Genomic DNA, 55,941 nt, shown 5'->3' on the forward strand with positions numbered 1-55,941 from the left:
CACCAAAGGAATGCGAAAACATGTTCGCACATGCTGGCTATGATACGTAACCGCAATTATTCGGAAAACGCACTAACCATCTTCCCGACGCCAGCAATATGATCGCCCGCGTGTCCTGATGGATGCGCGGGTTTTTTGTTTCAGGCAGAGAGTTCGGTCAGCGGTTTGGCCGTGCCGCCCTCGTTGCCCCAACATTTGAGCGATTTTCTCATCTGGATTTTCCGCATTGCGTTGACGGCGGTGTCCGACATTCCAAGGAACACGGCAACAAGTCCGTCCTCTGTATTATTGCCCCGCTGGAATTCGCCGATCATGACGGCCGCAAGCTGCTTTTCGTCTTGAGAATGACGGTCGAATTCGTAAAGCAGCCGAACTCTTGCGAGCGCGTGTTCGATCATCGCCAGGTTGGCAGGAGTGAGATGCTGTTGCGATCTTGATGGGGAAGACATGGTCGTCCTCCTTATGTTTGGGGCGAGGGATATTCGCACCCTCACCGGCGGCGCCCTTGTCAGAAACCGCTAGTGACTGAGGGTAGACCGTCGCCTTGACTTAAGCAAATCATAGCCACCGACCGGCCCATGATGGTCGTGCGGACTTTTTCGCCCAACTACTCCGGCACGTCACCAGACACGAACAACGTCGACGGTGGCCCATACTCCCCGATATCCGGGTTTGCCTCCCGGTTCCAGGCAATCACGCCGACGTGCTTGTCGGCCAGTGCGTGAAATTCCGAGGACTGCCGGCGTCGATTACGACATTTTCACTTTCGGCTCCCGTTCCCAAAGACGCAACGCGCCAAGCCTTTGCAGGAAGCCGGCGGCGTCTTTCGGTCCCTTGAGGGCAATGACCCCCTCATCGAGACTTCCGGCAATGCCCGCCTTTTCGAACAAGGGCATGGCCGCGTTGACATAGCCGATGAACTTGCAGTGCGCGAACGCATCGGCCACGAAATCACGCGCGGTCGATTCCTTGACCAGATCGGCCATGGCCTTTTCCGACGGCAACACCGCCACCGCGTCATAGAGCACGGAGGGGCCACCGGCGATCATCTGGTCGGCGTCGACATGGCTGCCGTCGCTGAGCTTGGCCCCACCGATTTTTGGCGCGATGATCTCTAAGTTGGCCTTGGCCTTCTTGACGGCATCGGTCAGCCCTTTCAACAGGGCGGCGTCCGTGCCGTCGGTCACAAGAATGCCGAGCTTGCGCCCCTCGAACGTTCCCGGCGGGTTCGCGAGTATGCTGAGCGAGGGGGCCGCCTTCAGGTCCTGACGGGTGGGGACGGCAGCATCGGCCGGCTTCGGCATCGCCTCGAGGCCGAGATCGGTAGCGACCTTTTTTGCCAGTTCATCGTGGATGTTGAGCAGATGCGAAACCATCCGCTCGCGGATCACCGCCGTCTTCACCTTGCTCAATTCGAACGTCAAAGCGGCGGCGATGTGGGCCTGCTCCGTCGGGGTCTGGCTGATGTAGAACAGCCGTGCCTGGCTGTAATGGTCGGCGAAGCTTTCGGGACGGATGCGCTGTTTCGTTCCCGCCTCTTCCTCGGCAAACGATCTGAAGCCTTTCTGTGGCGATTCACGCGGGCCGGCGCCCCAGGAATTGGGCTGGTAGTTCACGCGGCCGACCGGATTGTGCATGGCCATGTGGCCATCCTGCTGGAAATTCTGGAACGGGCATTTAGGCGCATTGATCGGTATATGGGTGAAGTTCGGCCCGCCCAGCCGTTTCAACTGCGTGTCGAGATAAGAGAAGTTGCGCCCCTGCAACAGCGGATCATTGGAGAAATCGATGCCGGGCGGCACGTTCTGGGTCATGAAGGCGACCTGTTCGGTCTCGGCAAAGAAATTGTCCGGCATGCGATCGAGCACCAGCCGCCCGACGGGAATGGGCTTGAGGATTTCCTCGGGGATCAGCTTGGTGGCGTCGAGCACGTCGAAGTCGAAACTGTCGGCGAATTTCTGGTCGAATAGTTGCAGCCGCAATTCCCATTCCGGGAAATCGCCGGCATGGATGGCGTCCCACATATCGCGGCGGTGGAAATCCGGATCGGCGCCGCTTATCTTGACCGCCTCGTTCCACGCCACCGACTGCATGCCATGCTTCGGCTTCCAGTGAAATTTCACGAAGGTGGATTCGTCGCTGGCATTGAGCAGGCGGAAGGTGTGAACGCCGAACCCTTCCATGAAGCGCAGCGAACGCGGGATGGCGCGGTCGGACATGATCCACATGACCATGTGCATGCTTTCCGGCGTCAGCGAGATGAAATCCCAGAAATTGTCATGCGCCGACTGCGCCTGCGGAAAGCCGCGATCCGGCTCGTCCTTGACGGCGTGAACGAGGTCCGGGAACTTGATGGCATCCTGAATGAAGAACACCGGCATGTTGTTGCCGACGAGGTCCCAATTGCCTTCCTTGGTATAGATTTTCACGGCAAAGCCGCGCACGTCGCGGGCAAGATCGGTCGAGCCCTTGTTGCCGGCAACGGTCGAGATTCGCATGAAGGCCGGCGTCTTCTCGCCAGCACGCTGGAAGATATCGGCGCGGGTATATTTGGCCAGCGATTTGTAGGTTTCGAAATAGCCGTGAGCGCCGTAGCCGCGGGCATGGACGACGCGCTCGGGAATACGCTCGTGGTCGAAGTGAAAAATCTTCTCGCGAAAGTGGAAATCCTCGAGTGCCGACGGGCCGCGCGCGCCGATCCGGAGCACGTTCTGGTCATCGGAAACAGGTGCGCCTTGCGCGGTTGTCATGACAGGCACGCTGCCCGTCGCGACCTGATGGAGTTCGCCGCCTTCTCCACGCTCTAGCTTTTGGTCGTGAATTGTGGCGGGTCTGCTCGATCTGCCGGGTTTTTTGGCCATGGCATTTTTCCTTGGGGTCAGCGTACGTGTCGCACATCTCCCACAATGCGGCCGCTCGTATACGGTTCCTTCCGCCTCCAAGTATCAGAAATAGCCAGCCAACGTCGCACGCCTGATCGTCCGTTATTGCAAGATGATCTGTCCAACGATCAGCTTCGGGTGCTTGGTCTGGGTAGGACATGATCGGACATTGAGGCTCTCCCGACCATCTTCGACTAGGTGTTCGGCCCATAAGCCCGCCTAGAAGTCCCATAGCTATCCCTAGCCCTGCGCACCATTGCGCCGGCGAGGTGAGGCGTCAAGACGCAGCTAATGGGAAAAGAGAGGGGGATTAAACCGGGGATATGAAAATGTGAAAGCCTCACAACTTATTGAAATTGCAAGGCTTTCTGATTTCAATTGGTGCGGATGAGAGGACTCGAACCTCCACGCCTTTCGGCACTGGAACCTAAATCCAGGGCGTCTACCAGTTCCGCCACATCCGCATTGCCCGCCAATCCCATGATGACATCATTCTGTCAATGTCGCGTTGAAAATGGTCGCACGGGTCGAAACGCGAAGACGGTTGAAAATTAGCCCCGCCTGTGACAAAAGGCGTGTCGAATGTGACGGGACGCGACGATCCGCTTCTGCAGGATGTGAAAGAAGTAGGAAACACAAAGGCTTATTCACATTTTGAAGCGCATCTGGGGTGATTTGAGCCGCTTGTGGTCGAATTGTCCTGTTCCGCAACGAAAGCCACTCCCGGCGAGACTTTACCAGGCTGCGTATGGCACGGGCCGTACAGCGCCTCATTGGCGAAAACAAAGGTTTGATGATGCAGGTCACCGAAACGCTCAATTCCGGCCTCAAGCGCGAGATCAAGGTCGTCGTGCCGGCCAGCGACATGGAAGCCAAGCTGAATGCCCGGCTTTCGGACGCCCAGGGCAAGGCCCGCATCAACGGCTTCCGCCCCGGCAAGGTGCCGGTCAATCATCTGCGCAAAGTGTACGGCAAGTCGTTCATGGCCGAGGTGGTCAACGAAATCCTCAACGATTCGCGCACCATCATCACCGGTCGCGGCGAGAAGGCGGCGATGCAGCCCGAGGTCATCATGACCGAGGACGAGAAGGAAGCCGAAAAAATCCTGGCCGGCGGTTCCGACTTCGAGTTCAAGCTGAACTATGAAGTCATTCCGGCAATCGAGATCAAGGAATTCTCCGACATCAAGGTCGAGCGCCCGGTCTATGACGTACCGGAGAGCGAGATCGACGAGCAGGTCAAGCGCGTCGCCGAATCGACCCGCTCCTACGAGCCCAAGACCGGCAAGGCAGACGACGGCGACCGCGTCACCATCGACTATGTCGGCAAGATCGGCGGCGAGGCCTTTGACGGCGGCGCCGGCAACGACCAGCCGCTGGTGCTCGGTTCCAAGGAATTCATCCCCGGTTTCGAGGAACAGCTTGTTGGCGCCAAGGCCGGTGACGAAAAGCTGGTCACCGTGACGTTCCCGGAAAACTACCAGGCAGCCCATCTTGCCAGCAAGGAAGCGACCTTCGACGTAACCGTCAAGGGCGTGGAGAAGCCGGGCGCGCTGGAAATCAGCGACGAGACGGCCAAGAGCCTTGGCCTGGAATCGCTTGAAAAGCTGCGCGAGATCGTGCGCGGCCAGATCGAGAACCAGTTCGGTTCGATGACCCGCCAGAAGGTCAAGCGCCAGCTTCTCGACCAGTTGGACAGCGCTTACTCGTTCGAGGCGCCGTCGAAGCTTGTCGAAGCCGAGTTCAACAACATCTGGGCGCAGGTCAACCGCGATCTGGAAGCGGCCGGCCGCACCTTCGTTGACGAAGAGACGACGGAAGAAGAGGCGCGCGTTGAATATCTGCGCCTGGCCGAGCGCCGCGTGCGCCTTGGCCTGGTTCTGGCCGAGATCGGCGAAAAGGCGGGCGTTACCGTCTCCGACGAGGAGTTGCAGCGCGGCCTGTTCGAGCAGGTGCGTCGTTTCCCGGGCGACCAGCAGCAGCAGGTGTTCGAGTTCTACCGCAGCAACCCGGAAGCGGTGAACACGCTGCGCGCGCCGATGTTCGAGGAGAAGGTGGTCGACCACCTGCTCAGCCAGGTCGCCGTCACCGACAAGAAGGTGTCCAAGGAAGAGCTGATGGCCGACGACGAGGAAGTCGAGACCAAGGCCAAGCCGGCCAAGAAGGCCGCCGCCAAGAAGACGGAAGCCAAGGCTGCCGACGAAGCCGGCGCCGACGAGCCGAAGAAGAAGGCAGCGCCGAAGAAAAAGGCAGCCGCCAAGGACGCCGAATAAGTTTTTCGGCGCTTCGCTCCCGCAGGCGCGGGGCCAAAAACTCCAAACCGAACCCCGCCTTTCCGGCGGGGTTTTTGTTTTGCGCTTGTGCTTGACGATTTCCGTCTTCGCCCTTGCCGCGAATCAGTGGCTCGGTTAGGTCAAACCCATGGGAAAAGGGCATTTGCCGCCTGCGGGTGGCGGCGATCATATTGAACCGGTCGATCTGAAGAAGGCGCTGGAAGAGCGCTATCTGGCCTATGCGCTGTCGACCATCATGCACCGCGCGCTGCCGGACGTGCGCGACGGGCTGAAGCCGGTGCATCGACGCATCATGCATGCCATGCGGCTGTTGCGTTTGAACCCCGATCAGGGCTTTGCCAAATGCGCCCGCATCGTCGGCGAGGTGATGGGCAAGTTCCACCCGCATGGCGACCAGTCGATCTACGACGCGCTGGTGCGGCTGGCGCAGAGTTTTTCCGTGCGTTATCCGCTGGTCGACGGGCAGGGCAATTTCGGCAATATCGACGGCGATAACGCCGCCGCCATGCGCTACACCGAAGCGCGCATGACCGAGGTGGCAACGCTGCTGCTGGAAGGCATCACCGAGGATGCCGTCGATTTCCGCCCGACCTACAATGAGGAGGACGAAGAGCCGATCGTCCTGCCCGGCGCGTTCCCGAACCTGCTGGCCAACGGCTCGTCCGGCATCGCGGTCGGCATGGCGACTTCGATCCCGCCGCACAACGCCGCCGAGCTGTGCGCCGCCGCCCTGCACCTGATCGAAAATCCGGGCGCGTCGATCGAAAAGCTGATGGAATTCGTGCAGGGACCGGATTTCCCGACCGGCGGCATCATCGTCGACAGCCGCGCCTCCATCCTCGAAGCCTATGAGACAGGACGCGGCGGTTTTCGTGTGCGCGCCAAATGGCATCAGGAAGACCAGGGCAGGGGAACGTGGACGATCGTCGTCACCGAAATTCCCTATGGCGTCCAGAAGGCCCGGCTGATCGAGAAAGCCGCCGAACTGCTGATGGCGCGCAAGCTGCCGCTTTTGGAAGACATTCGCGACGAGAGCGCCGAAGACGTCCGCGTCGTGCTGGTGCCGAAGAGCCGCGCCGTCGATCCCGGCCTCTTGATGGAATCGCTGTTCAAGCTGACCGAGCTTGAAAGCCGCTTTCCGCTCAATCTCAACGTCTTGTCGCGCGGCAAGGTGCCGAACGTTTTGTCGCTGAAGGCCGTGCTGCAGGAATGGCTGGAGCACCGCCGCGAGGTGCTGCTGCGCCGTTCGCGTCATCGCCTCGGCGAAATCGAGCGGCGGCTGGAAATCCTTGCCGGCTACCTCATCGCCTATCTGAACATCGACGAGGTGATCCGCATCATCCGCGAGGAGGACGAGCCGAAGCAGGTGATGATGGCCCGCTGGTCGCTCACCGACACGCAAGCCGAGGCCATCCTCAACATGCGCCTGCGCGCCTTGCGCAAGCTGGAAGAATTCGAAATCCGCAAGGAATTCGACGGGCTGTCGGCGGAAAAGAGCCAGATCGAGGCGCTGCTGGCATCCGGGACCAAGCAATGGGCGACGATCCGCTGGGAGATTGGCGAGGTCCGCAAGAAATACGGTCCCGAGACGGAGATCGGCAAGCGCCGCACCCAGTTCGCGGACGCGCCCGAGCACAATCTGGACGACATCGCCCACGCCATGATCGAGCGCGAGCCGGTAACGGTCGTCGTTTCCGAAAAAGGCTGGCTGCGGGCGATGAAGGGGCATATGGCCGATTATGCGTCGCTGACCTTCAAGGAAGGCGATGCGCTCAAGCTGGCGTTCCACGCGCAGACCACCGACAAGATCCTCGTCTTCACCACCGGCGGCAAATTCTACACCATCGGCGCGGATCGCCTGCCGGGTGGCCGTGGCCATGGCGAACCGATCCGCATCATCGTCGACATGGAAAACGATCAGGATATCGTCACGGCTTTCATCCATGAGCCGAAGCGCAAGCTGCTGCTGGCGTCACATCAAGGCTATGGCTTTGTCGTGCCGGAGGATGACGTCGTCGCCAACACCCGCAAGGGCAGGCAGGTGATGAACGTCAAATCACCCGACGAAGCCCAGCGGTGTCTGGTTGTAGAGGGTGATCACGCGGCGATCGTCGGCGAAAACCGCAAGATGCTGGTCTTCGGGCTGGCCGAAATCCCCGAGATGACGCGCGGCAAGGGCGTGCGCCTTCAGAAATACAAGGATGGCGGCATCCTCGACATCAAGACCTTCGCGCTGGAGAGCGGCCTGTCGTGGCAGGATTCGGCCGACCGCACCTTCGTCAAGTCGAAAGAGGAATTGATCGAATGGACCGGCGCCCGCGCTTCGGCAGGCCGCATGGTGCCGAAAGGTTTTCCGCGCACGGGCAAATTCGGCTAAACCGGACATAGCTTCACTCTTTGCATGACCGTGTGTGCAAGATCGTTTGGCATGCAGTCACGTTTACTGCACTATTGTCGCCGATAGTGCGGATGGCGCACACGAGGTGCCGTCCTCATTGAGGTGCAAGGCGTTTGAAGGAACCGGAGATCAGGAAAGCACCTAAGCAACTACGCCTGTTCGGTGCTGCCGCGCCCTTGCGCTCGGCGGTCATTCCACCGCTGTCGGCGGCGCGATGGCTGCTGGTGCTGGTGTTTGCGGCCGGCGTTTATTTCTTTCACGGGTTCCTTGTCCCGGTGTTGGCGGCGCTGGTTATCGCGTTTGCCAGTTGGCCGCTCTACCGGCGCCTGCTCGGTGCCGTCGGCGATAACCGCACCGTCGCCGCGACACTGGCCATCCTGTTCATCCTGGCATTTCTGGTGGTGCCGATCTCGCTTGCCGGCAGTTACGCCATCCATGAGGTGCGCGAATGGGTGACCTGGGCGATCCAGACCAACCACGATGGCGCGCCGACGCCGCAGTGGATCGCCACCTTGCCGGTGGTCGGCGAGTGGCTGGACGAGCAATGGACGCAGGCCATCAGCCATCCGGGCGGTGTCGGCGAACTGATCCAATTAGTCAGCGGCGCCAATATCGGCAGCATCTATCGCGGCGTTCTGGCGGCGGGCGGCAGCGCCTTCGGCCTGCTTTTGACCATACTGTTCATGCTGATCGCCCTGTTCTTCGCCTATCGCGACGGCGAGGCATTCGCCGGGCAGATCGACCGGCTGGGCGAACGTATCCTGCCGGCGCGGTGGGAGCGGATTTCGCGCGTGGTTCCAGCGACCATCTCGTCCACGGTGACCGGCATGACCATCATCGCCATCGGCGAGGGCGTGGTGCTGGGCACCGCCTACTGGCTGGCCGGCGTGCCTTCGCCCGTGACGCTCGGCGCGCTTACCGGCATCATGGCGCTCATTCCGGGTGGCGCGCCGCTGTCCTTCACGCTTGTTTCGATCTACCTGGCCGCCAGCGGCTCCATGTTCGCAGGGGTGGCCCTGTTCGTGTGGGGCGCCGTGGAACTGTTCATCGTCGACAAGACGCTGCGGCCCAAGCTGGTCGGCGGCCCGATCAAGCTGCCGTTCCTGCCGACGTTTTTCGGACTGATCGGCGGCGTCAAGACCATGGGCTTCCTTGGCCTGTTCATCGGCCCGGTGCTGATGGCGCTACTGGTCGCGATCTGGCGCGAATGGCTGCATGAGACCGAGGTGGCCGACGCCGTAGCCGCCATCGACGAGGCCCCACTGGAAATCGACGCGGTCGTGGAGACCACGCCGGAAAAGACGCCTCAGGCAGGTTGACGCAGCGGGCTGCCGGTACGGCGCTTGTGGCCCTGGTACAACTGCCACATCGAATGGAACACGAGCGCAACGATCAGGATCGCGCCGCCGATGAGGCTGTTTCGCGCCGGCATCTCGGAAAACACCGCCCACACCCACACCGGGGCGAGCACGGTTTCCAACAGATAGAACATCGCGACTTCCGGCCCTGCAATGTATTTTGGCGCGGTTGCGAGGCAGAAGAACGAAATCGGCATGATGACGAGGCCGTCGAGGATCGCCCACCAGGGCGTTTCGATCATGTAGCCGGCGTTCCAGACGACGAACATGGCGGTAATGCAGGGAGCGACCCCGCCCACCAAGGCGGCAAGACCCATATCCTTGCCGCTGGCCCGGGTGATGGTGATCGCGCTGGAAAGCAGGAGCGCCGTGGAAAGCCCCATCAGGTCGCCGAAAACATGGCCGCTGCCGAGCGACCCGCCGACGATGACGCCGACGCCGACCACCATGACCGCCATCGTTGCGAAAGTCGCCGGGCTCGGGCGCTCCTTCAGGAAAAGCCAGGAAAGCAGCGCCGTGAACATGGGGTTGAAGGCGAGGATGAAGACCAGATTGGCCGTCAGCGTATTGAAGATGCCGAGGACGAAGGTGACTGAGCCGAGGCCATAGAGCGCCGACACGACCAGGCCTGCGCGCCCCGGGATGAGGCGTGGAGCCGTGGCGGGTGCCGCCATCCGCCAGATTGCCCATACGATCAGCGCTGCGATGAAGGTCGTGCCCGAGCGCACCATCAGGATGGACCACGTCTCGCCCTCAGCCAGCCGGATCAGCGGGATGTCGATGGTAAGCGCCATGCCACCGATCGCGGCAATCAGGAGACCCTTGGAATGACTGATCTGGGGGGTGGACAGGGCGATGCTCCGTTGTTCGATCCAACGGCAGCTTATGGCGGGCCAGTTGTCAGATGTCGCCTGTGTAGCGCTCCCAGCCCTTCGGGCCAAGATGCTCCTGCGGCATGAATCGCATCTTATAATTCATCTTGCGCGAGCCGTTGACCCAGTAGCCGAGATAGACGTGGGGCAAGCCCATCGCCTTGGCGCGGGCGATATGGTCGAGGATCATGAAGGTGCCGAGGGAGCGGTCGGTGAGTTCGGGGTCGAAATAGGAATAGACCATGGAAAGCCCATCCGCCATCTTGTCGGTCAGCGCGACGGCGATCAACTCGCCCCGGCCCTTGCCAGTGATGAAGGTGTCGGGGCCGCGCCGGCGATATTCGATGACCTTGGTGTCGACATGGGTGTCCTCGACCATCATGGCGTAGTCGAGCACCGTCATGTCCGACATGCCGCCGCGGCGATGGCGAGCGTCGAGATAGGTGCGGAAAAGCGAATACTGCTCGGTGGACGGTTCGGCGTCGTGCATGGCGCCGACGAGGTCGGCATTGTGGTGCATCACGCGCCTCATGCTGCGCCCAGCAGAAAACTCCTGCGCGAGGATGCGGACCGAAACGCACGCACGGCAAGTCTCGCAGGCTGGCCGGTAGGCGATGTTCTGCGACCGGCGAAAGCCGCCTTGCGTCAGCAGATCGTTCATCTCCGGCGCCTTGTCCCCGACCAGATGCGTGAACACCTTGCGCTCGAACTGGCCCTCCAGATAGGGGCACGGCGATGGCGCGGTCAGGAAAAACTGCGGCGACTGTGTCGGTTGGTGCGTCATCGAATGTGAAAACGGCTCCCGCGAATCGCCCTACCTTTGGGCCGGGCGACGAAAATTTCAACTGGATTGTGTATAAACCGCCGCGCCGGGCCTTCGAAAATGGCCGATCAAGCCCCCGATCAAGCCCCCGATCAAGCCCCCGATCAAGCCCCCGATCAAGCCCTTGTGCGCGTCACCACTGTGCCAAGCAAAAGGTCGTGCAACGTGCGCTTGCGGTCCGAAAACAGCGATACCAACAGCACCAGCGGCGTCAAGATGACGTTGCCAGCCCAAAACAGCACCGAATGCACCACCGCCGTCATGCCGTCGATCGGCCTGCCGTCGAGGCGGTCGAGGCGGATGCCCATCATCTTCATGCCGGTCGTGGCCTGATCGGCGCTGCCCAGCGTATTCCAGATGTAAAGCACGGCAACGGCAGGCACGAGCACGGAAAACAGCATCCAGCCAAGCCCGAGCGTCAGTATGCCGAGCAAGAAGACGATGATGGCAACCGGAATGGTGAGCACGGCCACGATCAGATAGTCGATCATCACGGCCAGGATGCGCCGCGTGCGCACGCCGTCATAGAGCCGGGCATCGTCCAGCCGGGTCGTCAGGATTTCACCATCAAGCACGCGTGCGTTCATTTCGTTCCTCTTAAAGCACCTTGGAAACGGGCCTCGATGATCCAGATGGGGTGCCGAAAGACGAAATCAAGATTTTCGTCCTCGCTTATTGGTTGTGAACGGGGTAAGAGCGCCCCATGGAAAACAATCGGTTTGAGACCCCCGTGACCGTTAAGGCGGACGCGGAGGGAAAGATTTTGCTTTTGCGATCGGCTAAAGACGCTTCGGATTTTCTTCTGAGCAACTGGCCCGGCAAGCGAACCCCGAAACACCGCGCGGCTCTTCAGGCCTGCCATGATGCGATCGCCGGCGACAAGCCCGCGATGAACGCAAGACGCGCCTTCATTGTGGCAGCACGCGAAGTCGATGTGTTCGTGAACGACAAGGCGTCTGCCTGAACCATCCGGCCCTAGCGCCTCGCTTGTTTGAGGGCGCTTGGGCGACTTGATGATGCAGGCGACGTGGTTCCGCTACTCCGCAGCGTCGTCTTCGCTGCTGCCTTCCGGCTTTTCGCCACGCTCTTTGGCGGCTGCTTTTGCCGCAAGCTTTTCAGCCTTCTTTGCAGCTTTCTGGCGGTCGCGTTCCTTGCGCTCCTGATCGTAATTTGGTGGTCGCGCCATATCGATTCCTTTCTTCGTCTATGTTCTTTGCGTAGTTGTATCGGCGTGAAAATACAACAGCGCTTGCGGCAAGGATTCAGGGCTTTGACCGCACCAGCGCCGAGGCGGCAAGCGCCAGCCACCCTGCCAGAAGCAGCGTGCCGCCGATGGGTGCGGCCATCGGAAAGAGCCGGGACGCCAGAAAATCGCGGGCAAGAAGATCGCCGCTGAAGACGACGAGCCCGGCCAGCAGGATGAAGGCGCCGGCACGCAGCACCCGGTTGCCGCTGATCAGGCCGACGGCGAGAAACACCGGCGCGTGCATCAGCAGGAAAGAGGCGGCGGTTCCGGTGAACGCGCCGCCGCGATGCGCGGCAGCCGCCGAAAGTGCTACGCCTGCCGTCCCGCACAGGCCGCCCGCGAAAACCAGGATGCGCCCGCTCAGGGCAGGCGGCTCGTTCGGATTCATCATGGATTTCCCGCCGTTGCGATCCGCGCGCGGCGCGTCTGGATCAGCCAGTTATAAGCAGCGCCGAAAGCCATCAGCACGCAGGTGAAAAGGAACACGGCCGGCATACCGAAACGGCCGCCGACAAAGCCGCCCGTAAGCGGTCCGACAACCTGTCCGGCATATTGCGCGGAGATGGAAAGCCCCAGCACGCTGCCGCCGACCCCATCCGGCACGTTGTGGCGGATGACGGCGGTGATGCACGGCAACAGTCCGCCCAGCGCCAGCCCCATCAGGAAGCGCAGGCCGATCAATTGCCAGGCTTGCGTCACGAAAGCCTGGGGAATCAGCAGCACGGCCGAGACGGCCAGCGCGCCGGTAATCACGTTCCAGTGACCGATCCGGTCGGCAAGCTTGCCGAGCCGTGAGGCCGACAGGATCGAGCCAAGTGCGGCCGCCGACATGACGACGCCCGAGATCAGCGTCACTCGGCTCTGATCCTCGATCAACTGGCCGACATAGACGGTGATGATCGGCTCGATCGACATGGTGGCGAACATCAACAGCATGCCCGTGAAAAGCATCGCGACGACCGGCCCCTTGTCGGGAATGCGCGACCAGCCGCTCGTTTTTTTCTCCCTTGGCGCGCCGGAAGCCGTGCTGCCGCGACGCGGGTCTTCCTTGATGAGGAAGGTGGTGGCAAGGAATGAGACGAAAATGACAGCGCCGGCCAGAAGAAACGTGTTGCGGATGCCGATCAACGGCGGCAGCGCGCCGCCGACCAGCGGACCGACCAGATTCCCGGCCATGATGCCGGCCGACAGCGTGCCGAGCGCCCAGCCAGAACGGTCCTTGGGCGTCTGCATCGCGACCAGGATCATCGAACCCGAGGAGTAGCCGCCGGCAAAACCGATCAGCACCCGCAGTAGCACCAGTTGCCAGATGTCCTGCGCCATGCCCGTCAGCGACATGGCCACCGCCATGCCGAGACTGGCGCGCACCAGCATCGCCTTGCGGCCGTAGCGATCGCCGAGCCGTCCCCACAAGGGAGCCACCAGCGCCGCCGCGAAGAAAGTCGCGCCATAGGCGATGCCCGACCATTGCACGATGGCCGCGTGGCCAGTCACGCCCAACTCTTCCACATAGAGTGGCAGGAACGGCAACAGCAGCGTCATCGCCACGATGGTCGTGAACGAGCCCAGCAGGGCCACGATCAGGTTTCGCCGCCAATGCGGGTTACCCGCCTCGCTCGCTTCGTCGGGCAGGGTCATCGGGCGGTTTGCGCGAAGCGCGTCACGCGCGGTCGAGCACGAGATCGGCCGGGCCGAAGCTGCGATGCGCGGTCGCCTGCTGGTGCCAGTAGGGATAAAGCACAGGCGGGCGGCTGACGGCATCGAGCCGCACCCGCTCCTCGACGCTCAGCACCAACGAGGCGGCGGCGATGTTGTCCTTGAACTGCGCCTCGTTGCGTCCGCCGATGACCAGCGAAGTGACCGCAGGACGCGCAAGCAGCCAGGCAAGCGCCACCTGCGCCGCAGAAACGCCGCGCGCTTTGCCGATTTCGTTCAGCACATCCACGATCGACCACAGCCGGTCCACGTCGCGGATCGGCGGTTCGGACCAACCGGCGAGTTGTCGCGCGGTTGCCTGATCTTGCGTATATTTGCCGGAAAGCAGGCCGCCGGCCAGCGGGCTCCACACCAGCACGCCAAGGCCCTGGTCGACCGAGATCGGCAACAATTCGTATTCGGCCTCGCGCGCCTCCAGCGTGTAGTGAATCTGCTGGGTGACGAAGCGCGGGTTGTGGTTGCGCTCGGCGATGCCCAGCGCCTTCATGATGTGCCAGCCGGAATAATTGGAGCAGCCGACATAGCGAACCTTGCCTTGGGCGACGAGCGTGTCGAGCGCGGCCATCGTCTCCTCGAGCGGCGTCTTGCCGTCCCATTCATGCAGGAAATAGACGTCGATGACATCGGTTTTCAGCCGCTTGAGGCTGCGCTCGCACTCGCGGATGAGATGATAGCGCGACAGGCCCTCGTCATTGGGGCCGGTGCCGACCTTCATGCGCGCCTTGGTGGCGATCAGAACGTCGTTCTTGCGCTTGCCGCCCAGCGCGTCGCCGATGATCTCTTCCGACAGGCCGCTCGAATAGACGTTGGCCGTGTCGATCAGATTGATGCCGGCATCGAGGCAAAGGTCGATCTGCCGACGCGCTTCGGTGAGATCAGTCTTGCCGGCAGCCGCGAACTTGCCGCCGCCGCCAAAGGTCATGGTGCCCATGGTAAGCGTCGAAATCTTCAGGCCGGAACGGCCAAGCAGGCGGTAGTCCATCTCAAGTCCTCGCATTCGTCGGGGAATGGCGCAGCTTAGTGCGGCGTGATTGACATTTGTAGGACAATTGTCGGGCTCGCCGTAAGGTCAGCGCGCTGGCCAGAATAGAACGTCAACCCTTCAGCATCTGCGCCACCTCGGGGGCGAAGTAGGTCAGGATGCCGTCGCAGCCGGCCCGCTTGAAGCACAGCAGCGATTCCAGCATGGCCTTTTCGCCGTCGATCCAGCCATTGGCGCCAGCCGCCTTGATCATCGAATATTCGCCCGACACCTGATAGGCGAAGGTCGGCATCTGGAGTTCTTCCTTCAGCCGGCGGATGATGTCGAGATAGGGCAGGCCGGGCTTGACCATGAGCATGTCCGCGCCCTCGGCCAGATCCTGCTCGGCTTCGCGCACGGCTTCGTCGGAATTGGCATGGTCGAGGTAATAGGTCTTCTTGTCGCCCTGCAGCAGGCCGGCGGTGCCGATGGCATCGCGATAGGGGCCATAGAACGCCGAATGGAATTTTGTCGCATAGGACATGATCGCCACGTCGGAAAAGCCGTTGGCGTCGAGCGCGTCGCGGATCGCGCCGATGCGGCCGTCCATCATGTCCGATGGTGCGATGATGTCGGAACCGGCCGCAGCTTGCAGAACGGCGGCGGCGGTTACCTGCTCGACGGTCTCGTCGTTGACGATGATGCCGTCGCGCAAGATGCCGTCATGGCCGTGGCTGGTGAACGGGTCGAGTGCTGCATCGGTGATGACGCCGATCTCGGGCACCGCATGCTTGATGGCGCGCGTCGCCCGGTTGATCAGATTGTCCGGGTCGAGGATCGCCGAGCCGGTCTGGTCGCGCTGCTTCATCTCGACATTGGGGAAGCTGGCGATGGCCGGAATGCCGAGCCTTGCCGCGCGCTCGACCTCCTTGACCGCGAGATCGACGGACAGGCGGAAGACGCCGGGCATGGCGGCGATCGGTTCGCGCACATTGACGCCGTCGATGAGGAAGATCGGCCAGATCAGATCGTCGACGGTCAAATGGTTTTCCTGGACCAGGCGCCGCGACCAGGGCGCCTTGCGCATGCGGCGTAGACGGCGCGAATTGGTGATCTCGTCGACGCTGCGCGCGCCGGCCGGTTTTGTGGGGGTGAACTTGTTCATGGTGAAATCTCCGAACGGCGCGGCTTTTATCACGAGGCCGTCGCCAAAACCAATGCGATACAATTGTGCCAGCGCGTCGCGCTATAAGGGGTGGACTGCGCAACGCAAGGCCGGATGGCACGCCCGACAGCATTGACGCGCCCGTGCGCCACCCTTTAGCACTTCCAAGAGGGTTGTTTGAAAGGATTCTTGGCGGATGGATTTTGGTGGCGGCGACGAAATCCGTTTCGAGCATATCGGTCGAGCCGGTGTGGCGACGCTGACGCGGCCGCAGGCGCTCAATGCGCTGACGCTGAAAATGGTCAAGGCGCTGGCCAAGGCGCTGCACGCGTGGGAACGCGACAAGAGCATCTATGTCGTTTTGGTCAAGGCCGAGGGCAGGGCGTTTTGCGCCGGTGGCGATATCGTTCAGGTCTATAATGCCGGCCGCGCCGGAAACCCGCTCGTCGACTTCTTTGCCGAAGAGTACAGGCTGAATGCCCAGATCGCGCGCTTCAAAAAACCTTACGTGGCCCTGATCGACGGCATCGTCATGGGCGGCGGCGTCGGCATTTCGGCACATGGCTCGCACCGGGTGATGACGGAAAATGCCCAGTTCGCCATGCCGGAGGTCGGCATCGGCTTCTTTCCCGATGTCGGCGCAAGCCACGTCCTGCCCGATCTCGGCGGCAGTTTCGGTTTTTATCTGGGTTTGACGGGTGCCCGCATCAAACAGGGCGACGCGCTGTGGTCGGGGTTGGCCACGCATACCATCAAGGCGGTGGACCAGGCCGGCTTCATCCAGAGGCTGACCGAGGTTGGCGAGCCGGAATCCGTGCTGCGCAGTTGTTTCTTTTCGGCCAGGCGCGAAACCGACCGCCCGACGCTGGAGGCGATTGCCCGGCACTTTTCGCAGCCTTCGCTGATGGATATCGTCGACAGCCTTGAGCGGGAAGCTGCCGATGACGCGTTTGCCGCCGCCACGCTGGCGACGATCAAGACGCGCTCGCCGACCAGCCTGAAGATCGCCTGGCGCGAAATTTCGGCCGGCCAGACGCTTTCGATGGATGAGTGCATGCGCATGGAATTCCGCATTCTCAACCGGATGCTGGCCGGTCACGATTTCTACGAGGGCGTGCGCGCAGCCCTGATCGACAAGGATGGCAAGCCGAAATGGCATCCGGCCAGCCTGGATGGTGTTTCGCAGTCTGCCGTGGATGCCTATTTCGCGCCATTGGGCGAGCGGGAACTGGTGCTGTGAGCAATACGGCTTCTGGAAGCCTGGTATTGAGCCCGTCATTGGCCGAAAGTGCTTTTGCCTGGTTCCATCGGATCGTCGCGGCCTACTGCCTGCTGTTCGGCATCTTGTACTGGGTGCGGTTGATTGGCTTTTATCATGCGCCCTTGTGGCGCTTCGACCTGATGCCCCTCCATTGGCAGGTTGCCGCGACGCTCTTGGCCGTGTTTTTCCCGTTTGCCGCAGCCGGATTGTGGATGCTGGCGTCGTGGGGGCCGGTCATCTGGTTTATCTGCGCCGTGACCGAAACCGTCATGTATGCCGGCTTTCCCGAATTGTTCGGGACGCAGAAGTTGACGCTCGCCTCGCACGCGGCGGTGGCCTTGCTCTACATCGCCTTTCGCGTGGTCATCCATGTGCAGAGGCGGCAGCCTGCCCAATAGGGCCAAGAGGAAATGCCGCGCGACCGGCGGCACAGGCAATTTCGGCCCCCGAATCCCGGTCGCTAAATATTTAGGTTAATAGTCCTCGCGGGGGTGACCGTTCATTAAGCCTCTTATCAAGGTAGCTGCCGGTAAGCTCTTGTTAGCCTTGGCGTTTAAGTCGAATTTTATGAGTATTCGATAGTGTCGCAATCAAGGTGAAGAACAAAAAATCACCAGGCGACAAACGAGAGGCAAAGACAATGATCAATTCGCGTCCTGCGGCCAAGACCGCACCCGTAGCCGACGAAAGCCGCGAGGCAATCCGTTCGCTCTATATGGAATCGCTGCAGTTGGTGGAGCGTCTGCACCGCCGCCTGCTCGACGTTATCAAGGATGAATTCGACCGCAACGGCCGTTCCGACATCAACGCCATCCAGGCGCTGCTGCTCTTCAACATCGGCAATTCGGAGCTGACCGCCGGCGAACTGCGCTCACGCGGCTACTATCTCGGCTCCAACGTCTCCTACAATCTGAAGAAGCTGGTCGACCTGGGCTTCATCAACCACCAGCGCTCGCGCATCGACCGCCGTTCGGTCCGCGTCAGCCTGACCGAGAAGGGCGCCGAGGTGGCGGAAGTGGTTGCCGGGCTCTATGATCGCCATGTCGGCTCGATCGAGCAGGTGGGCGGCATCAACACCGACGAGTTCCAGCAGATGAACCGCGCTTTGCAGCGGCTCGACCGCTTCTGGAACGACACCATCGCCTATCGCATGTGATCGGCCGGCGCGTTGCCGCCGGTGTGTCTGGAAAATACGGGCCGCAAGCCGGTCCGCGCCATAACGCCAGGGACGGGCCGGTGCACAAAAGGCACTGGCCCGTACTTTGTTGGCCGGCACCTCCTGCGCAACGCCTGCAACGCCACGTTGCCGCCATATTCGGGTGAGAGCGAGAATGCAGGCATGTCGGCGAAAGCGCGGTGCTGCCTGGAACCCGCACTGCCGGCGAACGTTGATGCCGGACCGACGGGAGCATGGTTGGCGGATTATTAAGACTGTCGACCGAAAATAGAGGCAAGTCAGCCCTATCGCCGAATGGTTTTGCAGATCGAACCTTCAAAACAGTACCGAGATTGTCTGGAACGTCCATGATCACCAGCCGTCGCTTTTTTCTTTCCGGGGCCTCCGCGCTCGCTGCCACCCTTGTCGCTGGAGGGGCCAGGGCCCAGGACGTCGTTCAGGACATCCTGAAAACCGCCGGTCAGGGCAATTGGGACGATACGTTCGACGCGCGTGTCAGCAACGGCGCCAAGGTCGCCTCGACGCTGCCGATTTTCAGCCCGCAGACGGTTGCCTTCACCGAACAGGCGATTACGCAATATCAGGGCATCGTCGGCCAGGGCGGTTGGGGGCAGGTTCCCGATACGAAAAAGCTCAAGCTTGGCGTGATCGACCCCGACGTCGTGCCGCTGCGCAAGCGGCTGATGGTTTCGGGAGATTTGCCGCAGAGCGCCGGCTTGTCGCAATCGTTCGATTCCTATGTCGACGCGTCGGTCAAGCGCTTCCAGTTGCGCCATGGATTGCCGTCGGATGGCGTACTTGGAAAGTTTTCCTACGCGGCCATGAATGTGGCGGCCCAGACGCGCCTTGGCCAGCTTGAAACCAATCTTGTGCGGTTGCGCGAAAAGGTCGGCACGCTTGGCGACCGCTACGTGCTCGTCAATATTCCGGCCGCGCAGATCGAGGCGGTGGAGAACGGCCGCGTGGTGCTTCGCCACACCGCGATTGTCGGCAAGATCGACCGGCAGACCCCGATCGTCAATTCCAAGATCAACGAGATCATCGTCAATCCGTATTGGACCTCGCCGGTGTCGATCGTGCGCCGGGATATCATTCCCTTGATGCGCAAGAACCCGAATTATCTGAAGGACAGCCACATTCGCCTGTTCGCGCCCGACGGCACCGAGGTCGATCCGCTGAATGTCGACTGGTCGACGGAAGAGGCAACCAAATATCGCTTCCGCCAGGACCCGGGCAGCAACAACGCCATGGCGTCGGTGAAGATCAATTTCCCGAGCCCCGACGGCGTCTATATGCACGACACGCCGCAGCAGAGCCTGTTCAACAACCTCATGCGTTTTGATTCGTCGGGCTGCGTGCGCGTGCAGAACGTGCGCGATCTCGTAACCTGGATCCTGCGCGACACACCGGGCTGGGATCGCCAGCATTTCGAGGCCGCCATCAAGACCGGCGAGAACCAGCCTGTCGTCGTGACCAATCCCGTCCCGGTGCATTTCCTTTACGTGTCGGCCTGGTCGACGGGCGAGGGTGTCGTGCAGTTCCGCGACGACGTTTATGGCTGGGACGGCGCCCAGGAATTGCAGATCACCTCGGCGCTTTGATCCGTTTCACTTTGAAAAAAAAGGCCGCTTGCGAAAGCGGTCTTTTTTTTATTGCGCGTAGGCAATCGGTTGAGCGGGATGCAGGGGCATCCTGAAGGTGAAGCGGGTCTCCTGCCTATTGGACAGCACCGTCAGCGTGCCGCCATGGGCGCGTGCGATTTCCGAGGCGATGTAGAGGCCGAGCCCCAGGCCCTGCTGGCTTGGCCGGACGGTTCCACGAAAGAACGGCTTGAACAGATTGTCGAGCATGGCTGCGGGAATAGGCTCGCCGGCGTTCGAGACCCACAGTTCGAAATATCCGTCACGGGTGAGGGCGCCCATCCTGACCGGCACGCTGCTGTCGCCATAGACCAGCGCATTCGCGAGAAGATTGGAAAACAGCTGTCCAAGCCGTGCGTGATCGACCTCGATGGGGTCGGTCAGCGAAAAGTCAGCCTGTATTTCGCGCCCCGGCTCGATGGAGCGGATTTCGCCAAGAACCTGTTCCAGCAGGTCCTGGACGGGTAGCAGGGTTCTGCTGGTGTCGAGCGTGACGCCGCCGCCAAGGCGCGCGCGGGCAAAGTCAAGCACATTGTCGATCAGGCCGCGCATGCGCACGACGCTACCTTGCATCAAATGCAGAATTTTTCGGGATTTGGCGTCGAGCGGCATGTGCAACAGCATCTTTGCGCCTGAATCTATCGATGAGACCGGATTGCGCAGGTCATGGCCGAGCACCGCGATGAACTGATCGCGCAGTTCCGACAGTTCGCGTTCGTGCGCCAAATCGGCCTTCACCGTCATCAGCTGTTCCCTGGTATCGAGGTGGGAGGCGATGAGTTCGGCGAAAAGCGTGAACATGCCGATGGTTTCGGGATTGTTCAGGTTTGCGGGGTGAGGTCCCATTGCGCAGAGCGTCCCGAAAAACCGGCCGTCGCGGCGGATGATCGGTATCGAGATGTAGCTTTTCAACTGCCACGCCGCCATGCCGGGATGGCTGGAATAGGTTTCGTGCTCGGCCGTGTTGCTGATGACGATCGGCGCGCGGCTCTCGCGAATATCGTTGCAGATGGTCGCCTCGACCTTCAATTCACTGCCCGGTTCGAGGCCGAAATCGAGGCTGTCCAGAACCTTGCAGGCGATCCAGCGGCTCTCCGTCACCCGCGCGACGGCCGCGAAGCCCATGCCTGTGGTGCGACAAACCACGTCGAGAATGGTCGATACAGCGTCGATGCTATCGATCGTATCGATATCCGCCTGGAAATCATGAGGCATTAAGGACTGCTCCAAACCGTGACGCCGGTTCCGAAGCCCTCATATAGACCGGAATCAGCGATCTGCCAGACGGACGCTTTCTGGCTCTTGCTGTGCTCGAAACGCATTCAATGGCGGAACTGCGGCGTTTGGCGCATTTCGGCTAGCAGACTTCGCGTGGCACACGTGGCAAGCCGCCCCCAACTGTGTTAATTGCGGCGCACTATTGGACAGCGAGGAATTCCAAGACATGGTCATTGCATCGGCAGCCCAGACACGCGACGCCTTTTTCGAAACCCCCCTTGCCGATGTCGATCCCGAAATTTTCGGCTCCATCCGCAACGAACTCGGCCGCCAGCGCCACGAGATCGAACTGATCGCCTCCGAAAACATCGTCTCGCGCGCCGTGCTCGAGGCGCAGGGCTCGATCATGACCAACAAATATGCCGAGGGCTATCCGGGCAAGCGCTATTATGGCGGCTGCCAGTTCGTCGACGTGGCGGAAGAACTCGCCATCGAGCGAGCCAAAAAGCTGTTCGGTTGCAACTTCGCCAACGTCCAGCCCAATTCCGGCAGCCAGATGAACCAGGCCGTGTTCCTGGCCCTGCTGCAGCCGGGCGACACTTTCATGGGCCTCGACCTCAATTCGGGCGGGCACCTGACGCACGGTTCGCCGGTCAACATGAGCGGCAAGTGGTTCAAGGTCGTCTCTTACGGCGTGCGCCCCGACGATCATCTGCTCGACATGGACGCCATCGAGAAGCTGGCGCATGAGACCAAGCCGAAGCTGATCCTGGCCGGCGGCACCGCCTATTCGCGCGTCTGGGACTGGAAGCGTTTTCGCGAGATCGCCGACGCGGTCGGCGCTTACCTGATGGTCGACATGGCCCACATCGCCGGTCTGGTTGCCGGCGGCGTGCATCCTTCGCCGCTGCCGCACGCCCATGTCGTCACAACCACGACGCACAAATCGTTGCGCGGCCCGCGCGGCGGCATGATCCTGTGCAACGACGAAGCCATCGCCAAGAAGATGAATTCGGCGGTGTTTCCGGGCCTTCAGGGCGGCCCGCTGATGCATGTCATCGCCGCCAAGGCGATTGCGCTGGGCGAAGCGCTGAAGCCAGAATTCAAGCTTTACGCGCAAAACGTCGCGACCAACGCCAAGACGCTGGCCGCTAGCCTCAAGGATACCGGCCTCGACATCGTCTCCGGCGGCACCGACAACCATCTGATGCTGGTCGATCTGCGCCCAAAGAACGCCACCGGCAAGCGCGCCGAGCAGGCGCTGGGCCGCGCCAACATCACCTGCAACAAGAATGGCATTCCCTTCGACCCGGAAAAGCCGTTCGTCACTTCCGGTGTTCGTCTCGGCACGCCGGCCGGCACCACGCGCGGCTTCGGCGAGGCCGAATTCCGCGAAATCGGCCATCTGATCGCTGAGGTTCTGGACGGCTTGAAAGCCGCCAATTCCGATGAGGGCAACGCGGCCGTCGAGGCTGCCGTCAAAAAGAAGGTCGTCGCGTTGACGGACCGTTTCCCGATGTATTCGTATCTCGGCTGAACATCGTCATAGAAATTGTCGCGCGGCCTCGCTATCTCCTGATGGCGAGGCCGTCTGCATGTTTGCAGGCGCGCTGAAAGGCTTTAAGCCTTCTCCATAGTCAGAATCGCGAGGCCCCATCCGACCATGCGCTGCCCTTATTGCCAGTCCGAAGATACACAGGTGAAGGATTCCCGGCCCGCCGAGGACGGCTCCGCGATCCGCAGGCGGCGCGTCTGCCCGGATTGCGGCGGCCGCTTCACCACCTTTGAGCGGGTACAGCTTCGCGACCTCGTGGTCGTGAAGAAGTCGGGGCGAAAAGTGCCGTTCGATCGTGACAAATTGTTGCGCTCGGTCGAGATCGCGGTGCGCAAGCGCAATGTCGATCCCGAGCGCATCGACCGCGCCGTCACCGGCATCGTGCGCCAACTGGAAAGCTCCGGCGAAACGGAAGTGGCTTCCGGCGAGGTGGGGCGTTTGGTGATGGAAGCGCTGAAATCGCTCGACGATGTCGCTTATGTGCGTTTTGCCTCGGTTTATCGCAATTTCCGCGAAGCCAAGGATTTCCACGACGTGCTGGGCGAACTGAAGGGCGACGAGGACGCCGGCTGAAGGATGGCCGAAGCAGGCAAGCCAACACAGGAAGACACGGATCGCCGCTACATGGCGGCGGCGCTGCGGCTATCGCGCAGGAACGCCGGGCGTACCGCGACCAACCCGTCCGTCGGCACCCTGATCGTGCGCGACGACGGCGCCGGACCGATGATCGTCGGAGCGGGCGTCACGGCCATTGGCGGCCGGCCGCATGCCGAAGCGGAAGCCTTGGCCGAGGCCGGCGACCTGGCGCGCGGCGCCACCGCCTATGTCACGCTTGAGCCGTGCGCGCATCACGGCCGCACGCCGCCTTGCGCCAATGCCCTCGTCAACGCGGGCATCGCCCGCGTCGTTGGTGCCGCCAGCGATCCCGATCCGCGCGTCTCCGGCAAGGGCTATGCCATCCTGCGCGCCGCCGGCATCGAGGTGACGGAGAAGGTGCTGGCTTCCCAAGCTGCCGACCAGATGGCCGGCTATCTGATTCGATCTCTCAAGAAGCGGCCGGAAGTGGTTCTGAAGCTTGCGCTTTCTAGCGACGGCAAGATCGGCTTGCGCGGGCAGGGGCAGGTGACCGTAACCGGCGAGATTGCGCGCCGCGAAGTGCAGATGATGCGCACGCAAGCCGATGCCATCCTCATCGGCGTCGGCACCGCGCTGGAAGACGACCCGGCGCTGACCGTGCGGCTGCCGGGGCTGGAGAACCGCTCGCCGGTGCGCATCGTGCTCGATCGCCAAATCAGGCTGCCTGAAACCTCGAAACTGGTCGCCGGCGCCAACCGTGTGCCGCTTTATGTCGCCATATCGCAAGACGCTGAAGCGGGTCGCAAGACCGCGCTGGAGCGGCGCGGCGTGCGGTTCATCGGCACCGACACGCATGACGATTGCATCGCCTTGCCGGAATTGATGGAGGATCTGGCGGCGCTGGGCATGCTGAGCGTTCTGGTTGAAGGGGGGGCTGCGACAGCCAGGGCTTTTCTCGACGAGGATCTGGTCGACCGCATCGTGCTGTTTCAGGGCGTGGACGAGATCGGTGCAGAAGGTATCGCCTCGCCCATCGACGCCGGCCACATACCGACCGGCTTTCGCAAATCGCGCGACATGCGTTTTGGCGACGATAGTTGCGCCGAATGGATAAGGGCTCTTTGATGTTTACCGGAATTGTCACCGATATTGGCACCGTGGCCTCCGTCAAGCCGCTGAAAGAAGGCATCGGCCTGCGCATCGACACCGCCTATGATCCCAAAACCATCGCCATCGGGGCTTCCATCGCCTGCGGCGGGGTCTGCCTGACGGTCACCGCGCTGCCGCTACAGGATTCCAATGCGCGCTGGTTCGAGGTCGAGGCCTGGGAAGAAGCGCTGCGGCTGACGACCGCCTCGGACTGGAAGGCCGGCTTGCGCATTAACCTGGAGCGGGCGCTGAAGATCGGCGACGAGCTTGGCGGTCATATCGTTTCCGGTCATGTCGATGGCATGGCGACGATCGTGGCGCGCAAGGACGAGGGCGACGCCGTGCGCTTCACGCTGGAAGCGCCGCGCGAACTGGCGAAATTCATCGCGCCGAAAGGCTCCGTAGCGCTCGACGGCACCTCGCTGACCGTCAATAAGGTCGATGGTGTGCGCTTCGACGTGCTGTTGATCCACCATTCGCTGACCGTGACCACCTGGGGCGAACGCGCGGTCGGCGACCGGGTCAATCTCGAGATCGACACCATGGCCCGCTACGCCGCGCGGCTGGCTGATGCGGCGCGAGAAGGGCTGTAGGGACGGGATGGAGAGTCGACTTAATCAACTTTAATCGGTATGATTGAGCCTGATTAGGGAACGTTCCCATGGAAACCAGAGTGATTACCGCGCACGTTCCGCTACCGCTGGCGGACAAGGTCGACCAGATGGCGGCGCGGCTGGAGCGCCCGCGCGGCTGGATCGTCAAGCAGGCGCTTGCCGCCTGGGTCGAACAGGAAGAGGAGCGGCGACGTCTCACCCTCGAAGCCCTGGCTGATGTGGATCGTGGCCGTGTCGTCGATCACCAGTTGGTAAAGGCATGGGCCGAAAGTCTGGGCACGGACACACCGTTGCCGGCCCCGCGATAATGCAACTGGAGTGGACCGGTCGGGCGCTTGCCGATCTGGCCCGGCTCCACGATTTTCTCAGCCCGCTGAATGCACAGGCGGCGGCGCGTGTCGTTCAATCCTTGACGGCTGCGCCTGAACGTCTTCTTCAGTATCCGCGTATCGGCGAGCGATTGGAGGAATTCGCACCACGCGAGGTTCGTCACATAATCGCCGGCAATTACGAGATTCGATACGAGGTAGTGAACTCGGCAATCTATGTGCTGAGTTTGTGGCATGTACGGGAGGATCGGTAGTAGGCCAAACCAATCTTCCGCTTGCGAATGCTGCGCCTTCGGCCTAAGTCACGCGCTCTCTGGAGAGCATTCATGGCTGGTACATCCCAACACGGCAAGGCGTTCATCCGCCCGAAGAAGAAGGCGCACCTGCTCATCGTCGAGGCGCGCTTCCACGACGATCTGGCCGACGCCTTGCTCGACGGCGCGGTCGAAGCGTTGAAGGAAGCGGGAGCGACCTACGATGTCGTCACCGTTCCGGGTTCGCTGGAAATCCCCGCCGTCATCACCTTTGCGCTGGACGGCGCTGCCGAAGGCGGAACCGCCTATGACGGGTTCGTAGCGCTGGGCACGGTCGTTCGCGGCGACACCTATCATTTCGAGATCGTCGCCAATGAATCCAGCCGCGCCCTCATGGACCTTTCCATCCAGGAGGCGGTGGCCATCGGTAACGGCATCCTGACCACGGAAAACGACGAGCAGGCATGGACGCGCGCCAAGCGCAGCGAAGGCGACAAGGGCGGCTTTGCGGCCCGAGCGGCACTGACCATGATCGCGCTCAAGGAGCGTTTGGGAGCGGACGCGTGAGCGAACCCATAGCGCCGGGACCCGTCATCCGAACCGCCAACAAACGCGGCGCCGCCCGGCTTGCCGCCGTGCAGGCGCTGTACCAGATGGACGTCGCCGGCAGCGGCGTATTCGAAATCACCGCCGAATACGAAGCGTTCCGGCTCGGCAAGGAAGTGGACGGCGCGCTCTACCTTGAAGCCGACGCCCAGTGGTTCCGCGCCATTCTTTCCGGCGTCGTCGAAAACCAGAAGACCGTCGATCCGATTATCCGGCAGGCGCTGACCGAGGATTGGCCGCTTTCGCGCCTCGATTCGACCTTGCGGGCCATTTTGCGCGCCGGCGTCTTCGAACTGATGAAGCGCGCCGACGTGCCGGTTGCCGTCATCGTCTCCGAATATGTCGACATCGCCAAGGCGTTCTACACCGAAGACGAGCCGAAGCTGGTCAATGCGGTGCTGGATCGCGTGTCGCGCCGGGTGCGCGGCGAGGGGCGGGGCAAGGACGCCCTTTGAGTGCCTCCGGCCAGGATATGACTGCCGCCCTCAACCAGGGCGATGCGCGCCGCACGGCCATTGTCCTGTCCGCAGCGCAGGCCGTGCTCGGCTCGGCCGGTCCGATCTGTTTTGCGCTTGGCGCGCTGGCCGGCTACTTCATGCTCGGCACGGACAAATCGCTGGCGACCGCGCCGCTCACCGGCTACAGCGTCGGCCTCGCGGTCGGCGCCTTGCCGGCAGCCGCCATCATCCGCCGGCTCGGCCATCGCGACGGCTTCATGACGGGGTCCGGCGTTGCAGCGCTCGGCGGGCTGATCGCGGCGATCGCGCTTTTCCAGTCCAGCTTCTGGCTGTTCGCCTTCGGCCTCGCGGTCGTTGGCGTCGGCAACGCTTTCGTCCAGCAGTTTCGCTTCGCCGCCGCCGACAATGCGCCGCCGGAATTCAAGGCGCGCGCCATTTCGCTGGTGCTGGCGGGCGGCATCGTCACCGCGGTGCTGGGGCCGCAGACCGTCATCTTCACGCACGATCTTCTGGCTCCCGTGCCGTTCGCCGGGTCTTTCGTCGCCCTCATCGGCTTGTCGGCAATAGGCGGAGCGATCCTGTTTTTCCTGCCCGCCCGCACGCGGATCAAGACGGAGCAGGCGACCAGAGACACCGGACGGCCGCTGATCGAGATTATCTCGCAGCCGCGCTACGCGGTGGCGCTTTTGTGCGCCGTCGGCTCCTATTCCATGATGACCTTCGTCATGACCGGAGCGCCGCTGGCTATGGTCGGCTGCGGCTTCTCGTCGGATCAGGCGACCCTTGGCATCTCATGGCATGTGATGGCCATGTTCGCACCGAGCTTTTTCACCGGCCGGCTCATTCACCGCTTTGGCGCGACGGCCATCGTCACCTCGGGCTTCGCGTTGCTGATCGCCTGTTCGGCAGTGGCCTTGTCCGGCATCCATCTTTGGCAATTCTGGACGGCGCTGGTCCTGCTTGGCCTCGGCTGGAACTTCGCCTTCATCGGCGCGACCTCGATCGTCGCGTCCTGTTACCGCTCCGAGGAGAAGGGCAAGGCGCAGGGCTTTCATGACTTCGTGCTGTTCTCTTCCGTCGCCTTTGCATCGCTGATGTCGGGTGCGGTCTATAACGCCTGGGGCTGGGAAATGCTGGCCGTGATCGTGCTGCCTGTCGCCGGACTTTGCCTTGCGCTGCTGGCGGCGCAGCGCCTGATGAGCCGCCGCCAGACTGCCTGAGCGGGGCATATCCGTCCCCGCCGGCCCGAATCGCAGCACCTCCCGAAAGGCTTTAAATCGATATAAGCAAGCGCCCGTTTTTCCGGCGCTGCCGCTTGCGCTCGATTCCGGTGGAAACCCGGTGAAAACCGAACAATATCTTGACGTTCGCGAATGAACCTGTTCGCATGTGTGTCGATACGGCGCGCCTGTGGAAAGCGCACCCATCGGGGTCCAAACGTCCGGGGAGGGGTTCTTCCGGACCATCAATCGAGGAATAGATCTGGCTATGACTATGCTTTACGTCGTCATTGCCTGCGGCTTGCTTTCGATCCTTTACGCCATCTGGGCGACACAGTCGGTTCTCGCGGCCGACCAGGGCAATGCACGCATGCAGGAAATTTCCGCGGCTATCCGCGAAGGTGCGCAGGCCTATCTTGCGCGTCAGTACACCACCATCGCCATTGTCGGCGTGGTCGTGCTGCTGCTTGCCTGGTGGCTGCTGTCGGGCATAGCCGCAATCGGCTTCCTGATCGGCGCGGTGCTGTCCGGCCTTGCCGGCTTCATCGGCATGCATGTCTCGGTGCGCGCCAATGTGCGTACCGCGCAGGCCGCTTCCAACAGCCTTGCCGCCGGCCTCGACATCGCCTTCAAGTCGGGCGCCATCACCGGCATGCTGGTGGCTGGTCTCGCCCTGCTCGGCGTCTCCGTCTACTACTGGGTGCTGACCGGTCCGGCGGGCTACGCCATTGTCGATAACCAGATTCCACGTCCAGTCATCGACGCGCTCGTCGCTCTCGGCTTCGGCGCATCGCTGATCTCGATCTTCGCCCGTCTCGGCGGCGGTATCTTCACCAAGGGTGCGGATGTCGGCGGCGATCTCGTCGGCAAGGTCGAGGCCGGTATCCCGGAAGACGACCCACGCAACCCGGCCACCATCGCCGACAATGTCGGCGACAATGTCGGCGACTGCGCCGGCATGGCTGCTGACCTGTTCGAAACCTATGCGGTGACCGTCGTCGCCACCATGGTTCTGGGCGCGATCTTCTTCTCCGGCAATCCGCTTCTGTCGGAAGTTCTGCTCTATCCGCTCGCCATTTGCGGCGCGTGCATCCTCACGTCGATCATCGGCACCTTCTTCGTCAAGCTCGGCTCCAACGGCTCGATCATGGGCGCGCTTTACAAGGGCCTGATCGTCACCGGCATCCTGTCGGTGGTTGGGCTAGGTGCCGCCACCTCGCTGACCATCGGCTGGGGCGACGTCGGCACCGCCAACGACATGATGGTCACCGGCCAGAACCTGTTCATCTGCGGCCTCATCGGTCTGCTAGTGACGGGCCTGATCGTGGTCATCACCGAGTACTACACCGCCACCAACAAGCGTCCGGTCAACTCGATCGCCCAGGCGTCGGTTACCGGCCACGGCACCAACGTCATTCAGGGGCTTGCTGTCTCGCTGGAATCGACGGCACTGCCGGCCATCGTCATCATCGGCGGCATCATCTCGACCTACCAGCTTGCCGGCCTGTTCGGCACGGCGATCGCCGTCACCACCATGCTCGGCCTTGCCGGCATGATCGTGGCGCTCGATGCCTTCGGTCCGGTCACCGATAACGCCGGTGGCATCGCTGAAATGGCTGGCCTGCCGAAAGAAGTGCGCCAGTCCACCGACGCGCTCGATGCGGTCGGCAACACCACCAAGGCCGTCACCAAGGGCTACGCCATCGGCTCGGCCGGCCTCGGCGCGCTGGTGCTGTTTGCAGCCTACGCCAACGATTTGAAGTTCTTTGCCGCCAATGGCGACAAATTCCCCTACTTCAAGGACATGGGCGAGGTCTCCTTCGACCTGTCCAACCCCTATGTCGTCGCCGGCCTGATCTTCGGCGGTCTCATCCCGTACCTGTTCGGCGGCATCGCCATGACGGCGGTGGGCCGCGCAGCTGGCGCCATCGTCGAAGAGGTGCGTAAGCAATTCCGCGAGGATCCGGGCATCATGGCCGGAACGTCCAAGCCGAACTATGCGCGCGCGGTCGACCTGCTCACCAAGGCGGCGATCAAGGAGATGATCATCCCGTCGCTGTTGCCGGTGCTGGCGCCGCTCGTCGTCTATTTCGGCGTGTTGTTGATCTCCGGCTCCAAGGCCTCGGCCTTTGCGGCGCTCGGTGCCTCTTTGCTCGGCGTTATCGTCAACGGCCTGTTCGTCGCCATCTCGATGACATCCGGCGGCGGCGCATGGGACAATGCCAAAAAGTCGTTCGAAGACGGGTTTACCGACAAGGACGGCGTCAAGCACCTGAAGGGCTCGGACGCGCACAAGGCGTCCGTGACCGGCGATACGGTCGGCGATCCCTACAAGGACACGGCTGGCCCTGCGGTGAACCCGGCGATCAAGATCACCAACATCGTCGCCCTGCTCTTGCTGGCGGTTCTGGCGCACGCCGCCTGATCCGGTCGAGTATGAATCAAAAGCCCCGCGGGAGCGATCCTGCGGGGCTTTTGCTATTGTGGTTGAAAAAAGAGTGGGACTGAACGTCGTCAGCGGCGGCCGGCGGCCTACATGCCGCCATTGCCGATCATGTCGCCGGCGCCGGCCGGCGTCAGCTTGCCAGCACCCTGGATGACTTGCGCCAGGAAGTTCTGGTCCTTGCCGCCCGTTGGGGTGGTGCGTGAGACGAAATCGAACACCTTGCCGTCCTTGAGGCCGTAATTGGCGATCTGGGAAACGCGTCCGTCCTTGCCGAAATAGACGGCCAGCACTTTCTGGTCGACAAGCTTCGGCTTGGCAAAGGCGACGGAGCGCCTGCGCGTCTGCGAAATGTAGTAAAACACCTCATTGTCGAAGGTAGCGGTCGTCGACGGGCTGCCAAGTGCCAGCAACACCTGCTCACGGCTGGAGCCGACCGGGACGAGGTCCAGCGATTGCTGGTCGACGATATAACCCTGGGTCAGCGTTTCGCCGGGAGTGAGGTCGCCGAATGTCTTGGACGTGTTGCAGGCAGACAGCACTGAGGCGGCCACCAGCATCGAGAGCAATCCAAAGGATTTCGGCGAGAATGCCGAGCCTTGCGAACCTACCGGCTTGAATTTATGCGGGCGCAATAACAACTCCATCAGATCGGCCGGCTTGCACGGCGCGGCAAAACCGGTAAACCAGCTTAGCTGCCGATGCAACAACGCCACCCCAACAAACAGCCTCCGGGAGACTGCTCCTCCATGTTCAAGCGTCTGTTTGGCCGCGAAAGCCAAGCCAACCGTGCTATCACCGAGGCGCTCTACGAGGTAATCGTGGCAGCGGCGCGGCAGAAGCCGTTTTATTCCGATTGGAACGTCCCGGACACGCCGATGGGCCGCTTCGAGATGCTGTCTCTGCATATGTTTCTGTTTCAGCACCGGCTGCACGGCGAGCAGGGTGCGTCGCAGGCGATTGCGCAGGTGCTGATCGACGAGTTCTTCATGGATGTGGAGCATTCGCTGCGGGAACTGGGCATCAGCGACGTCGGCGTTCCCAAGCGCATGAAGAAACTGGCCAAGATGTATTACGGCCGGACCGCCGCCTATGCCGATTCGCTGGAACGCGGCGATGGTGCGTCGCTGGCGGCGGCGCTGACGCGAAATGTCACGCCGGACAAGGAAAACTGGGCGCAGGCCGAGCGCCTCGCCGCCTATGCCATGCGCGCGCAAAAGGACCTGGCCGCGCAAGCCTCCGACGCTATCTGTTCGGGAAAGCTTTCCTTTCCGGTTGCGCAGGCTGCGTGAAGGAGCGTTGAAATGAGCGATGCAGCCCCCAAAAGCCCGGTTTCCTTCGGCGTTCATGTCGCCCGTCTGCCGCAAAAGGGCGTGCGGGTGGTTGTCGAGGCCGATCCGGCCCAGCGCGCCGAACTGGCGGCGGAGCATGGGTTGCTGTCGGTGGAGGCATGGCGCGCCGATTTGCAGGTCGTGCCGTGGAAACGCAACGGCATCCGGATCGCCGGCCGCGTCGAAGCCGACATCACACAGGCCTGCGTGGTCACGCTTGAACCGGTGGCGGCCCATATCAACGAACCGGTGGAAGGGCTTTTTCTGCCGCAGGATTCCAAGCTTGCCCGCCATGGCTTCGATGACGGGGGAGAGATCCTGATCGATGCCGATGGCCCCGACAGTCCGGAAACGTTTTCCGGCGATACGGTGGATGTGGGTGCGCTGGCAGAGCAACTCTTCGGGCTGGCGATCGACCCGTATCCGCGCAAGACCGGCGTGGCGCTGGACGCCGGCGGCGATGAAGGCCAGAAGGAAGAAAACGAATTCCAGCAAAAGCTCCGCTCGCTGCTCGGAAAATCCTGAAACCTTGGCGAACATGGATAATGCCGGTTGTGCGGCAGCGCAAAACCGCTATTTTCGCCGAACCGCCGCGAGAGCCGAGGCAAATGTGAGATGAATATCGAGTGATCAGGATTTCTATCGATGCCATGGGCGGCGATCATGGGCCGGACGTGGTCATACCGGCCCTGATGACGGTCGCCAGCCGACGCGCCGATATCCGTTTCGTCGTCTACGGACGTGAAGAAATCGTGCGGCCGATCCTGGCTCGATACCCGAAGCTGGCCGAGGTCAGCGAACTTGTCCATTGCGAGGTCGCGGTCCGCATGGACGACAAGCCCAGCCAGGCCTTGCGCAACGGGCGCTGGAAATCGTCGATGTGGAAGGCGATCGAGGCGGTCAAGAACGACACGGCGGACGTCTGCATTTCCGCCGGCAATACCGGCGCGCTGATGGCGATGTCGAAGTTCTGCCTGCGCACCATGGCGACGATAGACCGGCCGGCTATCGCTGCGATCTGGCCGACGCTGCGCGGCGAAACCGTGGTGCTGGATGTCGGCGCCACCATCGGGGCGGACGCCCACCAACTCATCGATTTCGCCATTTTGGGCAACGGCATGGCGCGCTCGGTCTTCGGCATCGAACGTCCGACCGTTGGGTTGCTCAATGTCGGCGTGGAAGAGATCAAGGGACAGGAAGAGGTCAAGGAAGCCGGGCGCATGCTGCGCGAGGCCAACATGGCGTCCATGGACTATCGCGGCTTCGTCGAGGGCAACGATATCGGCAAGGGCGTGGTGGATGTCGTGGTCACCGAGGGCTTTTCCGGCAATATCGCGCTGAAGACGGCCGAAGGCACGGCGCGGCAGTTTGCCCAATATCTGCGCGAAGCGATGAGCCGCACGCTGATGGCGCGGATCGGCTATATCTTCGCCCGTGGCGCCTTCAACCGCTTGCGTGAAAAGCTGGATGTCGGCCGCTCCAATGGCGGCGTTTTCCTCGGCTTGAACGGCATTGTGGTGAAAAGCCATGGCGGGGCCGATTCGAACGGATTCGCGGCCGCGGTCGAACTTGGCTACGATATGGTGCGCAACCGGCTTCTCGACCGAATCGAAGCCGATCTCGACCTGTTCCATGCGCGCAACCCGCATGCCGGAGCGCTCAAGAGAGCGGGTGCCGCCACCGACGAGAAAGAATAGGAAAAGCCTTTGATCAGATCGCTTGTGCGCGGCTCGGGTGCGGCTTTGCCACGCCGCATCATGAAGAATGCCGATTTCGAAGGCATGGTCGCGACGTCCGACGAATGGATCGCGCAGCGCACCGGCATCCGCCAGCGCTACATCGCAGCCGACGACGAGACGACGGCTTCGCTGGGCGAGGCGGCCGCGCGCGCGGCACTCGATGCGGCCGGGTTGACCCCGGACGACATCGACCTGATCGTGCTGGCGACATCGACGCCGAACAATACCTTTCCCGCGACCGCCGTGGAAATCCAGAACAGGCTCGGCATGCGCCACGGCTTCGCCTTCGACATGCAGGCGGTATGCTCGGGCTTCGTCTATGCCGTGAGCACGGCCGACCTCTACATTCGCGGCGGCATGGCCAGGCGCGTGCTGGTGATCGGCTCGGAGACCTTTTCGCGTATTCTCGACTGGAGCGACCGCTCCACCTGCGTCCTGTTCGGCGACGGCGCCGGCGCGCTGGTGCTGGAGGCAGGCGAAGGGCAGGGCACTATTGCCGATCGCGGCGTGCTGGCGGCGAGCCTGCGCTCCGACGGCACCCACAAGGACAAGCTCTATGTCGACGGCGGACCGTCGACGACGGGCACGGTCGGCCATCTGAGGATGGAAGGCCGGGAAGTGTTCAAGCACGCGGTCGGCATGATAACCGACGTGATCGAGGCGACGTTTTCGCAAGCCGGCATTACGGCTGACGACCTGGATTGGTTCGTGCCGCATCAGGCCAATAAACGAATTATTGACGCTTCCGCCAAGAAGCTTGGGATTGCCGAAGAAAAAGTAGTTGTGACGGTCGATCTGCACGGTAATACGTCGGCGGCATCGGTTCCGCTGGCGCTTTCGGTGGCCGTCGGCGATGGCCGCATCAAGAAGGGCGATCTCGTCCTGCTTGAAGCGATGGGCGGCGGCTTTACATGGGGCGCGGTGCTGGTTCGCTGGTGAGGTGGAGAACCCGTGGGTTCGGTCCTTGACCTTGCCGGATCAATTACTTACGCTCTAGCGTTGCCAAGATGAATTTTATTTTTAAGCGGATGGGACGGTTGCATGGGGGGAAAGACACTTACGCGCGCCGACCTAGCTGAAGCCGTATATCGCAAGGTCGGATTATCGCGCACCGAATCGGCGGAACTGGTTGAGGCAGTGCTGGACGAGATTTGCGAGGCGATCATACGCGGCGAGACGGTAAAATTGTCGTCTTTCGCCACGTTTCACGTCCGTTCGAAGAACGAACGCATCGGCCGCAATCCAAAGACCGGCGAGGAAGTGCCGATCCTGCCGCGCCGGGTCATGACCTTCAAGGCCTCCAACGTGCTGAAGAGCCGTATCTTGCGCTCGCATCAAAACAGCAAGGCCAAGAACGAGAAATAGCGGACTGCGCGGTTGAAAACAGGCCGCGCAACGAATGCCAGGCTTGAATGTTGCCGCGTAAACCGCTGAAATAAGGCTCGATTCGGTCACGAAGAGCCGGATCGCCGTCCAGCGTGAGGATTTCGCCCATGGACAAGAGCCCCGATGCCTTCCGCACCATCAGCGAGGTCGCCGAAGACCTCGACCTGCCGCAGCATGTGCTGCGCTTCTGGGAAACGCGTTTTACGCAGATCAAGCCTATGAAGCGCGGCGGCGGCCGCCGCTACTACCGGCCGCAGGATGTCGAACTGATCAAGGGCATCCGCACCATGCTTTACGATCAGGGCTATACGATCAAGGGCGTGCAGAAACTGCTGCGCGAAAACGGCAACCAGTTCCTCGTCGCCATCGGCAATGGCGATATGGCCGCCGTCGAGGCGATTTCGCAGCGCAAGCTGGCCGATGCAGCACCCTTGACGCCGGCGGCACAGCCGCGCGGAACCGATGAGGAGATGCTCGTCGGTCAGCCACGGGTAAAGCCGAGTAGGCGCTTTTTCGGCCTCGGCAAGGGCGAGGAGGATGGCCCGGTCCAGTCCGACGCCACCAAACTTTCGCGCGACAACCGCGCGCTGCTGCAGGAAGCGCTGTTCGACCTGCTGGAGTGCAAGCGCCTGCTCGACCAGGTACGCTGACGCCGTATATTGCCGGCTACCATGCGGAGCGGTGGGCGCTTCCGCGTCACCCGCGACTGTGTCCGTTTTTCCGGCAATTGCTCCAAGGAACAATCGGCCATCGGGGCCGTTTATCTCCCTTCTGGCAAAGAAGGAAATCCCATGGCATCGTTCTCGAATATGACCGACATCGATCTCGACAGGCAGATTGCATCGCTTTCGAAGGAACTGGCGGCGTTGAAGAAGGCCGCTTCGAAGCGCGGCGCCGCCTATTACGAGGACGGCCGCGACGCGGCATGGGAGACGTATTCGGATCTGGCCGGTCGCATCGGCGAGCACCTGCCCTCTCTGCGCAAGCGTGCAAGGGCGATCGAGGATACCGCCCGCGACCATCCCGCCACGGCCGCTGCCGTCGGGCTGGTGGTGGTCGGGCTGGTGGCCGCCATGCTGTTTAGTCGCCGCTGAGCGTTTCCGCACCCCGCCTCGGCGGCAAGGGAATAAAAAGGCGCGCTCTTGAGCGTGCCTTTTTCGTGGATAACCAGGGCTTGTTCTGTCAGGGCAGTCAAAATAACGGTTTGTGGATGTCGGTTTCAGGCGAACATCGTTATGTCTGAGTACCTATTACAGCACTGAAGACCGGCCAGATTCTCGAACTCAAATTCGGACGCCTATCCCATGAACGACAGAGCCTTCATCCTGACTCTCAACTGCGTCGACCAGTCCGGCATCGTTGCCGCCGTTACGACGGAATTGGCCGCGATCGGCGCGAACATCCTGGAAAGCAACCAGTACTGGGACCACCAGACCGGCCAGTTCTTCATGCGCATCCAGTTTTCGGCCGATGCCGCCAAGACCGTCGATGACATCACGCGCTCGATCAAGCCGGCCGTCGACCGCTTCGGAATCAAGACCACGATCACCGACAAGGCCCGCAAGCCGAAGATCATCATCATGGTCTCAAAATTCGACCATGCGCTGCTGCACCTGCTTTACCAAGTCAAGGTCGGCTGGCTGAACGCCGATGTGGTGGCCATCGTCTCGAATCATGAGGACAGCCGCGCCACCGCCGAACTGGAAGGCGTGCCGTATCATTTCTGGAAGGCGACCAAGGACAACAAGCCCGAACTCGACGAGAAACTGTTGAAGCTGGTGCGCGACACGGATGCCGATCTGGTGGTGCTCGCCCGCTACATGCAGGTGCTGTCCGACAACGTTTCCAAGCGGCTTTACGGCAAGATCATCAACATCCACCACTCGTTCCTGCCGTCCTTCAAGGGCGCCAAGCCTTACCATCAGGCCTATGAGCGCGGCGTCAAGCTGATCGGCGCCACTGCGCATTACGTGACCGCCGACCTGGACGAAGGTCCGATCGTCGAGCAGGAGACGGAGCGGGTGACGCATGCGATGAACGCCGACGATTTCGTCGCCGCCGGCCGCGATATCGAGAGCCGCGTACTGGCGCGCGCCGTTAAATACCACGTCGAGGCCCGCGTCATGCTGAACGGACACAAGACCGTCGTTTTCTAATCTTTTTTCGCAATTTTGTCACTCGACAGCCCGCCAGCGCGTTTTGCACCGGCGGGCTGTTTGCGTTTAGGCTTGGCAGCAGGCCAGCGTAGACTTGGGCGACCGATCATCCCCGCATGACGGCAGCCTGAGCATCCAGTCCGGCCAAGGCCGATCTTTCACGGGATCGAGCTGAATTGGGTTGACCCGCACGCGGTAATCACGATACATCGCGACCGGTCCGGAGTGTAGCGCAGCCCGGTAGCGCACTTGACTGGGGGTCAAGGGGTCGTCGGTTCGAATCCGGCCACTCCGACCATTTGAAGACTAGGACTTGCCCCCAAAAGTCCGATCACCGCTTTTCAGAATTTTCAGCCACGGCTTTAAGCTGGAGTACGGCCAGTGTTCAGGTCGGGCGAAAGCTCGCGCCGATGGCGATATTCCAGCGCGATAGCCCCCCACACCAGGCCGAGCAGCAGATAGAGATGCCGCCAGTGGTCGATGTCGATGACGGTGCCAAGGGCGATGTTGCCGATGAAGGCCACATAGGCGCATAGCAGATAGGGTTGCCACGGCCGGTCGCGCAGCAGGATGCGGAACCCTGCCGCGATGGTCCACAGCGTCAGCGTCAGGAACGAGGCGAACCCCAGCCAGCCATAGTCCAGCAGCGCTTTCAGCCAGATGTCGTGGGTGTCCTCGCCGAAGATGGTGCCGAAGACGAGCGGGCCGATGCCGAACGGATGCTCCATCGCCATCTGGAAGCCGATCGCATAGCGGGCGAAGCGGCCGAGGCGCGCCGTATCGTAGCTTTGCTCCAGATGGGCGCGGTTGGAAAACATTTCCGATACGCCCGGCAATTGCAGCAGCACGATCATCGCCAGGATCAGCAACGAGATCACAGCTACGCTCATGACCACGACGCGCAGCCGGAACGCGCCGCTGGTGCTCTGCAGGAAAAGCGCCCCGGTGAGCAGGACGGCCGAGACGGCGAACATGCCCCATGCGCCGCGCGAGAAGGAAAAGAAGATGCCGGCGCTGATGATCAAAAGCGGCATGGCGACGAGCGGCATGCGCGAGACGGGCCCGGTGAGCAGTCGGTAGAGCAGGTAGATGCCGGGCAGGACGAGGAACGGCCCGAACACGTTCGGGTCCTGGAATGCACCGGCGGCGCGGTCGTATTTGGTGAACATCTCCGCGCCCGGAAAGGCGTGGAAATAGCCGGCGATGCCGAGGATCGAGGTTATCACCGCCGACGCCACATAGGCCTGGAAGACCAACCGGTAGAGATCGGGGCGCGCTTCGGTGACGGCGGCGAAGAAGACCGCGGTGAAGGCCAGAAATAGCGAGACGGCCAGATAAAGCGGCGTCGAGGCGAGATCGGCCATTTGCGTCATGGAGATCATGCCGCCGATGTTCATCGTCACCAGCAGCACCAGCATGGGCAGGGCGGCGCGCGAAATGCGCAGGCCAAACAGCGCCCACACCGCGATCAGGCCGGCCATGTAGCGGTCGTAGGGCGCCGGTTCGTGAATGACGAAGCCCGATAGGAAAATGCCGACGAAGACGGCCCCGGCGGAAATCAGCGCGATCAGCTTGGCGTTGACCGCCGCCGGCGAAAGTTCGTGCGCGACGGCGCTCAATACGCGTTTTCCGTGTTGAGCAGACGAACCGGCGTGAGGAAAAGTATTCGGAGATCGAACAGCAGAGACCAGTTCTCGATGTAGTACAGGTCGTATTCGGTGCGCTTGCGGATCTTTTCGTTGGTATCCATTTCGCCGCGCCAGCCATTGATCTGCGCCCAGCCGGTAACCCCCGGCTTGACCCGGTGGCGGGCGAAATAGCCGTCGACGACTTCGTTGTAGAGCAGGTTGTGCGACTGGGCCGCAATCGCGTGCGGGCGCGGCCCGATCAGCGACAGCGAGCCGAACAGCGCGTTGAAAAACTGCGGCAGTTCGTCGATCGACGTCTTGCGGATGAAGCGGCCGACGCGGGTAACGCGCGGATCGTTCTTCGTCACCGCCTGCTTGGCGCTCGGGTCCGCCTGTTCGACATACATGGAGCGGAATTTGTAGACTTCGATCACTTCGTTGTTGAAACCGTGCCGCTTCTGGCGAAACAGCACCGGCCCCTTGCTGTCCAGCTTGATGGCGATGGCCGTGGCCAGCATGATCGGCGAGAAGACGACGATGCCGAAAATGGAAAAGAAGATGTCGAAGGCGCGCTTGGCGACCGAGTCCCAATCGTTGATCGGCTTGTCGAAAATATCCAGCATCGGCACCGAGCCGATGTAGGAATAGGAGCGCGGCCGAAATTGCAGCGCGTTGGAATGCGCGGAAAGGCGAATGTCGACCGGCAGCACCCACAGCTTCTTGAGAAGCTGCAGGACCCGCGTTTCGGCGGTGAGCGGCAGCGACACGATCATCATGTCGATGCGCGCGATGCGGGCAAAGGCGATCAGCTCCGAAATGGTGCCGAGTTTCGGGTAGCCGGCGACGATCGGCGGCGAGCGGGTGTCGTCGCGGTCATCGAAGATGCCGCAGATGCGGATATCGTTATAGGGCTGCTGCTCGACGGAGCGGATCAGGAGTTCGGCGGACTTGCCGCCGCCAACGATGACGGCCCGCCGCTCCATGCGCCCGTCGCGCGCCCAGCGCCGGATGAGCTTCGACAAGAACAGGCGCAGGCAGAAGATCAGCACGAAGCCGACCGCGAACCAGATGCCGAACAGCAGGCGCGAGAAGCTCTCCGACGTTTTTATCAGGAAGGCCACCAGAGCCATCAGCGCGAAGCTCGCCGCCCATGTCAGCGCGACGCGTCCCAGGCTGCGGAGCGGCCGCATCAGCGCGGCGATCTGGTAGCAATCGCTGATTTCCAGCAACACCACGGTCAGAAGCGAGGTGGCGGCGATGGCCAGCGGATATTGCCATGCAAGATGGCTAAAAAAGCCGAGATAGAAAAAATAGACGGTCAGGCCGGACAGGAACAGCAGGCCGAATTCGACAAGCCGCAGCACGCCGCTGACCATCACCGGGGACATGGTATCGCGCCGGTACTGCGAGGCGACCTGACTGGCGACAGCGTTCAGGCCAAGCGGCTTGCTGGCGTCCAGCGGCCCCTCGAATTTGCGCACCGCGTCCTGTGAGAAGCGGCTAGCGGGATCTATTTCATTCATCAAATTGTGCTGCGCGGCCTGTGTGCGTTCCGCACGACGGTATCAAAGGACAGCTAAGAAACGGTTGAAGGAACCGGTCGCTTTGGAGCTTCTTGCCACGCTCACTTCGACTTTGCGGGATTGTCCTGAAGGGCGAGAAGATACGCTTTCTCGATCTCGGCGGCCATAACATCGGCTCCAAAGCGCGCCTTCAGTTGGGTCAGGTCGGGCATTTCTGCCTTGAAGGCAGCGAGATCGGCGAGCGCGCCGCACAGTTTTTCCGCGAGTTGCCCGGCATCCGGTTCGATAAGGGCAGGGGAGTTAGCACCGAAAATCTCCGGAATGCCGCCGACGGCGGTGGCGATCATCGGCTTGCCGGCGGCTAGCGCTTCCAGGACGATGTAGGGCATGGCTTCCGCCCGCGAAGGCACGACCACGAGCCTTGCCAGCGCAAACGCCTGGCGCGCCGGCATCGGCGCAAGGAAGCGGATGCGGTTTTCCAGGCCGAGCCGCCTGGCCTGCGCCCTGTAGCGGGGCAGGCCGTCGCCGTCTCCGACCATGACGGCGGCGAGGCTGCGGCCAAGTCGCTTTTCGGCCTGTGCCACCGCGTCGATGAAGATGTCCGGCCCCTTCAGGTCGCGCATCATGCCGATATAGAGCAGGTCCGCGGCGTCGGCATCCGTATCGACGGGTTCGAACTCAGCCGCGCGCAAGCCGTTGTAGACGAGGCGGTTGGGCACCGGCGGTTCGCCGACCTTCTCGCGATAGGCGCGTCGCTCATACTCGGAAACGAACAGCAGCGTGTCGGTAAACCGGCTCATCAGCCGCTCGATGGTGAAGAACAGCCATCCCGTCAGCGTGTCGGCGGAATAGTGCAGGCTGCCGCCATGCGGCGAATAAAGGCGGGCTACGCGATACCTGAAAACCCGCAACAGTGAGCCGAACAGGCGCGCATAGGTTCCGCCCTTGGCGCCGTGCCCATGGAGCACGTCCGGCTGCAATTTTTTGACGATTCTGTACGTGCGCCACGCCGAGGCGATGTCGCCCGGTCCGATATGGCGCTGCATGGGCGTGCGGTGGACACCAAGCACCAACTGGCCTTGCATCTGTGCGAACAGGCGTTCCTCAAGTTCGCCGCCGGTGCTTGAATCGCAAACGATGCCAACATCGTGCCCTGCGGCGATCTGCGCCTCCGTCAGATCGCGCACATGCCGGAAAATACCTCCGACCGGCGATCGGAAGCAGTGAACGATCCGAAGTTTTTCCCTCACGTCGTCAAGACATCAAAAGAGGCGTTCGCGAACATAGACGGTGTCGCCCGGCAGCAGCGGATCGGTTGTCGTGACCCGTCCGGTCATCACCTTGCCGTTGACGTCGCGCGTGATGTCGACACTCTCCTGGTTGGCGCGGGCTGAATAGCCGCCCGCAATGGCCACGGCCTTTTGCACCGTCAGGCCCGGAACATAGGAATACTGGCCGGCCGCGCCGACTTCGCCCATGACGAAGATCGGCCGGTAGCGGTCGATCTCGACCGATACGTCCGGATCGCGCAGATAACCCTGGCGAAGCTTGGCTGCAATCTCGCCTTCAAGCTGCTGGGCCGTATGGCCGCGCGCCGGGATCGCCCCGACAAGCGGGAAGGACAGATAGCCGGACTGGTCGACGCTGTATGTATTGGTCAGGCCTTCCTGCTCGAACACGGTCACGCGGATGCGGTCGCCGGCACCGAGGCGGTAGGGCTCGTCCAGGATCTTGTGAAACGCGGCCGGGGCAGGCTTGTAGCTGGTGCAGCCGGCAAGCACGGACACGGCAAGCAGCGCGCAAAATAGGGGGCCAGTGCTTTTCATCGCGGAGCATATACCTTCGACTGGCCCGGCCGACGCCGCCAGACTTCAAGAGTCGACGCTTGTTATTGTCCGGTTAGGGTTAATGGGCGGTAAAGGTACGCCGATCACGAGCGTTGGCGGGCAGGGACGCCGTCGCATGCTGTGGGTTATTCTTCCGTCTGTCGAAGCGGAGGGCGCGTGGCCTGCTTCTTAACGGGTGAGTTACCATAGTTGTTTACGCTGTATCCGTTCCAGTGTCGGAGTATGGATGCAATGTCAGGCGCTCAATCCGCAGCGGCAGATATCGATGTCGATCTAGGAAAGCTCTTTGCCAGTCTTGGCAGGAACTGGATGCGTATCGTCGTCGTCGCGCTGGTCGTGACGGGGGCCGCTTTCGCTCTCGCTTCGCTGGCGACGCCTTTATACAAGGCGCAGACGAAGCTGCTGATCGAGACGCGGGAATCCGTCTATACGAGGCCGGAAAACAACAACGACGCCGACAAGCCCATCCTCGATGCCGAAGGCATCGCCAGCCAGGTAGAGGTGATTTCATCCACCGACATCCTCAAGCGGGTGGCCACCAAGCTGGGCCTGTCGCGGCTGCCGGAATTCGATGAAGCGGCGGACATGGGAACGCTGGGCCGGCTTCTGGTCATTGCCGGCCTGAAGACCGACCCGAACGAGATTCCGCCGGACGAGCGCGTGCTGAAAGCCATGCGCGAAAAGCTGAACGTCTATCCGGTCGAAAAATCGCGCGTCATCGTCATCGAATTCTCGTCCGAGGACGCCAAACTTGCGGCGGCGATCCCCAACGCCATCGCCGAGGCCTATATATCGGTCCAGGGCGACGCCAAGATCGAATCGAACTCAGCGGCGACGGATTGGCTGGCGCCTGAAATCAGCGACCTGTCCAAGCGGGTGAAGGATGCCGAGGCCAAGGTCGCCGACTTCCGCGCCCAGTCCGGCCTGCTGATGGGGGGCAACAATTCCGTGCTGGCCACCCAGCAGCTTTCCGAACTGTCGAGTGAATTGTCGCGGGTGCGGGCCAATCGTGCTTCTGCCGAGGCGACGGCCGAAAGCGTGCGCAACGCCTTGCGTGGCGGTGGCTCGCTGGATGCCTTCCCGGAAGTGCTGTCGTCCAGCCTGATCCAGCGGCTGCGCGAGCAGCAGGTGCAGCTCAAGTCCAATATCGCCGATCTCTCGACCACGCTGCTCGACAACCATCCGCGCATCCGTGCGCTGAAATCGCAACTGGCGGACCTGGACAGCCAGATACGCAACGAGGCGCAAAAGGTGCTTAAAGGTCTGACGACCGAGGCGCAGACCGCGCAGATGCGGGAGAACCAGCTTGTAGCCGACCTCAACAAGCTGAAGGCCGAATCGGCCCGCGCCGGCGACCAGCAGGTGGAATTGAACGCGCTGGAGCGTCAGGCCAACGCGCAGCGCCAGTTGCTGGAATCCTACATGACGCGGTTCCGCGAGGCTTCCTCGCGCAACGATCGCAACTATCTGCCGGTCGATGCCCGCGTCTTCTCGCAGGCGGTTGCGCCCTCCGAGTCGTATTTCCCCAAAATGGTGCCGATCCTCGGCGCTGCCTTTACCGCCTCGTTGCTGGTCATGGCCATCGTGACGCTGCTGCAGGAACTGTTTTCCGGTCGCGCCATGCGCCCGGCGGCAGGTTCGCGGCTGGAGCGCATAGAGCAGGTCGCGATGCCGGCGGTGGCAAATGTGGCGGACGCCGACAAACTCGAACGCGTGCCCGCAGCCGAAGCGCCCGCACCCATAGTGGCGGAGCCACTCGCATGGCCACCCGAGTGGCAGGAACCCGAGCCCGAAGAGGCCGCGCGGCAAGAGGTTGGGCTGGAAGAAAATGAGCCGGAAGATTTGTGGGACGAACCCATCCGCTCCAGCCTGGGCGAAATCGATATCGAAAAGGCTGCCGAACAGGTGATAGCGAGCGGGGCCGCACGGGCCATCTTCGTCTCGCCGGAAGGCGATGAGGCGGCCGCAAGCTCCGTGCTGGTGGCGCGGGAGGTGGCGGATGCGGGCCTGCGCGTGCTGCTGTTGGACATGACGGCGTCCGGGGCTGCGTCTCGGCCGATGCTGGATAGCGGCCTGCTGGCCGGCATCACCAACCTGCTCGCCTCAGAAGCGCAGTTCAGCGATGTCATTCATGCCGATCACTATTCGGATTGCCATGTAATTCCCGTCGGTACGGCCGACCCGGTGCGCGCCATGCGCGCCGCCGACCGCCTGCCGATCATCATGCAATCGCTGACGACGGCCTATGATCTGGTGGTGGTCGAATGCGGGCCGGCCGACGCGCAAGGCATAAGCCGCCTCGTCGGCGACGGCACGCAGGTTCTGCTCAGCATGATCGAGCCGAGCGACGAGGTGGCGCAGGCCGCAGCAGAGTTGATCGAAAACGGCTATCCGGGTCTGACGCTGGTTACGCCCGCCGGGCATGACACGCCGGGACGCCCTGTGCCGGGTGAGCGCGTTCGCTCGGCTGCGTGGGGCGCCACGGCCTAACCTTCGCTATCCGCACTTGCCTTTCCAGCGCTCTTGCGACGCAAAAACTTGCCCAGCCGCCAAAGCGTCGGGCTGCCCTTGATGGATGCTTTCAGGCGCGATTTCTGGCGAAGCGCCTGCCCAAGCAGACGGCCTTTCAACGTCAGCGGCAGCAGGACATCGAACTGCCGCACCTTGATGTCGCACCAGAGGCGCTTGTAGGGCTCGTCGCCAACCGAAAAATCGTAGATGCCGAAGCCCTGCCGGCAAGCATCCTGGATGTTCTCGTAGAACAGGAAATCGCCCGGACTGGCAGAGGCGAGATCGTCTTCCTTTATCGCGCCGAACTCGCAGATCAGGCGCTTGCCGCACACGCTGGAACCCGTTACCGCGCGCAGCTTGCCGGCGACTTCCAGCCCGTGCAGGACGAAGCGCGGCGGCTGTTGCGCCAGAGCATGCTCAAACAGCGCATGAAAGAATTGTCGTACTTCGGGATCGCCAAAGACATTGGCGATGCCCATCTGGCTGAACCGGTGCGCCTTCATCGCGAAAAACGCATCGAGCAGCGCGCGCGTCTCGCTGGGCGTTTTCGCCTCGATGCGCCGGTATGGGCCGACTGCCTCGAATTTGCGGATCTGCGAGCGGTGCTTCTTGCGCTTTCGCTTGCCACTCGAACGGTCGAGTAAATTATCGAACCCTCCGTCGAGGTCGACCGCCAGCGCCGGATCGGGGCTCGGGAAATGGGCGAGAAGCGTCATTGGATTGGGCACGCCGTCCAAATCGGGCGAAAGCCGCTCGAGGGCAACGAGATCGATCTCGGGACGGGCTTTTCGCACAGCTTCGAAAAGGGTTCGGAAATCCTGCTCACGGGCCGTCGCAGCCCAGCACCGGTCCATCGCGGGGAAGTTGCCGTTGGCGTGCCGCCCGCCCATGAAACGGGCGATGCGGAAGGGGCCGGAGCGCGTTACTTCCAGGGCCAGCGAGAAGACCGGCCGTTCTCCGGCCCGCAACTCGGCGATCACGGCATCGGGCCGCATCGCGGATGCCCATTGTCTTACCCAGTCGCCGCTCTGCGCAGGCGCGGCAAGCGCCTCTCGGCAAAAGCCGGCATAAGTGGCAAGGCCCTCGGGGCCGCAAACAGATGCTTTCTGCATGGCTGACGCCGCTTGCGAAGTCTCTGCTTCGTCAGGACACTTGCGCTCAAAAGACACGGTAGCGTCAACCATCCTTCAATTCTTAAAGTGTATTTGGGAGTGTCACGAACTTCAAAATCGCGATACTAGGTGCAAAAGGTGAACGAATGATCGACGGGGGCGAAGCGATCCGGAAACTGGCCCTGAATGTGGCCAGGTATTCCGGTCTTGCTCCGTTGGCGAAACCCTTCATCGGCGGCATCGGCGCCATATTGATGCTTCACCGCGTTACCGCCTCCCCGGAAAAGCCGAACGGCATCAACCGCCACCTCAACATCGCCCCCGATTTTCTGGACGCCGTGATCGCCGATATGAAGACGGCCGGCTACGCGTTCGTCACCATGGACGAGGCAATCGAGCGCATCCGTGCGGGAGGCAGGGAAGGGCAGTTCGCGACGATTACCGCCGACGACGGCTACCGCGACAACATCACCGAGGCTTTGCCCGTGCTGGAAAAGCACAATGTGCCGATAACCATCTACATCGCGCCGGGCCTGATCGACGGCGTCACCAATTTGTGGTGGGACGTGCTTGAAGACATCGTCGGTGCCGGCCGGGTCCTGTCCCTTCAAACGAAGGGTGGGCCATTCACGATAGATTGTTCGACGCCCGCATCACGGCTTGAAGCCAACAAGCGCCTGCACGATCATTTTGCCACGGAAGTGCCTGAAGAAGACCAGAACGCGTTGCTGCGCGAACTGGCGAGCACCTGCGGCGTCGATGCGGATGCGTTGCGTCGTGCCACGCTGATGAACTGGGATGAGATCCGTGCCGCGGCGGCGCATCCGCTGGTGACGATCGGCGCCCATACGACGAATCATCACAACCTCAAGCGGCTTTCCGAGCCATGCGCGCGCCGCGAGATCGAGGATGTGCGGCGCATCCTGAAAATGCAGTTGGGGCAAGTGCCGCGCCATCTCGCCTATCCATACGGCTACGCCAGCGCAGTCGGTGGCCGCGAAGTGGGCATGGCCAATGCGGCGGGCTACGCGTCTGCGGTAACGACGCGGCATGGCGTGCTGCGCGCCCAACATGCCAATTTCCTGCACGCGCTGCCGCGCATCTCCGTCAACGGGCGCTACCAGAGCGTTGCCCATATCCGCACCATGCTCTCCGGCGTAACGACGCCGCTCGCCAATGCGGGTAGGATGGTGGTGACGGTTTAGGTCTTGCGGCGAGGTTCCAGGATCAGCCATTTGATGATGCCCATGGCGGGCAGGATCCACAGCAGTCCGCTGAACAGGAAGAACAGGAAATGCACCCGCGGGCCGGACTCTGCGAGTTGGGCCACGGCGACGATGGTGGCGACCAGCGCATAGACGATGACCAACGCTACCAGCAGCACGGTTCCGATCAGCTTTTTCAGGCGAATGGGCATGTCAGGCCTCTTTAGATCGCCGTGCGACCTTTCGGGCGCACAAAGGACGATCTAACTCTTTGGGTGAGCATCGGAATAACCCGAAAACCGGATTCCACTTTTCGGTCCGATGCTTTAAAGCGTATCGCATAAGGCTTGCCGCCCGGCCGCGCAACCCGCGAAAGCCGGCGCGACGGCGTGCCGCGCCGGCTGGGCTTGTCAGCGCGGGCGCGATGGTCCACCACTCCCGCGATTTCGATCTGTCCGGGAAAAAGCCCATGGCTGCCTTCGCCGTTGCCGCGCCTGTCGTGAACAGGGAGCGCGTTTTGCGCAACCGCACCGCCGTGCGCTGGTGGCTCTATGCCGTGCTTGCGGTGCTGTTCGCGCTGGTGATCGTCGGCGGGGCCACGCGCATGACCAATTCCGGCCTGTCGATCACCGAATGGAAGCCGATCCATGGCGTCATCCCGCCGCTCAACGATGCAGAGTGGCGGGAGGAATTTCAGAAGTACCAGCAAATCCCCCAATACGCCGAACTGAACCAGGGCATGACGGTGGAAGCGTTCAAGACCATCTTCTGGTGGGAATGGGCGCACCGGCTGCTGGCGCGGGGCGTCGGCTTCGTCTTTGCCCTGCCGCTGGTGTTCTTTTGGGCAGCCGGCCGGATCGAGCGCCGGCTGACGCCGAAGCTTGTCGGTATCCTGGCGCTCGGCGGCCTGCAGGGCGCGATCGGCTGGTGGATGGTCACTTCGGGTCTGGTCGACCGGGTTTCCGTCAGCCAGTACCGGTTGGCGACGCACCTGACCATCGCGGCGCTGATCTTCACCGCCACGATGCTCGTCGCGCGCGGTCTCGCGCCGCATTCCCGGCCTTCTGCCTCCCGCGCGACACAACGGATGGCGGGCATCATCGTGCTTCTGGTGCTGGTTCAGCTTTATCTCGGCGGGCTGGTTGCCGGCCTCCATGCCGGACTCAGCTACAATACCTGGCCATTGATGGACGGGCGGCTGATCCCCGGCGACCTGTTCATCATGGAGCCGGCCTGGCGCAATCTGTTCGAAAGCCCAAAAACCGTGCAGTTCATCCACCGGGTTGGCGCTTATGTCGTCTTTCTCGTAGCGCTTTGGCACATGATCGCCACGCTGCGCCGTGAACAGGGCACCACCCATGCCCGCCGCGCCGTCGTTTTGTTCCTGCTGGTGACGATGCAGGCAGCGCTCGGCATCGGCACGCTTGTCATGCACGTACCGCTGGACATGGCGTTGACGCATCAGGCGTTTGCGCTGGTGGTGCTGGGCTTCGCCGCCGCACATTGGCGCGGTACGAAGGGCGCCTATCCGCTGCCGGGCGAAACCGCGCTCAGAAGTTGAGGCGAACGCTGCGGACTGCCGCCGTAACAGCCAATTCGCGGCTCTCGTCGGTGGCATTTCCGCCCTCGCCATGCCACGCCGCCGACAGGCAGCCATAGGCGAAGGCGTGGTCGAGCACGCGGCGCGGGTCTTGCCCCAGCGTGGCCGAAAAGGTTTGCGCCAGCCGGACGATCCGTTCCGGGTCGAGGCAAAGCGCGTCGCGGTCGAGCGGATTGTAGAAGAAATTGGCGGCGTCGAAGCCGGGATCGCCCAGCACGCCCTTGGGATCGATGGCCAGCCAGCCGCGCTGGCCATGCACGATATTGTCGTGATGCAAATCGCCATGCAGCGGGCGCACGTCCCGCGCGTCGTCCAGCAGCGCGTCGGCAACCGTTGCGCCTTGCATGTAAAGCAGACTTTGTGCCGGGGCGCTTGCCGTTCCAGCACGGCTGAACAGGCCGGCAAAGCGTTCCCGAAGCGGCTGGAGTTGCGGCGGGGCAGGGCGGTCCGATGGGCGATGCAGCCTTGCCAGCACGTCGGCTGCTATCTCGGTTGCGGCCTCGTCCCCTTCAATATCGAGAACCGATGTGAGCAACCGGTAGCCGCCATATTCGAGCAGCATCTGGCGGCGGTCGCGCCTGAGCAGGCGCACGGCTCCTGCACCCCCGCGCCATTTGAGGAAATGCGCGCCGCGCAATTCGTCTTCGACATCGTCGAACGGCTTGAGCGCCTTGACCACGGCAAGGCTGCCGTCGGCGCGGGCGACTTTCCAGATGCGGCTGGAGAAGGTTTCGGCAATCAGCACCGCGCCGCCGATTTTCCAGCGGCGCGGAAAGACCGGCGGTTTCATCAAGGATGGAGGCCGAGCATCAGGTTCATGTTCTGCACCGCCGCCCCCGACGCACCCTTGCCGAGATTGTCATAGACGGCGACGAGCAGCGCCTGGGCCCGATCGTCATTGGCGAAGACATAGAGCTTCATGCGGTTGGTGCCGTTCAGATGCTCCGGCTCCAGTTCGGGCACGCGTTCCACCTGCGCAAAGGGCGCGACCTCGACCACGCTGCCTTCGATCCCGGCAAAATGGTCGGCAATGGCTGCATGCAGTTGAGCGCCGCTTGGCACATAGTCCAGATTGCCGAGTTGCAGCGGCACGACGGTCAGCATGCCTTGCGCGAAATTTCCCACCGCCGGCTGCATGATCGGATCGTGCGTCAGCCTGGCGTACGTTTTCAGTTCCGGCACATGCTTGTGGTGCAGGCTGAGGCCATAGGGCAGGAACTCGGGCGCGTTTTCGCCCTGGGCGACATAATCCTCGATCATCGGGCGGCCACCGCCGGAATAGCCGGTGACGCCGTTGACCGTGACCGGATAGTCAGGAGGCAACAGGCCGGCCGCAATCAGCGGGCGTAGCGTGGCGATCGGTCCCTGCGGCCAGCAGCCGGGATTGGCGACGCGCTTGGCCGCGGCGATGCGCTGCGGCTGATCCTTGTCCATCTCGGCAAAGCCGTACTCCCAGCCTTCCGCCACGCGATGCGCGGTAGACGCGTCGATCACGCGGGTGGTGTCGTTGGCGATCAGCGACACGCTCTCGCGCGCGGCGTCATCGGGCAGGCACAGGATGGCAACATCGGAAGCGTTGAGATATTCGGCCCGCGCGGCAGTTTCCTTGCGCCGCTCCGTCGGGATCGAGATGATCTCCAAATCCTTGCGCTCGGCAAGCAGCGCCCTGATCTGAAGGCCGGTCGTACCGTGTTCGCCGTCGATGAAAATTTTCGGTTTCATGATATCGTGCGTCCGTTAAAATGCCTGATAATTCAAGACTATATGCCGCTTCCCGGATTCGACGCCGTAACGCCGTTGTCGGTTTCCGTCAGCCTGGCCTTTCGTTCCGCCAGCAGGCCCAGATACTGCATGGCAATGGTCGAGCCGGCGATCGCCGTAATATCGGCATGATCGTAGGCGGGTGCAACCTCGACGATGTCGGCGCCGACGATGTCGATCTGGTTCAACCGGCGAAGCGTCGACAGCATCTTTGCCGAAGACGGCCCGCCTGCCACCGGCGTGCCGGTGCCGGGCGCGTAGGCCGGATCGAGGCAGTCGATGTCGAAGGTCACATAGGTCTTCCTGCCGCCGGTGCGTTCGACGATGGCATAGGCGATGTCGGCGGCCCGCATCTCCTCGATCTCGTGGCCGTACAGGATCTTGATGCCGAAAGTTTCCGGCGCGTGCGTGCGGATGCCGATCTGGATCGAGCGGTCCGGGTCGATGACGCCTTCCTTGACGGCGCGCCCGACGAACGAGCCGTGATCGATGCGCTTGCCGTCGTCGGGCCAGGTATCCTGATGCGCGTCGAACTGCACCATGGCCAGCGGTCCGTGAATGGCCGCGTGCGCCTTGAGCAGCGGCCAGGTGATGAAATGATCGCCGCCAAGCGTCAGCAGGAACGCGCCGGACTTGAGGATTTTTGCGGCTTCGCGCTCGATGGTGCCGGGCGTCTTCTGGTGGTTACCGCTGTCCAGCAGGCAATCGCCGTAGTCGACCACGGCAAGCTGTTCGAAGATGTCGCGCGCGAACGGGTATTGCGGGTCGTTGTCGAGGATGGCGGCGGCGCGGCGGATGGCCTGCGGCCCGAACCGCGCGCCGGACCGGTTGGTCACGGCGGCGTCGAAGGGAATGCCCCAGACGACGGCGTCGGCGCCTTTCACGTCCTTGGTGTATTTGCGCCGCATGAAGGACAATGCGCCGGCATAGGTAGGCTCCAGTGAGGCGCCGGTCTTGCTCCGGGCGGTAAAAGCGTGGTCGATACTGTTGTTCGCCATCGTGATTCCTCATGGTGGTTGTCGGGTGCACCACTATAGAACCGGCAGGAAACTTGCCAGTCACAGCTCTGCGAAACCGCTGGCCGCGCGCTGCGACGATAAGAAGAGGCGGTTCGGAATGACGCAGGCAGCTTTTGTCGGCCGCATCGGCGGCGTGGTCCATGCCGCGCCGGCCGTCGGCGAACGCTTCACTGTACTGGACACCTTTCGCGGCCTGTGCGCGCTTCTGGTAGCGCTGTTTCACTTTCCGACCAGTTCGGCGATTTCACAAAACGCCTTCGTCGGCGCCTCCTACCTGTTTGTCGACTTCTTCTTCGTCCTCTCCGGCTTCGTCATCGCCAGCAGCTATGCGGACCGTCTCTCCCGCCCGGACGAGGTCGCTCGCTTTGGCCTTGTCCGCTTCGGCCGGCTTTATCCGCTGCATCTGTTCATGCTGATGGCGTTTGCCGCTTTCGAGGCGCTGCGGCTTGTCCTGCCGCCGGTGAACGGCGGCGGCGATGCGCCGTTCACCGGCGCTTTCGACTTCCAAAGCCTACTTGCCAATCTGTTCCTGCTGCAAGGCATGGGCGTCGAGGACCAACTGACCTGGAACGGACCGAGCTGGAGCATTTCGGTGGAGTTCTTCGCCTATCTGCTGTTTGCCGGCATCGTGCTTGCGGCCGGCCGCCGTGCCTGGATCGGGCTTGCCGCAGCCGTCGTTGTCGCGCCTGCTGTCCTGTTGGCGTTCTCGAAGCATCACATGGACGTGTCCTACGATCTCGGTTTCGTGCGCTGCTTCTACGGGTTTTCACTGGGCGCGCTGCTGTCCCTGTTCAGGCATGACGCCATCACGGCGGCTCGCCGCTCGCTGTCCCGTAGTGCAAACCGTACGATCTGGACCCTGGCGGAATTCGCGATGATGGCCCTCATCGTGCTGTTCGTCACGCTGGCCGGAGACAACGATTTCGGGATCGCCGCGCCTGTCGTCTTCGTGGCGGCACTCTATCTGTTTGCGCATGAAGCCGGCGCCATCAGCGCGTTGCTGCGCAACCGCGCCATGCTGATGCTCGGAACGCTCTCCTATTCGATCTACATGATCCATCTTTTCGTTCAGGGGCGAATGATAAACGCCGGCGGAATCCTGGAAAAAGTCCTGCACGTCGATCTAGTCGGCGATCTCTTGCTGCGCGGCGAACCTGCGGTCGGCTTTGGCCCGCAATCGCCGTGGATCGGCCTTGCCGCCGCCCTGTCGATGCTATGCCTGGTCGTTGCCGCCTCCTGGTTCACCTGGCGCTTCGTCGAAATGCCGGCGCTTGGCTGGTTCCGCCGCCTGGCGAAACGAATATGAAACAGCCGGAACGCAGCATGCCAGCACCACAACGCGACGGAAACGATGGCCTTGCGGATGCCGACGTCGATACGGCGGTCAAGCTGGCGGCGCTGCGCCGCACCAAATTCGTCGCCGCCGCAGCCCTTGTGCTGTGCGCTGCGGTATTCGCCGTGGCCAAGTCGTTCCAGGGCCGCTATCCGCTGCTTGGGTTCGTGGCGGCGTTTGCCGAGGCCGCGATCATCGGCGGGCTGGCGGACTGGTATGCGGTGGTGGCGCTGTTTCGGCGGCCGCTCGGCCTGCCCATCCCGCATACCGCGATCATCCCGGCGAACCAGGAACGGATCGCCGATAATCTCGGCAGCTTCATCGAGGTGAATTTTCTGGCGCCGGGGCCGGTGCGTGAAAAACTCAACGAGGTCGATTTTGCCGCACTTGTCGCCGACTGGCTGTCCGATGCAGGGCGGTCCGATGGCCTGTCGCGCTTCGTTGCCCGCCTCGTGCCGCAGACGCTGGACGCGATCGAGCAGTCGGGCCTGCGCGGCTTCTTCACCAGCCGCCTGATGGAGCAGGTCGAAAAGGTGCAGCTTGCGCCGCTTGCCGCCGAATTGCTGTCGGCTTTTACCGACGACCGCCGCCATCAAAGACTGTTCGACGAATTCATCAGGGTGATCGGCCGGTTCCTGAGCGACGAAAAGGCGCTCGCGGCGATGCGCGAAAAAATACACGCCGAATTGCCGTCGCTGTTCAATCTGTTTCGTGCCGACGCCTATCTGCTGAAGAAGATCGTGGCGTCCGCCGGTTCCTTGCTGGAGGAAGTGAGGGCGGACCCCGATCATCCGATGCGCGAAGAGTTCGACCGCTTTGTCGTGACCTTCATCGAGCGGCTGAAGACGTCGAAACTCTATGCGCGGCGCGCCGAAAAGCTGAAACACGACTTCCTGGCCCGCCCGGAACTGCGCGAAATGGCGCTTACTCTATGGGCAAGCATGCGCCAGTTCATCGAGCAGGACGCGCAGGCTGAAAATTCCACCATCAGGGCGCATCTGGCCGGCATGTTCGTGGAAGTCGGAAAACACCTGACCGACGACGCGCAGATACGAACGGACATGAACAAGGGTTTTGTCGTGGCGCTGTCGTCCTTCGTCGAAAGCCAGAAAAGCGGCGTCTCGACCTTCATCGCCGATCAGGTCAAGCGCTGGGATCTGGGGCAATTGACGCGGCTCATAGAAATCAACATCGGCCGGGATCTGCAATATATCCGCTTCAACGGCATGATCATCGGCGGCCTGGCCGGGCTGGTGCTCTATTCGGCGCAACTGCTCCTTGCCGATTGACGATGCGGACGGCTTGTCTATTCTCTTGGGTGTAGTGTCGGCTTTGCGGCAAACGGGAGAAGACAGTCATGGCCAAGCAATCGGAAACCCCTTCCTTCATGGATATGTTCACGAAGTTCGGCCACGATCTGAAACTGCCCGATGTGGACATCGAATCCATTCTCGACCATCACCGCAGGAACCTCGAGGCGCTGGAGCAGTCGGCCAAGGCGACGGCGGCCGGGGCCAGTTCGCTGATGCACCGGCAGCGCGAGATGCTGCAGGAAACCTTGAGCGAGGCGACGGAAATGGCCCGCAGCTACCGCGCACCCGGCGATGCGCAGAAGCTGATCGCGCAGCAGACGGAATTCGCCAAGAAGGCCTTCGAAAGCGCGGTCAGCAACGCCAGCGAGGTGGCCGAACTGGTCAAGAAGTCCGGGACCGAATCCATCGACATCCTGCGCAATCGCATCAAGGAAGCGATGGCGGAGGTTCGTTCCGGCTACGAGAAAGGCAAATAGGCCATTTAACCCCGATAGATTGGAACCGAACCACGTCGAAATGGATTTGTCCCAGGTCTTGGGATGGGATGCCCCGCGGCGCAACGAGGCAAAACGCAGTAGATGACGAAAACGCCACCGACCTATGAGCAACTCAGGACCATGCAAGGGCAGGAACTGGGCGTGTCCGACTGGATAATTGTCGACCAGGCGCGTATCGACCAGTTCGCGGAATGCACGGGCGACCGCCAGTGGATTCATATCGACCCAGAGCGGGCCAAGCGCCAGAGCCCATTCCGCACGACGATCGCGCATGGCTACCTGACCCTGTCGGTCATCGGCTGTCTCAGCCAGGAAATGGGCGTGATTCCCGAAAACACCCAGGCCGCGTTCAATTACGGGCTGGACAGGGTGCGCTTCATCTCGCCCGTCAAGGTCGGTTCGCGGATAAGGCTGCGTGCGACCCTTCTTTCCATGGAGGATAAGGGGCCGGGCCAGTATCTCATGAAGGTTGCCAACACCATCGAGATCGACGGCGAGGAAAAGCCCGCCTTGATGGCCGAGACGCTCGCCATGTTCTACGAGCGTCGCAAGAAGAAGGCGGGTGCCGGGTCGCCGTGCCCCGAAATGGCAAAGGAAGCCCGGAGGCTTTAGCCGACCATTAGCGCCTCGAGGCTCTAGCCGATCATCAGCGCCTTGATGCCGTCGGCAACGAACTGCACCGCCAGGGCCGCCAGGATGACGCCGAGAAGCCGTGTCAGGATCGACCGGCCCGTCTGGCCGAGGAAACGGTCGATGCGCTCCGACAGCACGAACACCAGAAAGGTGATGGCGAGGCAGACGAAGATGATGCCGACCAGAGCCGCCTGCGCGGCAAACCCCTGAAACGTGCCGGACAAAAGCACCGTAGCCGAAATCGCGCCGGGGCCGGCGATCAGCGGGATCGCCAGCGGAAAGGCGGCGATGTTGTGGATGTGGTCGCGGGTGATGGCGACCGCGCCGATCTTCTCCTTGCGGTCCTGACGGCGCTCGAACACCATTTCGAACGCGATGAAAAACAAGAGGAACCCGCCCGCGACGCGGAAGGCGGGAAGCGTGATGCCGAATACCGAGAGGATAGATGCGCCGGCAACGGCAAACAGCGCCATCACCACGAAGCCGATGATCGAGGCGCGGATCGAGACCTGCCGGCGTTGTTCGCGGTTCATGCCGTGCGTCACGGCCAGGAAAAGCGGGGCCAGGCCGGGTGGATCGATGGTCACCAATATGGTGACGAAGGCATTGAAAAGGCTGTCGAAATTTGGCATGTGCCATTCCCCTCGGCGTCAGGCTAGCGCGATCGGCCAAGCCGCGCCAGCCCCGGTTTCGCGGTGTTCTCTCCGCCCGGTCCGGTAGCGTTGCCGGGCATGCTGTCGCAGTTCGACAAAATTCCCGATATCCATTTGAATTTTCTGGAAAATTCAACGCTGGAAAACTTGCCGTTTCATTGGAGAAATCATTGGCCTTCCTATATAAACACTCAGTGATTCCCAAATTTTGTGTGATCTGATTTGACCGACCAAAAACCACCTCGCGGCGCCGAAGGCGGCCCGACAGGCATTGAGCCGATCTCCATCATCGAGGAGATGCAGCGCTCCTATCTCGACTACGCCATGAGCGTCATCGTCAGCCGTGCGCTGCCGGACGTGCGCGACGGCCTGAAACCGGTACACCGGCGCATCCTCTATGCGGCGCATGAGAGCGGCTACCACTGGAACCGCAAATATGTGAAGTCGGCGCGCCCCGTCGCCGACGTGATGGGTAAATAC

At 62.2% G+C, this 55,941-nt stretch carries 56 protein-coding genes and 2 tRNA genes (1 of these 58 only partly in view); 35 read left to right on the forward strand and 23 right to left on the reverse strand.

Annotation, left to right across the window (positions count from 1 at the left end):
• Positions 1–140: 140 nt before the first annotated feature.
• The 3 genes from ACX3P1_RS05595 to ACX3P1_RS05605 form a co-directional block, all read right to left on the reverse strand.
• Positions 141–449 (reverse strand): hypothetical protein, encoded by a 309-nt coding sequence (locus ACX3P1_RS05595; RefSeq protein ID WP_459078572.1) that lies wholly within the window; start codon positions 447–449, stop codon positions 141–143.
• A gap of 300 nt (positions 450–749) precedes the next feature.
• Positions 750–2,861 carry a catalase gene (gene katE / locus ACX3P1_RS05600; RefSeq protein ID WP_459078573.1) on the reverse strand — a complete coding sequence of 704 codons (2,112 nt, stop codon included), beginning with the start codon at positions 2,859–2,861 and terminating at the stop codon, positions 750–752.
• A 400-nt stretch (positions 2,862–3,261) separates the two neighbouring features.
• Positions 3,262–3,346: transfer RNA gene (locus ACX3P1_RS05605), tRNA-Leu, on the reverse strand.
• 332 nt (positions 3,347–3,678) lie between these two features.
• Between ACX3P1_RS05605 and tig the strand changes: the two genes are divergently transcribed.
• The 3 genes from tig (at position 3,679) to ACX3P1_RS05620 (ending at position 8,892) form a co-directional block, all read left to right on the forward strand.
• Positions 3,679–5,154, forward strand: a complete 1,476-nt coding sequence (tig, locus tag ACX3P1_RS05610; protein ID WP_459078787.1) for a trigger factor — start codon at positions 3,679–3,681, stop codon at positions 5,152–5,154.
• A 148-nt stretch (positions 5,155–5,302) separates the two neighbouring features.
• Positions 5,303–7,552, forward strand: coding sequence for a DNA topoisomerase IV subunit A (parC, locus tag ACX3P1_RS05615; protein WP_459078574.1), 2,250 nt, complete (start codon positions 5,303–5,305; stop codon positions 7,550–7,552).
• Positions 7,553–7,686: 134 nt separating this feature from the next.
• On the forward strand, positions 7,687–8,892 hold the full coding sequence (locus ACX3P1_RS05620; RefSeq protein WP_459078575.1) for an AI-2E family transporter: 1,206 nt from the start codon (positions 7,687–7,689) through the stop codon (positions 8,890–8,892).
• Here ACX3P1_RS05620 and ACX3P1_RS05625 read toward each other — a convergent pair.
• The 3 genes from ACX3P1_RS05625 to ACX3P1_RS05635 form a co-directional block, all read right to left on the reverse strand.
• Entirely contained in the window at positions 8,880–9,782 is a 903-nt protein-coding gene (locus tag ACX3P1_RS05625; protein WP_459078788.1) for a DMT family transporter, read from the reverse strand. The genes ACX3P1_RS05620 and ACX3P1_RS05625 overlap by 13 nt on opposite strands.
• Before the next feature lie 49 nt (positions 9,783–9,831).
• Positions 9,832–10,587 (reverse strand): arginyltransferase, encoded by a 756-nt coding sequence (locus ACX3P1_RS05630; RefSeq protein WP_459078576.1) that lies wholly within the window; start codon positions 10,585–10,587, stop codon positions 9,832–9,834.
• Positions 10,588–10,742: 155 nt separating this feature from the next.
• Positions 10,743–11,213, reverse strand: coding sequence for an RDD family protein (locus tag ACX3P1_RS05635; protein ID WP_459078577.1), 471 nt, complete (start codon positions 11,211–11,213; stop codon positions 10,743–10,745).
• Between the two features lie 116 nt (positions 11,214–11,329).
• On the opposite strand from ACX3P1_RS05635, the gene ACX3P1_RS05640 reads away from it, so the two are divergent.
• Entirely contained in the window at positions 11,330–11,590 is a 261-nt protein-coding gene (locus tag ACX3P1_RS05640; RefSeq protein WP_459078578.1) for a DUF982 domain-containing protein, read from the forward strand.
• A gap of 72 nt (positions 11,591–11,662) precedes the next feature.
• On the opposite strand, the gene ACX3P1_RS05645 is transcribed toward ACX3P1_RS05640, so the two are convergent.
• From ACX3P1_RS05645 to hemB, 5 genes are all read right to left on the reverse strand, one after another.
• On the reverse strand, positions 11,663–11,812 hold the full coding sequence (locus tag ACX3P1_RS05645; protein WP_459078579.1) for a hypothetical protein: 150 nt from the start codon (positions 11,810–11,812) through the stop codon (positions 11,663–11,665).
• 76 nt (positions 11,813–11,888) lie between these two features.
• On the reverse strand, positions 11,889–12,260 hold the full coding sequence (locus tag ACX3P1_RS05650; RefSeq protein ID WP_459078789.1) for a DUF423 domain-containing protein: 372 nt from the start codon (positions 12,258–12,260) through the stop codon (positions 11,889–11,891).
• Complete coding sequence (locus ACX3P1_RS05655) at positions 12,260–13,510, reverse strand: MFS transporter (protein WP_459078580.1); 1,251 nt, start codon at positions 13,508–13,510, stop codon at positions 12,260–12,262. The genes ACX3P1_RS05650 and ACX3P1_RS05655 overlap by 1 nt, the downstream gene beginning before the upstream one ends.
• A 22-nt stretch (positions 13,511–13,532) precedes the next feature.
• On the reverse strand, positions 13,533–14,570 hold the full coding sequence (locus tag ACX3P1_RS05660; RefSeq protein WP_459078581.1) for an aldo/keto reductase: 1,038 nt from the start codon (positions 14,568–14,570) through the stop codon (positions 13,533–13,535).
• Between the two features lie 112 nt (positions 14,571–14,682).
• Positions 14,683–15,714: a porphobilinogen synthase gene (hemB, locus tag ACX3P1_RS05665; protein WP_459078582.1), complete on the reverse strand. Its 1,032-nt coding sequence runs from the start codon at positions 15,712–15,714 to the stop codon at positions 14,683–14,685.
• Between the two features lie 196 nt (positions 15,715–15,910).
• Between hemB and ACX3P1_RS05670 the strand changes: the two genes are divergently transcribed.
• The 4 genes from ACX3P1_RS05670 (at position 15,911) to ACX3P1_RS05685 (ending at position 19,753) form a co-directional block, all read left to right on the forward strand.
• The gene (locus tag ACX3P1_RS05670) at positions 15,911–16,954 is read left to right on the forward strand and encodes an enoyl-CoA hydratase/isomerase family protein (RefSeq protein ID WP_459078583.1); all 1,044 of its coding nucleotides are present in this window, start codon (positions 15,911–15,913) and stop codon (positions 16,952–16,954) included.
• Positions 16,955–16,974: 20 nt separating this feature from the next.
• Complete coding sequence (locus ACX3P1_RS05675) at positions 16,975–17,373, forward strand: DUF6163 family protein (protein WP_459078790.1); 399 nt, start codon at positions 16,975–16,977, stop codon at positions 17,371–17,373.
• A gap of 242 nt (positions 17,374–17,615) precedes the next feature.
• Complete coding sequence (gene ldtR, locus ACX3P1_RS05680) at positions 17,616–18,131, forward strand: transcriptional regulator LdtR (protein WP_459078584.1); 516 nt, start codon at positions 17,616–17,618, stop codon at positions 18,129–18,131.
• A 368-nt stretch (positions 18,132–18,499) separates the two neighbouring features.
• The gene (locus ACX3P1_RS05685) at positions 18,500–19,753 is read left to right on the forward strand and encodes a L,D-transpeptidase family protein (protein ID WP_459078585.1); all 1,254 of its coding nucleotides are present in this window, start codon (positions 18,500–18,502) and stop codon (positions 19,751–19,753) included.
• 48 nt (positions 19,754–19,801) lie between these two features.
• On the opposite strand, the gene ACX3P1_RS05690 is transcribed toward ACX3P1_RS05685, so the two are convergent.
• Positions 19,802–21,007: a GAF domain-containing sensor histidine kinase gene (locus ACX3P1_RS05690; RefSeq protein WP_459078586.1), complete on the reverse strand. Its 1,206-nt coding sequence runs from the start codon at positions 21,005–21,007 to the stop codon at positions 19,802–19,804.
• A 229-nt stretch (positions 21,008–21,236) separates the two neighbouring features.
• On the opposite strand from ACX3P1_RS05690, the gene glyA reads away from it, so the two are divergent.
• The 10 genes from glyA (at position 21,237) to ACX3P1_RS05740 (ending at position 30,196) form a co-directional block, all read left to right on the forward strand.
• On the forward strand, positions 21,237–22,547 hold the full coding sequence (gene glyA / locus ACX3P1_RS05695) for a serine hydroxymethyltransferase (protein WP_459078587.1): 1,311 nt from the start codon (positions 21,237–21,239) through the stop codon (positions 22,545–22,547).
• A 126-nt stretch (positions 22,548–22,673) separates the two neighbouring features.
• The gene (gene nrdR, locus ACX3P1_RS05700; RefSeq protein ID WP_459078588.1) at positions 22,674–23,138 is read left to right on the forward strand and encodes a transcriptional regulator NrdR; all 465 of its coding nucleotides are present in this window, start codon (positions 22,674–22,676) and stop codon (positions 23,136–23,138) included.
• A 3-nt stretch (positions 23,139–23,141) separates the two neighbouring features.
• Positions 23,142–24,266 (forward strand): bifunctional diaminohydroxyphosphoribosylaminopyrimidine deaminase/5-amino-6-(5-phosphoribosylamino)uracil reductase RibD, encoded by a 1,125-nt coding sequence (ribD, locus tag ACX3P1_RS05705; RefSeq protein WP_459078589.1) that lies wholly within the window; start codon positions 23,142–23,144, stop codon positions 24,264–24,266.
• Positions 24,266–24,883: a riboflavin synthase gene (locus tag ACX3P1_RS05710; protein WP_459078590.1), complete on the forward strand. Its 618-nt coding sequence runs from the start codon at positions 24,266–24,268 to the stop codon at positions 24,881–24,883. The genes ribD and ACX3P1_RS05710 overlap by 1 nt, the downstream gene beginning before the upstream one ends.
• Positions 24,884–24,951: 68 nt before the next feature.
• Positions 24,952–25,212, forward strand: coding sequence for a CopG family ribbon-helix-helix protein (locus tag ACX3P1_RS05715; protein WP_459078591.1), 261 nt, complete (start codon positions 24,952–24,954; stop codon positions 25,210–25,212).
• On the forward strand, positions 25,212–25,487 hold the full coding sequence (locus ACX3P1_RS05720) for a type II toxin-antitoxin system RelE/ParE family toxin (RefSeq protein WP_459078592.1): 276 nt from the start codon (positions 25,212–25,214) through the stop codon (positions 25,485–25,487). Before ACX3P1_RS05715 ends, ACX3P1_RS05720 begins: the two co-directional genes overlap by 1 nt.
• Positions 25,488–25,559: 72 nt before the next feature.
• A complete protein-coding gene (locus ACX3P1_RS05725) occupies positions 25,560–26,054 on the forward strand; it encodes a 6,7-dimethyl-8-ribityllumazine synthase (RefSeq protein ID WP_459078593.1) in 495 nt (164 codons plus the stop codon).
• On the forward strand, positions 26,051–26,548 hold the full coding sequence (gene nusB, locus ACX3P1_RS05730; RefSeq protein ID WP_459078594.1) for a transcription antitermination factor NusB: 498 nt from the start codon (positions 26,051–26,053) through the stop codon (positions 26,546–26,548). The genes ACX3P1_RS05725 and nusB overlap by 4 nt, the downstream gene beginning before the upstream one ends.
• Positions 26,549–26,565: 17 nt before the next feature.
• Positions 26,566–27,771 carry an MFS transporter gene (locus tag ACX3P1_RS05735; protein WP_459078791.1) on the forward strand — a complete coding sequence of 402 codons (1,206 nt, stop codon included), beginning with the start codon at positions 26,566–26,568 and terminating at the stop codon, positions 27,769–27,771.
• 268 nt (positions 27,772–28,039) lie between these two features.
• Complete coding sequence (locus ACX3P1_RS05740; RefSeq protein ID WP_459078595.1) at positions 28,040–30,196, forward strand: sodium-translocating pyrophosphatase; 2,157 nt, start codon at positions 28,040–28,042, stop codon at positions 30,194–30,196.
• Between the two features lie 107 nt (positions 30,197–30,303).
• Here the strand turns inward: ACX3P1_RS05740 and ACX3P1_RS05745 are convergent, their stop codons facing one another.
• The gene (locus ACX3P1_RS05745; protein ID WP_459078596.1) at positions 30,304–30,849 is read right to left on the reverse strand and encodes an outer membrane protein assembly factor BamE; all 546 of its coding nucleotides are present in this window, start codon (positions 30,847–30,849) and stop codon (positions 30,304–30,306) included.
• Positions 30,850–30,963: 114 nt separating this feature from the next.
• Between ACX3P1_RS05745 and ACX3P1_RS05750 the strand changes: the two genes are divergently transcribed.
• The 9 genes from ACX3P1_RS05750 to ACX3P1_RS05790 all read left to right on the forward strand — a co-directional run bounded on the left by ACX3P1_RS05750 (position 30,964) and on the right by ACX3P1_RS05790 (position 37,124).
• Complete coding sequence (locus tag ACX3P1_RS05750; protein ID WP_459078597.1) at positions 30,964–31,506, forward strand: ubiquinol-cytochrome C chaperone family protein; 543 nt, start codon at positions 30,964–30,966, stop codon at positions 31,504–31,506.
• A gap of 12 nt (positions 31,507–31,518) precedes the next feature.
• On the forward strand, positions 31,519–32,070 hold the full coding sequence (locus ACX3P1_RS05755; RefSeq protein WP_459078598.1) for a YceD family protein: 552 nt from the start codon (positions 31,519–31,521) through the stop codon (positions 32,068–32,070).
• 101 nt (positions 32,071–32,171) lie between these two features.
• A complete protein-coding gene (gene plsX / locus ACX3P1_RS05760) occupies positions 32,172–33,242 on the forward strand; it encodes a phosphate acyltransferase PlsX (protein ID WP_459078599.1) in 1,071 nt (356 codons plus the stop codon).
• Between the two features lie 9 nt (positions 33,243–33,251).
• Entirely contained in the window at positions 33,252–34,223 is a 972-nt protein-coding gene (locus tag ACX3P1_RS05765; protein WP_459078600.1) for a beta-ketoacyl-ACP synthase III, read from the forward strand.
• A 102-nt stretch (positions 34,224–34,325) separates the two neighbouring features.
• Positions 34,326–34,649, forward strand: a complete 324-nt coding sequence (locus tag ACX3P1_RS05770; RefSeq protein WP_459078601.1) for an integration host factor subunit alpha — start codon at positions 34,326–34,328, stop codon at positions 34,647–34,649.
• Between the two features lie 128 nt (positions 34,650–34,777).
• Entirely contained in the window at positions 34,778–35,320 is a 543-nt protein-coding gene (locus ACX3P1_RS05775; RefSeq protein ID WP_459078602.1) for a MerR family transcriptional regulator, read from the forward strand.
• A 141-nt stretch (positions 35,321–35,461) separates the two neighbouring features.
• Complete coding sequence (locus ACX3P1_RS05780; RefSeq protein WP_459078603.1) at positions 35,462–35,764, forward strand: hypothetical protein; 303 nt, start codon at positions 35,462–35,464, stop codon at positions 35,762–35,764.
• Between the two features lie 210 nt (positions 35,765–35,974).
• Entirely contained in the window at positions 35,975–36,826 is an 852-nt protein-coding gene (gene purU / locus ACX3P1_RS05785; RefSeq protein WP_459078604.1) for a formyltetrahydrofolate deformylase, read from the forward strand.
• A 221-nt stretch (positions 36,827–37,047) separates the two neighbouring features.
• Positions 37,048–37,124: transfer RNA gene (locus ACX3P1_RS05790), tRNA-Pro, on the forward strand.
• A 64-nt stretch (positions 37,125–37,188) separates the two neighbouring features.
• On the opposite strand, the gene ACX3P1_RS05795 is transcribed toward ACX3P1_RS05790, so the two are convergent.
• The 4 genes from ACX3P1_RS05795 to ACX3P1_RS05810 all read right to left on the reverse strand — a co-directional run bounded on the left by ACX3P1_RS05795 (position 37,189) and on the right by ACX3P1_RS05810 (position 41,803).
• Positions 37,189–38,445: an O-antigen ligase family protein gene (locus tag ACX3P1_RS05795; RefSeq protein WP_459078605.1), complete on the reverse strand. Its 1,257-nt coding sequence runs from the start codon at positions 38,443–38,445 to the stop codon at positions 37,189–37,191.
• Positions 38,442–39,977, reverse strand: coding sequence for an undecaprenyl-phosphate glucose phosphotransferase (locus tag ACX3P1_RS05800; RefSeq protein WP_459078606.1), 1,536 nt, complete (start codon positions 39,975–39,977; stop codon positions 38,442–38,444). The genes ACX3P1_RS05795 and ACX3P1_RS05800 overlap by 4 nt, the downstream gene beginning before the upstream one ends.
• 101 nt (positions 39,978–40,078) lie before the next feature.
• Positions 40,079–41,227 carry a glycosyltransferase gene (locus ACX3P1_RS05805; RefSeq protein ID WP_459078607.1) on the reverse strand — a complete coding sequence of 383 codons (1,149 nt, stop codon included), beginning with the start codon at positions 41,225–41,227 and terminating at the stop codon, positions 40,079–40,081.
• Between the two features lie 12 nt (positions 41,228–41,239).
• Positions 41,240–41,803: a polysaccharide biosynthesis/export family protein gene (locus ACX3P1_RS05810; protein WP_459078608.1), complete on the reverse strand. Its 564-nt coding sequence runs from the start codon at positions 41,801–41,803 to the stop codon at positions 41,240–41,242.
• Positions 41,804–42,055: 252 nt separating this feature from the next.
• On the opposite strand from ACX3P1_RS05810, the gene ACX3P1_RS05815 reads away from it, so the two are divergent.
• A complete protein-coding gene (locus ACX3P1_RS05815) occupies positions 42,056–44,314 on the forward strand; it encodes a GumC family protein (protein ID WP_459078609.1) in 2,259 nt (752 codons plus the stop codon).
• Here the strand turns inward: ACX3P1_RS05815 and ACX3P1_RS05820 are convergent.
• Positions 44,311–45,519, reverse strand: a complete 1,209-nt coding sequence (locus tag ACX3P1_RS05820; RefSeq protein ID WP_459078610.1) for a GNAT family N-acetyltransferase — start codon at positions 45,517–45,519, stop codon at positions 44,311–44,313. The genes ACX3P1_RS05815 and ACX3P1_RS05820 overlap by 4 nt on opposite strands.
• Before the next feature lie 74 nt (positions 45,520–45,593).
• On the opposite strand from ACX3P1_RS05820, the gene ACX3P1_RS05825 reads away from it, so the two are divergent.
• A complete protein-coding gene (locus ACX3P1_RS05825) occupies positions 45,594–46,652 on the forward strand; it encodes a polysaccharide deacetylase family protein (protein WP_459078611.1) in 1,059 nt (352 codons plus the stop codon).
• Here ACX3P1_RS05825 and ACX3P1_RS05830 read toward each other — a convergent pair.
• A complete protein-coding gene (locus ACX3P1_RS05830) occupies positions 46,649–46,864 on the reverse strand; it encodes a DUF2842 domain-containing protein (protein WP_459078612.1) in 216 nt (71 codons plus the stop codon). The two genes, ACX3P1_RS05825 and ACX3P1_RS05830, sit on opposite strands and share 4 nt — an antisense overlap.
• 257 nt (positions 46,865–47,121) lie before the next feature.
• On the opposite strand from ACX3P1_RS05830, the gene ACX3P1_RS05835 reads away from it, so the two are divergent.
• On the forward strand, positions 47,122–48,213 hold the full coding sequence (locus ACX3P1_RS05835; protein WP_459078613.1) for a COX15/CtaA family protein: 1,092 nt from the start codon (positions 47,122–47,124) through the stop codon (positions 48,211–48,213).
• Here the strand turns inward: ACX3P1_RS05835 and ACX3P1_RS05840 are convergent.
• Genes ACX3P1_RS05840 through speB form a run of 3 tightly spaced genes read right to left on the reverse strand, consistent with a single transcriptional unit; the run spans position 48,203 to position 51,011 of the window.
• Positions 48,203–49,045 (reverse strand): aminoglycoside phosphotransferase family protein, encoded by an 843-nt coding sequence (locus ACX3P1_RS05840; RefSeq protein WP_459078614.1) that lies wholly within the window; start codon positions 49,043–49,045, stop codon positions 48,203–48,205. The two genes, ACX3P1_RS05835 and ACX3P1_RS05840, sit on opposite strands and share 11 nt — an antisense overlap.
• Complete coding sequence (gene argC, locus ACX3P1_RS05845; protein ID WP_459078615.1) at positions 49,042–49,974, reverse strand: N-acetyl-gamma-glutamyl-phosphate reductase; 933 nt, start codon at positions 49,972–49,974, stop codon at positions 49,042–49,044. Before argC ends, ACX3P1_RS05840 begins: the two co-directional genes overlap by 4 nt.
• Before the next feature lie 38 nt (positions 49,975–50,012).
• Positions 50,013–51,011 (reverse strand): agmatinase, encoded by a 999-nt coding sequence (gene speB / locus ACX3P1_RS05850; RefSeq protein ID WP_459078616.1) that lies wholly within the window; start codon positions 51,009–51,011, stop codon positions 50,013–50,015.
• 118 nt (positions 51,012–51,129) lie between these two features.
• On the opposite strand from speB, the gene ACX3P1_RS05855 reads away from it, so the two are divergent.
• The 4 genes from ACX3P1_RS05855 (at position 51,130) to ACX3P1_RS05870 (ending at position 54,787) form a co-directional block, all read left to right on the forward strand.
• On the forward strand, positions 51,130–52,338 hold the full coding sequence (locus tag ACX3P1_RS05855; protein ID WP_459078617.1) for an acyltransferase family protein: 1,209 nt from the start codon (positions 51,130–51,132) through the stop codon (positions 52,336–52,338).
• Positions 52,339–52,355: 17 nt separating this feature from the next.
• Positions 52,356–53,654, forward strand: a complete 1,299-nt coding sequence (locus tag ACX3P1_RS05860; protein ID WP_459078618.1) for a DUF445 domain-containing protein — start codon at positions 52,356–52,358, stop codon at positions 53,652–53,654.
• A gap of 68 nt (positions 53,655–53,722) precedes the next feature.
• Positions 53,723–54,154: a phasin family protein gene (locus ACX3P1_RS05865; protein ID WP_459078619.1), complete on the forward strand. Its 432-nt coding sequence runs from the start codon at positions 53,723–53,725 to the stop codon at positions 54,152–54,154.
• Positions 54,155–54,256: 102 nt separating this feature from the next.
• Positions 54,257–54,787 (forward strand): MaoC family dehydratase, encoded by a 531-nt coding sequence (locus ACX3P1_RS05870; RefSeq protein ID WP_459078620.1) that lies wholly within the window; start codon positions 54,257–54,259, stop codon positions 54,785–54,787.
• Between the two features lie 23 nt (positions 54,788–54,810).
• Here ACX3P1_RS05870 and ACX3P1_RS05875 read toward each other — a convergent pair whose 3' ends face one another.
• Positions 54,811–55,440 carry a MarC family protein gene (locus ACX3P1_RS05875; protein WP_459078621.1) on the reverse strand — a complete coding sequence of 210 codons (630 nt, stop codon included), beginning with the start codon at positions 55,438–55,440 and terminating at the stop codon, positions 54,811–54,813.
• Between the two features lie 243 nt (positions 55,441–55,683).
• On the opposite strand from ACX3P1_RS05875, the gene gyrA reads away from it, so the two are divergent.
• Positions 55,684–55,941, forward strand: partial view of a DNA gyrase subunit A gene (gyrA, locus tag ACX3P1_RS05880; RefSeq protein WP_459078622.1) — the beginning only. The gene runs 2,550 nt beyond the window's last position; 258 of the gene's 2,808 nt are visible here — the first part of the coding sequence; it begins with the start codon at positions 55,684–55,686; the stop codon falls past the right edge of the window.

It is taken from the genome of Mesorhizobium sp. A623 (assembly GCF_054489405.1).

Excerpts from the sequence above, each read along its gene's own strand:
- ACX3P1_RS05715 (WP_459078591.1), top strand. The coding sequence starts at position 24,952 with ATGGAAACCAGAGTGATTACCGCGCACGTTCCGCTACCGCTGGCGGAC.
- ACX3P1_RS05660 (WP_459078581.1), bottom strand. The coding sequence starts at position 14,570 with ATGGACTACCGCCTGCTTGGCCGTTCCGGCCTGAAGATTTCGACGCTT.
- purU (WP_459078604.1), top strand. The coding sequence starts at position 35,975 with ATGAACGACAGAGCCTTCATCCTGACTCTCAACTGCGTCGACCAGTCC.
- ACX3P1_RS05650 (WP_459078789.1), bottom strand. The coding sequence starts at position 12,260 with ATGAATCCGAACGAGCCGCCTGCCCTGAGCGGGCGCATCCTGGTTTTC.
- ACX3P1_RS05740 (WP_459078595.1), top strand. The coding sequence starts at position 28,040 with ATGACTATGCTTTACGTCGTCATTGCCTGCGGCTTGCTTTCGATCCTT.
- ACX3P1_RS05875 (WP_459078621.1), bottom strand. The coding sequence starts at position 55,440 with ATGCCAAATTTCGACAGCCTTTTCAATGCCTTCGTCACCATATTGGTG.
- ACX3P1_RS05815 (WP_459078609.1), top strand. The coding sequence starts at position 42,056 with ATGTCAGGCGCTCAATCCGCAGCGGCAGATATCGATGTCGATCTAGGA.
- hemB (WP_459078582.1), bottom strand. The coding sequence starts at position 15,714 with ATGAACAAGTTCACCCCCACAAAACCGGCCGGCGCGCGCAGCGTCGAC.
- parC (WP_459078574.1), top strand. The coding sequence starts at position 5,303 with ATGGGAAAAGGGCATTTGCCGCCTGCGGGTGGCGGCGATCATATTGAA.
- ACX3P1_RS05690 (WP_459078586.1), bottom strand. The coding sequence starts at position 21,007 with ATGCCTCATGATTTCCAGGCGGATATCGATACGATCGATAGCATCGAC.
- ACX3P1_RS05800 (WP_459078606.1), bottom strand. The coding sequence starts at position 39,977 with ATGAATGAAATAGATCCCGCTAGCCGCTTCTCACAGGACGCGGTGCGC.
- ACX3P1_RS05755 (WP_459078598.1), top strand. The coding sequence starts at position 31,519 with ATGAGCGATGCAGCCCCCAAAAGCCCGGTTTCCTTCGGCGTTCATGTC.
- ACX3P1_RS05750 (WP_459078597.1), top strand. The coding sequence starts at position 30,964 with ATGTTCAAGCGTCTGTTTGGCCGCGAAAGCCAAGCCAACCGTGCTATC.
- ACX3P1_RS05770 (WP_459078601.1), top strand. The coding sequence starts at position 34,326 with ATGGGGGGAAAGACACTTACGCGCGCCGACCTAGCTGAAGCCGTATAT.
- ACX3P1_RS05820 (WP_459078610.1), bottom strand. The coding sequence starts at position 45,519 with ATGGTTGACGCTACCGTGTCTTTTGAGCGCAAGTGTCCTGACGAAGCA.
- ACX3P1_RS05810 (WP_459078608.1), bottom strand. The coding sequence starts at position 41,803 with ATGAAAAGCACTGGCCCCCTATTTTGCGCGCTGCTTGCCGTGTCCGTG.
- ACX3P1_RS05725 (WP_459078593.1), top strand. The coding sequence starts at position 25,560 with ATGGCTGGTACATCCCAACACGGCAAGGCGTTCATCCGCCCGAAGAAG.
- speB (WP_459078616.1), bottom strand. The coding sequence starts at position 51,011 with ATGGCGAACAACAGTATCGACCACGCTTTTACCGCCCGGAGCAAGACC.
- ACX3P1_RS05825 (WP_459078611.1), top strand. The coding sequence starts at position 45,594 with ATGATCGACGGGGGCGAAGCGATCCGGAAACTGGCCCTGAATGTGGCC.
- ACX3P1_RS05835 (WP_459078613.1), top strand. The coding sequence starts at position 47,122 with ATGGCTGCCTTCGCCGTTGCCGCGCCTGTCGTGAACAGGGAGCGCGTT.
- ACX3P1_RS05655 (WP_459078580.1), bottom strand. The coding sequence starts at position 13,510 with ATGACCCTGCCCGACGAAGCGAGCGAGGCGGGTAACCCGCATTGGCGG.
- ACX3P1_RS05635 (WP_459078577.1), bottom strand. The coding sequence starts at position 11,213 with ATGAACGCACGCGTGCTTGATGGTGAAATCCTGACGACCCGGCTGGAC.
- ACX3P1_RS05685 (WP_459078585.1), top strand. The coding sequence starts at position 18,500 with ATGATCACCAGCCGTCGCTTTTTTCTTTCCGGGGCCTCCGCGCTCGCT.
- ACX3P1_RS05870 (WP_459078620.1), top strand. The coding sequence starts at position 54,257 with ATGACGAAAACGCCACCGACCTATGAGCAACTCAGGACCATGCAAGGG.
- ldtR (WP_459078584.1), top strand. The coding sequence starts at position 17,616 with ATGATCAATTCGCGTCCTGCGGCCAAGACCGCACCCGTAGCCGACGAA.
- ACX3P1_RS05640 (WP_459078578.1), top strand. The coding sequence starts at position 11,330 with ATGGAAAACAATCGGTTTGAGACCCCCGTGACCGTTAAGGCGGACGCG.
- ACX3P1_RS05630 (WP_459078576.1), bottom strand. The coding sequence starts at position 10,587 with ATGACGCACCAACCGACACAGTCGCCGCAGTTTTTCCTGACCGCGCCA.
- nrdR (WP_459078588.1), top strand. The coding sequence starts at position 22,674 with ATGCGCTGCCCTTATTGCCAGTCCGAAGATACACAGGTGAAGGATTCC.
- ACX3P1_RS05865 (WP_459078619.1), top strand. The coding sequence starts at position 53,723 with ATGGCCAAGCAATCGGAAACCCCTTCCTTCATGGATATGTTCACGAAG.
- ACX3P1_RS05775 (WP_459078602.1), top strand. The coding sequence starts at position 34,778 with ATGGACAAGAGCCCCGATGCCTTCCGCACCATCAGCGAGGTCGCCGAA.
- ACX3P1_RS05645 (WP_459078579.1), bottom strand. The coding sequence starts at position 11,812 with ATGGCGCGACCACCAAATTACGATCAGGAGCGCAAGGAACGCGACCGC.
- ACX3P1_RS05860 (WP_459078618.1), top strand. The coding sequence starts at position 52,356 with ATGCCAGCACCACAACGCGACGGAAACGATGGCCTTGCGGATGCCGAC.
- glyA (WP_459078587.1), top strand. The coding sequence starts at position 21,237 with ATGGTCATTGCATCGGCAGCCCAGACACGCGACGCCTTTTTCGAAACC.
- ACX3P1_RS05595 (WP_459078572.1), bottom strand. The coding sequence starts at position 449 with ATGTCTTCCCCATCAAGATCGCAACAGCATCTCACTCCTGCCAACCTG.
- ACX3P1_RS05670 (WP_459078583.1), top strand. The coding sequence starts at position 15,911 with ATGGATTTTGGTGGCGGCGACGAAATCCGTTTCGAGCATATCGGTCGA.
- ACX3P1_RS05830 (WP_459078612.1), bottom strand. The coding sequence starts at position 46,864 with ATGCCCATTCGCCTGAAAAAGCTGATCGGAACCGTGCTGCTGGTAGCG.
- tig (WP_459078787.1), top strand. The coding sequence starts at position 3,679 with ATGCAGGTCACCGAAACGCTCAATTCCGGCCTCAAGCGCGAGATCAAG.
- ACX3P1_RS05710 (WP_459078590.1), top strand. The coding sequence starts at position 24,266 with ATGTTTACCGGAATTGTCACCGATATTGGCACCGTGGCCTCCGTCAAG.
- katE (WP_459078573.1), bottom strand. The coding sequence starts at position 2,861 with ATGGCCAAAAAACCCGGCAGATCGAGCAGACCCGCCACAATTCACGAC.
- ACX3P1_RS05735 (WP_459078791.1), top strand. The coding sequence starts at position 26,566 with ATGACTGCCGCCCTCAACCAGGGCGATGCGCGCCGCACGGCCATTGTC.
- ACX3P1_RS05855 (WP_459078617.1), top strand. The coding sequence starts at position 51,130 with ATGACGCAGGCAGCTTTTGTCGGCCGCATCGGCGGCGTGGTCCATGCC.
- ACX3P1_RS05720 (WP_459078592.1), top strand. The coding sequence starts at position 25,212 with ATGCAACTGGAGTGGACCGGTCGGGCGCTTGCCGATCTGGCCCGGCTC.
- ACX3P1_RS05780 (WP_459078603.1), top strand. The coding sequence starts at position 35,462 with ATGGCATCGTTCTCGAATATGACCGACATCGATCTCGACAGGCAGATT.
- argC (WP_459078615.1), bottom strand. The coding sequence starts at position 49,974 with ATGAAACCGAAAATTTTCATCGACGGCGAACACGGTACGACCGGCCTT.
- ribD (WP_459078589.1), top strand. The coding sequence starts at position 23,142 with ATGGCCGAAGCAGGCAAGCCAACACAGGAAGACACGGATCGCCGCTAC.